A 55,279-nucleotide genomic window follows, 5' to 3' on the forward strand; every position below is an offset into this window, starting at 1 on the left:
ACGGCCAAGGAGCGGATCGAGCACCCCGATCCGGGACGGGTGCCGCTCGGGCGCGAGGCCCGGACGTTCGTCGACGCGGCCCTGGCCCGAGGCGGAGTCACCGGCGTGCGCGCCGCCGACCTGGAGCCCGTGGTCGTGACCTCGTACCGCCGGCGGACGCTGCTGCTTCCCGACGGGAGCCGCGTGACGATCGACCTCGACCTCGGGTGGACCGACGAACGCGCGTATCGCGGGACCGGCCTCCACCGTCCCGGACTGGCGATCGTCGAGACCAAGAGCCGCTCCAGCCCGTCGGCGTTCGACCGGCTGCTCTGGCGCCGCGGGCACCGACCCACCACCCTCTCGAAGTTCGCGGTCGGTCTGGCCGCGCTCGACCCCGACCTGCCGCCCCTGAAGTGGGCGCGAACCCTCAAGGAGATCCGATGACCACCCCGAACTGGAAGCGTCGCGTCGCGGCGTCCACCGCCGCCGCCGGACTGCTGCTGCTCGCTGCCTGCGGAGGTGGTGACGAGGCGTCGCAGGACGTGACGACCGGGGCCGTGACGGCCCAGCAGGCCCTCGCCGACAACGTCGCCCCGCACGCGAACCGCGACGACGCCGAGGACGCCGCGCAGTACGACGCGGCGAGCGCGATCAGCATCACGCTGGCCGACGGCGCGTCCACGACCTCGGACGACGCTGCTGTGGCGATCGACGGCGACACCGTGACGATCGGCGCGGCGGGGACGTACGTCCTCACGGGCTCGCTCGACGACGGCCAGGTCGTGGTCGCCAGTGAGGGCGACGGTGAGGTGAAGCTGGTGCTCGACGGCGTCGGCATCACCTCGGAGGCCGACTCGCCGCTGGTGGTCACGCAGGCGGATGAGACGACCGTCGTCCTCGCCGAGGGGTCGCAGAACACGCTCGCCGACGGCGCGGACTCCGCGGCCGACGACGAGGAGGAGGACGCCGCGAACGCGACGCTGTGGTCGTCGGACGACCTGACGATCGCGGGCGACGGCGCGTTGACCGTGACCTCACAGGCAGCCGACGGGATCACGGTCAAGGACGGCCTCGTCGTGCTGGGTGGCGAGATCAGTGTCGAGGCTGGCGACGACGGCATCCGCGGCAAGGACTACCTGGCACTCGACGGTGGGAGGATCTCGATCACGGCCGGGGGCGACGGGCTGAAGTCCGACGACGACACCGACGCGGGCACGGGGTACGTCCTGCTCGACGGTGCCGCGGTGACCGCGGACGTCGGCGACGACGGGGTCTCGGCTACCACGGACGTGCTGGTGGCATCGGGCTCGCTGGACGTCACCGCGACGGCGCCGTCGACCGAGGAGGACCCCTCGCCGAAGGGCCTCAACGCAGGCGCGGTGGTCGCGATCTCCGGCGGTGACGTCGTCGTCGACGAGTCCGAGGAGGCCGTCCAGGGCACGGTCGTCAGCATCACCGACGGCACGGTGGACCTCACGGCGACCGACGACGGGATCAATGCGTCCAGCGGATCGGGAGAGTCGATGGCGGCCGAGGACGGGGTCGAGCTGGTGATCTCGGGTGGCTCGGTCACGGTCGACGCCGAGGGGGACGGTCTGGACTCCAACGGCACCACCACGATCACCGGCGGAACGGTGGTGGTCGACGGGCCCACCCGTGACGGAAACGGGGCCCTCGATGCCGCCGGAGGCACGACCGTCGACGGTGGCTCCCTGCTCGCGGTCGGCAGCGGTGGGATGGCCGAGGCCCCGACGGAGAGCTCGGAGCAGGGTTGGCTGCAGGCGAGTCTGGGCACTGCAGCGGCCGGCGCGACGGTCACCGTGCTCGACGCGGACGGAAACGAGGTCGCGACGCACACGCTGGCGAAGGCCGCCGCGAACCTCCTGGTCGCCGGCGACGACATCGAGACCGGCGCGTCCTACACGGTGCAGGTCGACGGCGAGGAGGTCGCCTCCGTCACCGCCGGCGAGAGCACCGGGGGCGGGATGCAGGGCGGACGCGGCGGGGGAGGTCCCGAGGGCGGGCCCGGCGGCGACATGGCGCCGCCTGAGCGTCAACGCTGAGTTCACGCGACGTTCAGCCGGGGGCGGCCCGGCGTTGGCGCGAGGCCGACACAGTGACGCCGTGTCACGTTCCCTCGCAGCCCTCGCCGGCGCCGCCGTGCTGGCCACGGCCCTCCCGCTCCTGTCCACCTCGGTCGCCGACGCGGCCCCCGAGAAGTCGTTCCACCGCCTCGCGACCTACCCGGTGTTCCAGAACGTGCCCCCGGGCACGCCGGCCTCGGCCGAGACCGTCGCCGAGATCTCCGCGGTGTCCGACGACGGCAGGACGCTCGTCTACACCGACGCCCTCGGCAAGCGCATCGGCTTCCTCGACATCAGCGACCCCTCGAACCCGCGCGGTGACGGCTCGCTGTCGCTGGAGGAGCTCGGCGACGCCGACGACCAGCCCACCTCGGTGAGCATCGTCGGGAAGTACGTCCTGGTCGTGGTGGACACCTCGGCGTCCTTCACCGAGCCGAGCGGCCGCCTGGACGTCGTGCGGCTGTCCGACGGCGTCCGCGTGCGGAGCATCGACCTGGCCGGCCAGCCCGACTCGATCGCCCTCGACGCCAAGAAGTCCGTCGCGGCCATCGCGATGGAGAACCAGCGCGACGAGGACTTCACCCCCGCCGGCCGTGCGAAGGGCGACCTGCCGCAGGCCCCGGGCGGTTTCGTGCAGCTGCTCGATCTCGAGGGCGGCCCCGCCGACTGGAGCCTGCGCCGCGTCGACCTCGACGCCGACACGCTGGCGGCGGCCGGGATCACCGAGCCGACCGATCCCGAGCCCGAGTACGTCTCGATCAACGGCAAGGGCACCCTCGCGGTGACCCTGCAGGAGAACAACGGCATCGTCCTGATCGACACCGCCACCGGTGAGGTCACGAAGGCCTTCAGCGCGGGCTCGGTCGACCTCACGGGCATCGACGCGAAGAAGGACGGGAAGATCTCGCTGACCGACTCGCTGCCGTCGGTCGTGCGTGAGCCCGACGCGATCGCGTGGGTCGACGACGACCACCTCGCCACCGCGAACGAGGGCGACTGGAAGGGCGGGAGCCGTGGCTGGACCGTGTTCGACACCGACGGCGACGTCGTGTGGGACGCCGGCAACTCCTTCGAGCGCCTCGCCGTGAAGCACGGCCTGTACAACGACGATCGCGCCGCGAAGAAGGGCTCCGAGCCCGAGGGCCTGGCGGTCGCCGAGTTCGACGGCACCAAGTACGCCTTCGTCGGCTCCGAGCGCAGCAACTTCGTCGCCGTCTACGACATGCGCGACCCTGCGAAGCCGGAGTTCGTCCAGGTGATGCCGACGACCAACGGACCCGAGGGCCTGCTGCCGATCCCGTCGCGCGGCCTCTTCGCGGTCTCCAGCGAGACCGATGACGCGAGCGTCTCGGTGCGCGCCACGGTCGGGCTCTACGCCTGGAAGCCCGGGAAGGCGGCCTTCCCGTCGATCGTCTCCGAGGACCAGGGCGGCGACCCGATCGGCTGGCAGGCGCTCGGCGCGCTGACCGCCGATCCCACCGACGCGAGCACGCTGTGGACCGCCGCCGACACGGTGGTCAAGAACGGCACCCTCTACCGGGTCGACGTCTCCGCCTCGCCGGCGCGCATCACCGACACGGTGGCCGTGACCGAGGGCGGCGCACCCGCCCCGCTCGACATCGAGGGCCTGTTCAAGCGTCCGCAGGGCGGCTTCTGGCTGGCCTCGGAGGGCGCCACCGGCCCCGCGAACGTGCTCGTGCGCACCGACGACGCCGGCGCGGTGCAGGAGCGCGTGAGCCTGCCCGCCGACATCACGGCGAAGCTCGGCAAGTGGGGCCTCGAGGGCGTCACCGCCACGACCGACGCGGCCGGCGAGCACGTCTGGTTCGCGCTCCAGCGCCCGCTCACGGGTGAGGACGTCGCACGGATCGGCCGCTACGACGTGGCCGACCAGACCTTCCACTGGTTCGGCTACGAGCTGGAGAACCCGCTGCGCGGCAGTGGCGACTGGGTCGGCCTGTCCGAGATCACGGCGATCGACGCCGACACGTTCGCGGTCATCGAGCGCGACAAGCTGAACGGCCCGGCCGCGCGCAACAAGCGCATCTACACCGTGACGATCCCGAAGGACTCCGGCGAGGAGCTGCCGATCCTGGAGAAGCGCCTCGCGATCGACGTCCTCCCGCACCTGCGGGAGACGCAGGGCTGGACGCAGGAGAAGCTCGAGGGCTTCACGATCGCGGCGGACGGCCAGCTGTACGGCGTCACCGACAACGACGGGCTCAAGGACGCCGCGGGCGAGACCGTGTTCCTGCGGCTCGGGAAGGCGGCCGACGCGTTCAAGCAGGAGGTCGCCACGACGACGGGGCTGCGACTCTCGGCGTCGCGGGCCGAGTACGCGCAGCGGATCACCGCGACGGTCTCGGTCGGGGGAGCGGCTGCGGGTGCGGTCGAGCTGCGCGACGGCGCGAAGGTCGTCGCCCGAGCCAAGGTCGCGGGTGGCAAGGCCACCGTCACGCTGCCGAGGCTCGCGGTCGGGCGCCACAGCCTGACGGCGCGGTTCACCGGGTCTGCACTGGCGGCGGCCTCGACCAGCACGCCGGTGACCGTCACCGTCGTGAAGGCCTCGAGCCGCACCTCCCTCGCGGTCAAGCGAGCGGTGAAGCGCTCGAAGCCCGTCAAGGTGGTCGCGACGGTCCGCGCGGCGGGTCACCAGCCCACCGGCAAGGTGCGCTTCATGGCCGGCTCGAAGGTCCTGAAGACGGTGCGGCTGACGAACGGCAAGGCCGTTGCGACGGTGAAGCTCCGCTCCAGCCAGCGGATCCGCGCGGTCTACCTCGGCTCGGCCCAGACGAAGGGCTCGACTTCGGCACGAACCGCGGTCACCGTCAGGCCATAATGGGCTGGTGCCCAAGATCTCCGCGCCCACGGTCGGCGCGCACCGCGAGGCGCAACGCGCCGCGCTGGTGCGCGCCGCCGAGGACGTCCTGCGGGAGGACGGCATCGCGGGGATCAAGCCGGGCACCGTCACCGAGCGCGCCGGGATGTCGCGGTCGAGCTTCTACGACTACTTCCCGTCGAAGGACGACTTGCTCGTCGCCGTGGCGATCGAGGCGTTCGACCGGTGGAACCGGGGCCTGGACGAGTCGATGGCGCAGGTCGAGCCGGGCCTCCCGCGGCTGCGCGCCCTCGTCGACGCCACGATGCGGATGACCGCGGACGGCCACCATGGCCTCGCCGGTGCGCTTCGCCAGGCCGATCTCTCGCCGACGCGCTTCGACGACCTCATGGTCCTGCACGACGCGCTCATGCGGCCGGTCGCCGAGGTCCTTGCGGAGCTCGGGATCCCGGACCGCTTCGTCCATCTCGTCCAGGGTGCGCTCGAGTCGGGGGTCCAGCTCATCGAGCACGGCGCCGATGCCGGGACGACCGCCGACGACGTGTACGCGATGCTCACGGCGGGACTGCCCCGGGACTGACGCGCTGGGAGCGTCTGACACACTGTCGGTATCTTCCCGACACGGTGTCGGGATGTTCCGACCCCGAGGGATGTGCATGTTCCTAGCGCTGCGCGAGCTGCGGTTCGCCCGTGGCCGATTCGCCCTGATGGGTGCGGTGATCTCGCTGATCTCCGTGCTCGTCGTCCTGCTCTCCGGACTGTCCACCGGACTCGTCAACGACGGCGTCTCCGGGCTGAAGGCCATGCCGGTCACCGCGTTCGCCTTCGACGAGGGGACGATGAAGGACAACGCGTTCAGCCGCTCGATCATCGAGCCCGACCAGCTCGCCCCGTGGCGTGACGCCGACGGCGTCGAGGCCGCCGAGCCCCTGGGCGTGAGCATCGTCAACAGCACGACCGACGCGGGGAAGCAGGTCGACCTCACGCTCTTCGGCGTCGACCCGGACGGCTTCCTGGCCCCGGCCACGTCGAGCGGTGACGGCATCGCCGGCGTGAACGGGATCGTCGTGTCCGAGACGCTCGCCGACGACGGGGTCGAGATCGGCACCGTCGTGACGCTCGACCGGATCGACGTGGAGCTGACCGTCGTCGGCTTCACCGAGGGCCAGGCCACCTTCGGCCACGTCGACGTGGCGTACCTGCCGCTGGAGACCTGGCAGCTCATCGCCTCGAACTCCGTGCAGCCCGGCCCGCCCACGCAGGCCACCACCGCCGCCGCGGACTACCCCCTGTTCAGCGCCATCGCCGTGCAGGCGCAGGACGGCGCGGAGGTCGACCTCGCCGCAGCCGACCGCGCCGCCGGGACGACGAGCATGACGCTCACCGACTCGTTCAACGCCTCGCCGGGCTACGAGGCCGAGACGATGACCCTCAGCATGATCCAGGTCTTCCTCTACGTGATCTGCGCGCTCGTCGTGGGCGCCTTCTTCACCGTCTGGACGATCCAGCGCGCCGGCGACCTCGCCGTGCTGCGGGCGATGGGCGCCTCCAGCCGCTACCTGCTGCGCGACAGCCTCGCCCAGGCGACCGTCGTCCTCCTGGTCTTCACCGGCATCGGAGTCGCGGCCGGAGTCGCGATGGGCGCCGTCATGCCTGACACCATGCCGTTCGAGCTCGAGGCCGGACCGATCGCCGTCGCTTCCGCGCTGACCATCGTGCTGGGTCTGCTCGGCGCCGCCGTCTCCGTCCTGCGCATCACCCGGATCGATCCACTCGCCGCGCTGGGAGGCCGTCGATGAACACCCACACCCCCGCCCTGGAGATCGTCGACGCCACCTTGGAGCTTGGCGACGGCGACTCGCGCGTCCGCGCCCTCGACGCGGTCTCGCTGACCGTGCAGCCCGGTGAGTTCGTCGCGATCGTCGGCCCGTCGGGCTCGGGCAAGTCCTCGCTGCTGGCCGTTGCGGGTGCGCTGTCCCACCCGGACTCGGGCTCGGTCCGCGTCCACGGCACCGATCTGGCCACCCTCTCGAAGGGCGCCGCCGCGCGCTTCCGGCTGGCGCACGTCGGCTTCGTCTTCCAGTCGGGCAACCTGCTGCCCGCGCTCACGGCCGCCGACCAGGTGCGGCTGGCGGGTCGGCTCGCCGGAAGCCGCCGGGTCGACCCGACGGCCGTGCTCGACGCGGTGGGCATGGCCCATCGCGCGAAGCACCGCCCGGGCCACCTGTCCGGCGGCGAGCGCCAGCGCGTGGGCATCGCTCGTGCCCTGGTGAACGATCCGAGCCTCCTGCTGGTCGACGAGCCCACGGCGGCGCTCGACCGGCGCCGCAGTCACGAGGTCGTGCAGCTGCTCGCCGATCGCGCTCGCGACGCGAACGTCGCCGTGGTCATGGTGACCCACGACCACGACGTCCTCGAGCACTGCGACCGAGTGCTGGAGATGGTCGACGGATCTCTGACAGGGTTGGCGCATGCTGCCCGAAGGATGGATCCCGCACCGCCGCGCTGACGGCGAGGTGGTCGGGTGGATCGAGCTCGACGGTGACGACATCGCCGCGTTCGACCTCCTCGGCCGCCGCGCCACGCCCCCGGGCGTCGACTGGCACGAGGCCGAGCAGGCGCTCGACGAGCGGGGCATCGGCTACCTGGCCGACCAGTACACGCTGACGACGCCCGAGGGCGATCACCTGACCGTGCGCATCGGTGAGGCCACGACCGAGCAGGTCACGGTCGTGGAGGACGAGTTCGGCGGCGCTTCAGTGATCGGTGCCGATCCCGCGACCCACGTCCTCCCGTTCCCCGTGCCGGAGGACGTGCTGCGGACTCGCTGATCCCGTCTCAGGACAGGCTGAGCCGCATCAGCACCCGCGGGAACCGGTTGAGCACGGAGTCCGTGTCGGCGGCCTTGGTGAAGCCGGCTCGCTCGAACAACGCGCGCGTGCCGACGTAGGCCATCGTCAGGTCGACCTTGGCCCCGTCGTTGTCGACGGGGTAGGCCTCCACGGCCGGCGCCCCCTGGGAACGGGCATACTCCACGGCGCCCTCGATGAGGTGGTGCGCGATGCCCTGTCCCCGGTGCCCGGGACGCACGCGCATACACCACAGGCTCCAGACGCCGAGGTCGTCGACGTGGGGGATCTTGCGGTTCGTCGCGAACGAGGTGTCCGCACGCGGGTGGATCGCGGCCCAGCCGACCACCTCGTCACCGTCGTACGCCAGGACGCCGGGCGGGCCCTGCTGCATCAGCTCGCGGACGTACTCGCCGCGCGCCTCGCGGTGCAGCTCACGGTTGACCTTCCCCGGGACGCGATAGCTGAGGCACCAGCACGACTCGGCATCGGGCCGCTTGGGCCCCACCATCGTGCGGACGTCGTCGAACTTCGTGGCCGGACGAACCTCGATCGTCATGCGTCGAATGACATCAGATGACGGGGACGTTGGCCAGCGCCGCCTGCAGGTCCGCGTCCGACAGCGGATCGTCCTCGAGGCGACCGTTGAGGTACGAGTCGTAGGCGCCCAGCTCGAGCAGGCCGTGGCCCGACAGGCCCACGACGATGACAGGCTCGGTGCCCTGCTCCGTGGCCTCCAGCGCGCCACGGCGCGCCTGGGCCAGCGCGTGGGACGACTCTGGCGCGGGCACGATGCCCTCGGTGCGCGCGAACTCGACCGCGCTGTCGAAGCACTCGCTCTGGTGCAGCGCCACCGCCTCGACGAGTCCTTCGTGCACGGCATGGGAGACCAGCGGCGCCATCGCGTGATAGCGCAGGCCACCGGCGTGGATCGGCGAGGGCACGAAGTCGTGGCCGAGCGTGTACATCTTCATCAGCGGGGTCATGCCACCCGTGTCGCCGAAGTCGTACCGGTACTCGCCGCGGGTCAGGGTCGGGCACGAGGACGGCTCGACGGCCAGGATCCGCGGGGACTGGTTCCCGGCCAGCTTCTCGCGCAGGAACGGGAAGGTGAGGCCGGCGAAGTTCGAGCCGCCGCCGGCGCAGCCGATCACCAGGTCGGCACCGGACTCGCCGGCCATGGCGAGCTGCTTGAGCGCCTCCTCACCGATGATCGTCTGGTGCAGCAGCACGTGGTTGAGGACCGAGCCCAGCGCGTACTTGATGGTCTCGTCCTGGGCGGCGACCTCGACGGCCTCGCTGATCGCGATGCCGAGCGAGCCGGTGTGGTCCTCGGGCAGGGAGCGCCCGAACTCCGTCAGGCGGCTGGGGGAGCGGTGGACCTTGCCGCCGAAGACCTCGATCAGCGTGCGGCGCTGCGGCTTGGTGTCGAACGAGGCGCCGACCTGCCAGACCTCGCACTCGAGCCCGAACAGCGAGCAGGCATAGGCCAGCGCGGTGCCCCACTGACCGGCTCCGGTCTCGGTGGTCAGTCGCTTGATGCCGTGGATCGCGTTGTAGTAGACCTGCGGCACGGACGTGTTGGTCTTGTGCGAGCCGGCCGGCGAGACGCCCTCGTACTTGTAGTAGATCCGGGCGGACGTGCCGAGGGCCTTCTCCCAGCGACGGGCGCGCACGAGCGGCGACGGCCGGTACTGGCGGTACACGTCGCGGACCGGCTCGGGGATCTCGACGAAGCGCTCGGAGGTGACCTCCTGCGCGATCAGCTCGGGCGGGAACAGCGCGGCGAGGTCGTCGGGGCCGACCGGCTGGTGCGTTCCGGGGTGCAGCGGCGGAGGCGGCGGCGTGGGGAAGTCCGGGACGATGTTGTACCAGTGCGTAGGCATGTCGGACTCGGAGAGCACGAACCTGATCTGATCGGTCACGCGGCGAGCCTAGTGGCGCGATAGACCACGGGAGCACCCCGCAGGTAGGACTCGGCGAACTGCACCGGGGGCCTGAGGTGGCGCCGGTCGAGGTGGTCGTGGGACTTCATGTTGTGGTGCCGGCGGCACAGCGATCTCAGGTTCTCGGCGGAGGTGGTGCCGCCGCGGTCGTACGCCAGCTCGTGGTCGAGGTCGGTTTCCCTGATGTCGGCCTGACATCCGGCGACCCGACAGGTGCCGTCGCGCCAGCGCAGTGCCTCGCGCAGTGAGTCGCTGGGCTGGTAGCCGAGCTTCGTGGTGTCCATGACGTTCCCGAGCGGGTCGAGCACGAGCCGGCGCAGGAGAGTGTGCTCGCTGGTGACGAGCTCGCGCGCCCACTGCGCGGGGACCGGCTCGCGGTCGCCGCGGGTGAATCCGGCGCCGGTGGTGAGGCCGATCAGGTCGGTGGCGTCGATCGTGATGGCGACCTCGGCCCGGATGTCGGTGGAGGTGCCCTCGCTGCACGTGAGCCAGTGGGCGACGAGGTCGGCCTGCTTCTGGTCGCGGGTGCGACGGTCGCGCTCGCCGGTCTCGGGGTCGATCTTGGGTAGCGCCTTGGCCGCGGCACGCAGGCGGTTGCCCACGGCGACGGCGACGCCGGTGGGCAGCAGTGCGCTGAGCCAGGAGGTGCCGTCGTCGTTGTGGGAGATCTCGACCTGGCGCTGCTCGGTGGCGCGAGCCGCCTCGTCCTCGAACTGCTCGGGCTCGAGCCGGGCCCGCAGCCGCTTCAGCCAACTGCGCAGCTCGCCCGGCGTGTGCTCGGCCGCGTATCCGACGGCCGTCTGGTCGAGGGCCTCGATCGCCTCGGGGGAGCGGAGCTTCGCCACGGTGTCGGCGATGAGGCCGACGCGGCGCGCATCGAGCACGCCGTCGCGGAACGCGTCCCAGACGGCGGGAGTGCGGTCGCGTACCTCTTCGCCCTGCACGACGATCCGCCAGACCGAGTTCTCGGTGACGCCCAGGAGCTGAGCGATCTCGAGCGCGATCCCGCGCCGCGCGAGCTCCTTGCCGATCGACACCTCGTCGCCGGCGTCGATCCGGCGGATCTCCCGCTCGCGGTGCGTGAGCACGAGGTTCCACTTGGCGAACTCCGCCCGTGCCCGCGCACGCCGCGCCTGCGCGAAGGCATCGGCAGCGGGCGAGGTCATGTCGACCATCCTAGAACAGGTGTTCGAGGAAAGGGCAGAAAGCGTTGGGCCTTCTCGTCAGGTGAGACTGCGGGCCGGCGGTCGCGAGGCCATCAGGATCGCCGCGACGACCGGCAGCGTCAGCAGGGCCGCCACGCCGCTCAGCGCACCGAAGCTCCACAGCGCCACCACCACGCCGGCCACGAGTCCACCGGCCGCGCCGGCGAGGTTCATCGTCAGGTCGCTGAACCCCTGGACAAGAGGCCTGACCTCGGCGTCGACGCTGCGCGTGAGCAGGGCGGCGCCCGCGATGACCGACATCGACCAGCCGACGCCCAGCAGCACCAGGCCGACCGTGATCTGCACGTTGGACTCCCCGGCCGTGCCGGCGATGCCGCACGCGAGGATCAGTACCGCCTGGCCCATCAGGATCGTGGGCTCGGCGCCCCAGCGGTCGGTCATCCAGCCGAAGAGCGGCGAGAGGGCGAACATGCCCGCGATGTGCAGGCTGATGGTGAAGCCGATGATCGACAGCGAGGCGCCGTGGCCCGACATGTGCACCGGGGTGAGCGCCATGACCGCCACCATGACCGCGTGCGACAGGGCCACCGAGGCGATCGCGACGGCGGTGGTGCCGCGGACGTGGGGGAGTGCGGCGGCGATCCGCGGCGGGGGCGGGGCGGCGGCGTCGCGTCGGTCGAGCGGATCGGGTCGCAGCAGCAGCCACGTCAGCAGCCCGGCGCCCGTGAACGCGATGGCGGAGAACACCTGCGGACCGGCGAGCTCGGGGATGCCGAGGGCGCGGGCCACGGAGGCACCCGGACCCGTGAGGTTCGGGCCGGCCACCGAGCCGATGGTGGTGGCCCACACGACGAGCGAGATTGAGCGGCCCACGGCCGCGGGCTCGGCACGATCGGCGGCGGCGAACCTCGACTGGAGGTTGGCCGCCGTGCTGGAGCCGAACAGCAGGAAGCCGAGCAGCAGCAGCGGCAGCGAGGCCAGCTCGGCACCGATGACGACCGTGACGGCACCCAGGGCACCACCCAGCCAGCCGGCCGTCAGCGCGGGCCGGCGCCCACGGTGCACCGCGAAGTTCGACAGCGGGATGGTGAACCCGGCGGCGCCCAGCGTCATCGCGACGACGGAGAGTCCGGCCCAGCCGGCCGAGCCCGTGACGTCCTCGATCAGCAGGGCGCCGACCGCGAGCCCGGCACCGTTGCCGATGCCGCCGACCACCTGGGCGAGGGCCAGCGTGCCGACGGTGCGGCGCTGCGCGGGCCAGGTCACCTCAGGCCCAGATCGTGACGCGCTCGGCCGGGTCGAGCCACAGGGCGTCGTCCGGCGTCACGTCGAAGGCCTCGTAGAAGGCGTCGATGTTGCTGACGACCTGGTTGCAGCGGAACTCCGGCGGCGAGTGCGGGTCGACCGTGAGGCGACGGATCGTCTCGGCCGGGCGCACCTTGCCCTGCCACGCGCGCGCCCACGCCAGGAAGAAGCGCTGGTCGGGGGTCAGCCCCTCGATGGGCTCCGCGGGCTTGTCCTGCTGCGCCAGCCGGAACGCGAGGTGGGCGATGCCCAGGCCGCCGAGGTCGCCGATGTTCTCGCCGATCGTGAGCGCGCCGTTGACCGTCTGGCCGTCGGCGTTCTCGGGGCTGAGGTCGTCGTACTGCGCGATGATCCGCGCGGCGAGCGCGTCGAAGGCGGCGCGGTCGTCGTCGGTCCACCAGTTGCTCAGCGCGCCGGTGCCGTCGTACTGCGAGCCCTGGTCGTCGAAGCCGTGGCCGATCTCGTGGCCGATGACCGAGCCGATCGCGCCGTAGTTCACCGCATCGTCGGCCTGCGCGTCGAAGAACGGCGGCTGCAGGATGGCGGCGGGGAAGACGATCTCGTTCATCGTCGGGTTGTAGTAGGCGTTGACCGTCTGCGGCGTCATGTACCACTCGTCGCGGTCGATCGGCTGACCGATCTTCGCCAGCTCGCGGTCCATCGCCACCGACTGGGCCCGGCGGGCGTTGCCGACCAGGTCGGTCGGGTCGGTCTCGAGGGCGTCGTAGTCCTTGAAGCTCTCGGGGTGGCCGATCTTCGGGGTGAACGCGTCGAGCTTGGCCAGCGCGTGCTGCTTGGTCTCGTCGCTCATCCAGGGCAGCTCGCGGATGCTGATGCGGTAGGCCTCGAGGAGGTTCGCGATGAGCTCCTCCATGCGCGACTTCGCCTCGGCCGGGTACTCGGTGCGGACGTAGATCTTGCCGACGGCCTCGCCCATCGAGCCCTCAACGAAACCGATGGCGCGCTTCCAGCGCGGGCGCAGCTCGTCGGTGCCCTGGAGGGTCTTGCCGTAGAACGCGAAGTTCTCCTCGACGAAGTCGTCGGACAGGAACGGCGCCGCGCCGTGCACCAGCTGCCAGCGCAGCCAGTCCTGCCACGCCGGCAGGACGTCGTCGGCGAGGAGCGTCTGGAGGCCCTCGAGGTAGGACGGCTGCGAGACGACCGCCTCGGCCAGGACGGCCTGCTCGATGCCGGCCGCCTCGGCCCAGGAGCGCCAGTCAAACGCGGGCGTCAGCGCACCGAGCTCGTCGAGCGTCTTGAGGTTGTAGGTCTTCTGGGCGTCGCGCACGGCGACCCGGTCCCAGTGGTGCGACGCGATGCGGGTCTCGAGGTCGAGCACCAGGTCGGCGCGCTCGCTGGCGTCGGAGAACCCGGCGAGCTCGAGCATCGTGGCGATGTGATCGCGGTAGGCGTCGCGGACGTCGGCGAACTGCTCGTCGCGGTAGTACGACTCGTCGGGCAGCCCGATGCCGGCCTGCACGACGTGCGTGACGTAGCGGTCGGGGTTGCCACGGTCGGGGGCGATGTAGAGGCCGATGATGCTGTTGACGCCCTCGCGCTCCAGCGTGCCCAGGGTGCGGACCAGCGAGGGCACCGAGTCGATCGCGTCGATGCGGGCGAGGTCGTCGGCCAGTGGGGCCGCGCCGAGCTGCTCGATGCGCTCGGTGTCCATGAAGCTGGCGAAGAGGTCGCCGATCTTGCGCTGCTCGTCGTCCTGCGGCTCGGCGGCGGCCTTCTCGACGATCGAGCGGACCAGGATCTCGGCCTCGTCGACCAGATCGACGAACCCTCCCGCGGTGGCCCGGTCGGGCTTGATCGGCGTCTCGCGCAGCCACGGCCCGTTCACGTGTCGGAACAAGTCGTCCTGGGGGCGGATCTGGGAGTCGAAGGTCGATGGATCGAGGCCGTTGGTCACGCGGTTTAGGCTACACAGCGTGGCTCAGAAGACCGAGGTTGAACTGATCGTCCGTCGCACCGAGGACCTGGCGCCGCGACTGCGCCGCGTGGTGCTCGGCGGTCCCGCGTTCGAGGAGTACCTCGCGCACCACCTCGACTCGACCGATACCTACGTCAAGCTCGTCTTCGCCGACGGTGACGACACGGTGCTGCGGACCTACACGGTGCGGTGGGTCGACGCAGCGGCCGGCGAGCTCGCGATCGACTTCGTCACGCACGGCACCGAGGGCCTCGCCGGCCCGTGGGCGCTGCGCGCGAAGCCCGGGGACACGCTGCGGTTCCGCGGCCCCGGTGGTGCCTACCGACCCAGCCCCGACGCCGACCACCACCTCTTCGTGGGCGACGAGGCGGCGCTGCCGGCGATCGCCGCGTCGATCGAGGCGCTCGAGCGCGATGCGGCCGCCACGGCCTTCATCGAGGTCGACGGACCCGGGCACGAGATCGACCTCCCCAGCCTCGCGAGCGTCAACGTGAACTGGCTGTACCGCGACGGCGACGCGCCCGGCTCCACCACGCTGCTCGACCAGGCGGTGCGCGCGTGGGCGTGGCCCGAGGGGCGCGTGCAGGCCTTCGTGCACGGGGAGTCGGCGCTGCTGAAGTCCGTGCGGCCCTACCTGGTGGACGGCCGTGTGGCCCGCCCCGACATCTCCGTCTCGGCCTACTGGCGCTGCGGCGAGACCGAGGAGGGCTTCCGCGCCTGGAAGAAGCAGCAGCAGGACGCGGTCATCCGCCCCGGCGCCTGAGCGTGGTCTCGATACGCCCCTCGCTGCGCTCGTGAGCTACTCGACCACCGGCTCCGTGGCCGTGGTCTCGATACGCCCCTCGACCGCCGGGTGCGTGCCCATGGTCTCGATACGCCCCTCGCTGCGCTCGTGAGCTACTCGACCACCGGCTCCGGCGCCGGTGATCGAGTGCCGGCGAGCGCAGCGAGACGGTGTATCGAGATCCCGTGACGCCTCACCGGTAGCCTCGACGGGTGACCGAATTGCGCAACGTGGCCGTGATCCTCGCCGGTGGCACCGGGACCCGGGTGGGCCTGGCCATCCCGAAGCAGCTCATCAAGATCGCCGGCAAGACGATCCTCGAGCACACGATCTCCGTGTTCCAGGCCGCTGACTCGATCGACGAGATCATCATCCTGATGGCGCAGGGCCACCTCGACCCGGTGCACGCGATCGTCCGCGACGGCGCCTACCCGAAGGTCACGCAGGTCCTCGAGGGCGGCTCGACCCGCAACGAGACCACCAGCCTGGCGCTGAAGGCGCTCGGCGAGGACGAGTGCAACGTCCTCTTCCACGACGCGGTTCGCCCGCTCGTCTCGCAGAAGATCATCACCGACGTCGTCGAGGCGCTCGGCACGTACGAGGCCGTCGACACCGCGATCCCGTCGGCCGACACCGTGGTGCAGGTGCACGACGAGCGCACCGGCGACCTCGACACGATCTCCGACGTGCTGCGCCGCGACCTGCTGCGCCGCGGCCAGACCCCGCAGGCGTTCCGCGCGTCGATCATCCGCGACGCCTACGAGAAGGCCTGGCAGGACCCCGACTTCACCGCCACGGACGACTGCACCGTCGTGCTGCGCTACCGCCCCGACGTGCCGATCGCGGTCGTCCAGGGACACGAGCGGAACATGAAGGTCACCGAGCCGATCGACGTCTACATCGCCGACAAGCTCTTCCAGCTTGCCTCGGCCGAGACGCCGGAGGAGCTCGACGACGAGGGGTACCGGGCCGCGCTCGAGGGCAAGACGATGGTCGTGTTCGGCGGCTCGTACGGGATCGGCGGCGACATCGCTAAGCTGGCCGAGTCCTACGGCGCCCAGGTCTTCGCTTTCTCGCGCTCGTCCACGGGCACGCACGTCGACCGCCGTGAGGACGTCGCCGAGGCCGCTCGTGAGGTCATCGAGAAGGCCGGCCGCGTCGATTACGTCGTGAACACCGCGGGCGTCCTGCCGATCGGCGACCTCGCGGACACGTCTGAGGAGACGATCTGGGCCGCCACCGAGATCAACTACCTCGCGCCGATCTTCATCGCGCAGGAGTTCCGGCCGCTGCTGGCCGAGTCGAACGGCTCGCTGCTGCTCTTCACGTCGTCGTCCTACACGCGCGGCCGCAAGGGCTACTCGCTGTACTCGTCGGCGAAGGCCGCGACGGTGAACCTCACGCAGGCGCTGGCCGACGAGTGGGCCGGCGAGGTGCGCGTGAACTGCGTGAACCCCGAGCGCACCGGCACCCCGATGCGGACGAAGGCGTTCGGCGAGGAGCCCGAGGGCACGCTGCTGTCGTCGGAGGAGGTCGCCCGCCGCTCGCTCGACGTGCTGGTCGCGTCGATGACCGGCCATGTGATCGACATCCGCCGCGAGGCCGGCCCGGCCGCCATCGGCGGGGGTCACTGAGGCTCGATGCCCCAGGTCACGGCGGAGGCGTGGGTCCCGGTCCCGCCCGGCACGGCGTTCGCGGTCTCGCAGACCACGGGCGCCATTCGGATGCGCTGGGACCCGTTCATCCGTGAGCAGCACCTGATCGACGCCCACCGACCTGCCAAGGGCGTGCGCACGCACACGCGCGCCCGGGTCGGGCCGCGGATGGTCTCGGAGTACGTCTCGTACCGGCCACCGACCTCGGTGGGCATGACGATGGTGACCGGCCCCTGGTTCTTCGCGTCGTTCGGCGGCGGCTGGCGGTTCGTGCCCGACGTCCGGGACGGGCGCGACGGCACGCGCGCCGTCTGGAAGTACACCTACTCCGTGCGCCCGTCGTGGCTGCGCTTCGTGGCTGAGCCGATCGGCCAGTGGCTGCTGGGGCGCGAGATCCGCGCGAGGATCGCGGCGTGGGCGCGCGCGTGCGAGGACCCGGCCGTCCTCCACTCCCTCTGATCGCCTCGTGGCCGGTCGCGATACTGGACCGGTGACGGTCACCAGGCAGGACGTGCAGGCAGCAGCGGAGCGCATCGAGGGCCGCGTGCGGCGCACGCCGCTGTGGCGGGCGTCCGCCGACGACTCGCTGTGGCTGAAGTTCGAGCACCTCCAGCACTGCGGTGTGTTCAAGACGCGCGGCGCGTTCAACCGGCAGCTCGCCGGCGTCGAGACCGGTGAGATCACCGACGCCGGCATCGTCGTGGCGTCGGGCGGGAACGCCGGGCTGGCGCAGGCCTTCGCGGCCCGCGAGCTGGGCCTGAAGGCCACGGTCTTCGTGCCCGAGTCGGCGCCCCAGGTGAAGGTCGACCGCATCGCCGCCTACGGCGCCGAGGTCCGGCGGGTCGGCAGCGAGTTCGCCGAGGCGTACCGGGCGTCCGTCGACTTCGCGGAGCAGTCCGGGGCCGTGCTCGCGCACGCCTACGACCAGGTGGAGGTCGCCGCCGGCGCCGGGACGCTGGCCGAGGAGATCCTCGAGGACGAGCCGTCGATCGACACGATCGTCGTCGCGGTCGGGGGCGGCGGGCTGTACGCCGGTGTCGCGGCCTCGGCCCTCGGCCGAGCCCGGGTGGTCGCGGTCGAGCCCGAGCTGTGCCCCACGCTGCATCGCGCGATGGAGGCCGGCGGGCCGGTCGACGTGTCCGTGTCGGGTGTGGCGGCCGACTCCCTCGGTGCGCGCCGGCTCGGCGACCTCGCCTTCGCGGCGGTGGAGGCCGAGCCGCCGGTCCAGGTCATGGTCACCGACGACGAGATCGTCGCGGCGCGAGCTGCGCTGTGGGACGAGTTCCGGGTGCCGTCCGAGCACGGTGCCGCGGCGGCCTACGCTGCGCTGCACTCCGGGCGGTACGTGCCGCAGCCCGGCGAGCGCGTCGCGGTCGTGGTGTGCGGCGCCAACACCGACACGGCCACGCTCACCTCGCGACCCGCGCCCTGACCTCGACCCATCTTCGGTCTGATCCCCGAGCTGTTCGGTCGCACGGTTGCCCCGGCCGCGTCCCGCCGCGAGCATGAGGGATGACCTCGCCGCTGAGCAGGAGGCTGATGGTGGTCCTTCTCGTGACGCTGCTGATCGTCGGGACGGGGGTGCTCGCCGTGTGGTTCCTGCAGCGCCAGCTGATCTACTTCCCGGACTCCGAGCCGGTGCCGTCCGCTGCTGAGGTCGTCGACGGCGCGCGGGACGTCACTCTCCGCACGGAGGATGGGCTCGACCTCGAAGCGTGGTTCGTCCCCGCGGCGGAGGCGACGGACACGGGCCTGGCGGTTCTCGTCGCTCCGGGCAACGGCGGCAACCGGCTCAGCCGGGCCGAGTTCGCGAACGCGCTGAGCCGGCGGGGCCTGGCGGTCCTGCTGATGGACTACCGCGGCTACGGCGGCAACCCCGGGCGGCCCAGTGAGACGGGACTCGCCGCCGACGCGGACGCCGCCGCGACCGCGCTGGAGGAGCTCGGCTACCCGCCCTCGCGGACCATCCACTTCGGCGAGTCGCTCGGCACGGGCGTCGTGGCGGCGCTCCAGGGGAGGACGCCTCCGGCGGGCGTGGTGCTGCGGTCGCCGTTCACCGAGCTCGCCGACGTCGGCGCCCACCATTACCCGTGGCTGCCGGTGCGCCTGCTGCTGCGCGACCGGTTCCCGGTGAGTGAGCACCTCGCGGACAGCGACGTTCCGGTCACGGTGATCTACGGGAACCGCGACTCGATCGTCCCCACGGCGCTCAGCGAGCAGGTCGCGGACGAGGCGCCGGCGCTGTTCGAGCGCGTGGAGCTCACCGCCGACCACAACGACGCCGTCATGTTCGGGGCGCCGGTCGCCGACGCCGTCCTGCGCCTGGCCAACGAGGTCGGGTGACAGCTCCTCAGCGAAGCTCGGCCGCCAGCGGCTCCAGGCCCGGGCCCTCAAGGTCGTCGAACGCGATCGGCCGTCCCGTCAGCACGAGCAGGAGGGAAAGCGCCGGACCACGCACCTCGAGGCCGTCGCCGATCGCGACGTCCGAGTCCGTTGCCGTAAGGCGCGCGTGCGCGAGGAGCTCCTTCCCGCCACCGAACGACCGCGGCGTGCGGGACTGGAGATGGATCGCCCGATCGACGGCCTGCGGCGGGTAGGTGCGGACGATGCCCAGAGGTCGCCGGATGTCCTCGCCGTGGACGATCGCCTCCACGAGCCGGCTGTCCAGCGGTGCGGGCGGCGTGGTCGTGCGCCGCGCGACCGTCCGAAACTCTCGGAGGGTCTCCGCGGGAGTCGCTCCGCGATGGCGACGGACGCCCCGGTCGTTCTGGCGGTCGAAGTCGAACCGTGCGCGCGCGAGTCCCGCGACGAAGCCGACGCGCGTGGTGAGCGCCGTGTCCACGAGGTGCGCGACGACGTCGTGCACCGTCCACGCGGCGCACAGCGACGGGGTGTCCCACGCGGCGGCGGGCAGCTGCTCCAGATCGGCGATCAGCGCATCGCGCTCGGCGTGGACGATCGGCCAGACGTCGGTCATGCGCACTCCCATGGGTCGGAACCGGTTGGCGCTCAGACTACGGACCCGCCGTCCACTACCGTGCCGAGCATGAGAGCCGTCCTGCAGACCCACTACGGGTCCGTCGACGACCTGCAGGTGGGGGAGATCGCTCGCCCGGAGCCCGCTGACGACGAGGTGCTGGTCCGGGTGCGGGCCGCGTCGGTGCACCCGGACGTGTGGCACGTCGTGGCCGGGAAGCCCGCCGTGCTGCGACTCATGGGCTCCGGGGTCCGGCGTCCGCGCCAGCAGGTGCCGGGCACCGACGTCGCGGGCGTGGTCGAGTCCGTGGGACGTGAGGTCACGCGGTTCAAGCCGGGCGACGAGGTGTTCGGCGAGACGATCCGCGGCGTGCAGTGGCGCAACGGCGGCGCCTGGGCCGAGTTCGCGACCGCGCCCGAGGTGGGGCTCGCGCACCAGCCCTCCGGTGTCACGTTCGAGGAGGCCTCCGCGGTGCCGACGGCCGGCCTCATCGCGCTCAACAACCTCCCGCAGCGGTGGGTGCCGGCGGGGTCGCGGGTGCTGGTCAACGGGGCCGGCGGGGGAGTGGGCGCGATCGCGGTGCAGCTCGCCAAGGCCTACGGCGCAGAGGTCACGGCCGTCGAGCACACGAGCAAGCTCGAGTTGGTCCGCTCGCTCGGCGCCGACCGCGTGATCGACTACACCGCCGACGACTTCACCCGCAGCGGCGAGCGCTGGGACATCATCTTCGACGTCCCGGGCAACCACCCGTTCCGCGAGGTGAGGCGCGTGCTAGACCCGCGCGGCCGCTACCTCCTCATCGGTCACGACGCGTTCGGTGCGGGCGGACACCACTGGCTCGGCGGCATCCCGCTGCAGCTCGGGCTCGTGGCGCGTTCCGCGCTCAACCCCCAGCTGCGCGGCCCGTCGTTCGCCTCCCCGGACAAGCGCGAGCTGATGGGCACGCTGACGCAGCTCATGGAGACCGGGCAGCTGCGCGTGGTGGTCGACCGCACGTTCCCGCTCGAGCAGGCGCCCGAGGCGCTGCGCCACCTCATGTCGGGGCGGGCGCTGGGGCGGGTCGTCGTCCGTCCGTGAGCCTGTCGCATCGGCCCCGGCCGGGCGTACGCTCCGAGGATGAGCGCCGATGAGCTGCTTCCACCCCTCCCGTCCGATGCCTTCGAGCGCGTCCTGTGCGTCGTCGCGCACCCCGACGACGTCGAGTACGGCACGTCGTCCGCGGTCGCGCGGTGGACGAGCGAGGGCGTCGACGTCGCCTACCTGCTGCTGACCCGCGGCGAGGCCGGCATGGACGCGCTGTCGCCCAAGGAGACGGCCGAGCTGCGCCAGAAGGAGCAGATCGCCGCCTCGGAGATCGTGGGCGTCTCGGACGTCCAGTTCCTCGACTACCCCGATGGGATCCTCGAGTACTCGCTGGCGATGCGCCGGGACATCTCGAGGGCGATCCGACGCTTCCGGCCCGACGCGGTGCTGGTGGGCTCGTGGGAGGTCGAGTTCGTCGCCGGGCTGAACCAGGCCGACCACCGGGTCGCCGGGCTGGCGGCCCTCGACGCGCTGCGCGACGCCGGCAACCGGTGGGTGTTCCCCGAGCTGCTCTCGGAGGGGCTCGAGCCGTGGTCGCCGCGCTGGCTGCTCGTCTCCGGTGATTCCGCGCCGACCCACGGCGTCGACGTCACGGGGGAGCCCCTCGAGAAGGGGATCGCGTCGCTCGAGGCGCACGGTCAGTACCTCGCGGGCATCGAGGGGCACCCGCCGCCGCGACCCATGATCACGGGCATCACCAAGATGCAGGGACGGCGAGTGGGCGTCGCGCACGCCGTGCTGTTCCGCGCCTTCGACTTCCACGCGCCGCCGCCGATCGCGCGTGAGGCGATGGAGCTGGGTGGAAGGGCTTCATCCGAGGAACCTCCGCTGGGCCTGAGCTGACTGAGACGGGGATGCCCGAAGCGGTCACGCCCAGAGCCGGCCGTCGACGTAGAACGGCGCTCCGGGTGTCGTCGCCGCGGTGATCGCCTCGAGGGCGGCTGCGGCGGCGGCGCGCTGGCGTCCGTCGAAGGCGCCCACGCGGTTGGCGATCGCGAGGTCGAAGGGCGGCTCGTGGGGCTCGAGCGCGAACGCCTCCACGGGTGAGCACCTGACGCCCAGGAGGCCGTCGCGGATCTCGGCGGCGCAGGCTCTTTCGGTGGCCGCGGTGCCGCGTTCGGACCGGTCGACGACGAGGACGAACCCGGTCGGCCCCACGCGCGCGGCGATCGCCCGGGCGAGCGGGCCGGGGGCTCCGCCGATCTCGAGAACGCGCCGCCCGGGCCGCAGCGGCAGCACGTCGAGGATCTCCGCGAGTCGTGACGAGAGCTTCGGGCTCGGGTCCATGCGGCCATCCTCGCAGCCATCGACGTGAGCGGAGACACGCTCCGGAAGTGGAATCCTCGGCTCGGCGTGGCGCGTTAGTTGAAATGTGAACAATTCTCTGCGACTGTCCCCCGAAGCCCAGGACCTGCTGTTCCGTGAGGCCCGCACCGCCAACTCCTTCACCGACGAGCCGGTGACCGACGAGCAGGTCGCGGCCATCCAGGACCTCGTGAAGTTCGGGCCGACCGCGATGAACTGCCAGCCCCTGCGCGTCGTGCTGATCCGCAGCGACGAGGCGCGCTCGCGTCTGCTGAAGCACATGGCGGACGGCAACCGCGACAAGACGGCGACCGCCCCGCTGGTGGCCGTGCTGGCCGCCGACACCAACTTCAACGAGCACCTGCCCACCGTCTTCCCGCACGCGGAGGGCGCCAAGGACTGGTTCCCGGACGCCGACGCCCGTGAGGCCACCGCGCGCTTCAACGCCGCCATCCAGGTGGGCTACTTCGTGATGGGCGTGCGCGCCGCCGGCCTGGCCGCGGGCCCGATGACCGGGTTCGACGCCGCCGGCATCGACGAGGACCTGCTGGCCGGCACCGGCTACAAGTCGATGGTCGTCGTCAACATCGGCCACCCCGGCGAGAACGCCTGGTTCGACCGCCTGCCCCGCCTCGAGCACGAGCAGGTCGTCACCGCGCTCTGAGCCGTCAGGGGAGCGGGCGGGCCGTCGGGGGAGCGTCCTCGGCGTCCGGCCCGTGACCCCGGCGCGTGACCTCGGCGCGCGCCCGGTCGATGCCGCCGTGCTCGAGCGCGGCGAGGTGCGACTCGCCCTCCCACACGACGCTGCCCCGGTGGCGCACCGTGACGCGCATGCGCGCGCCGAGGTGCTCGATCGCGCCGGGCACGTTGCGCCGTTCGAGGGGGAGCGGCACCGGCAGCACGTGGGCACTGGCGAGGCTGCCCGATCCCTCGATGTCGATGCGCCACCGCGCGCTGCGGCCGTGGAGGGACCAGCGCTCGTCGGTGACCTCCGCGTGGACCGGTGAGACGACCGGGTCGCCGAGGCGGATCACCGAGCCGTCGGGCAGCCGCACGACCACGGCCGTGACGGTGGTGCGCAGCGGCCCCGCGGTGACCTCGCCGCCGGCGAACGCGACGCACACCGTCGGGTCGGCGAAACCCTGCGCCTGGCCCCACCACCACGAGTCGGGGAACCCGCCCTTGCCCCAGTTCTTCTCCGCGTAGACCGACCAGCCGTCGAGCTCCCAGGTCTCGTCGCCGACCACGGCCGTGCCGTGCGCGGACCCGCCGAGCAGCCACGGGTGCCAGTACTGGTTGAGCCCGGGGACCGACTGGAAGATGCTCGACCCGCCGAAGCTGCGCCGCGGCCAGGGCACGGGGTTCGTGATCCGGACGTCGAGTCGCGCGTTGGGCGCGAGGTCGACCCGCAGGCTGTCGGTGGTGCCGCGGAACACGTCGCCCGAGGTCACGCCCAGCTCGTGTTCGTCGGCGTGGCCCTCGGGGTGGGTCGTGGTGTGGAGGAAGCCGTTCGGGTGCGCCGCGAGCCCGAGCGTCGACCACGTCCCGTCGGCCGCCCGGTTCACCCCGTTGAGCGCGATCACCACGCGTCCAGATGCGGGATCGGTGAACCGCCAGAAGTAGCCCTCCATCGCAACCCCGTGCGCAGGCAGCGGATCCCCGAACGGCCGGTCCGCCCCGCTGGCCCGGTACGCGTGCTGTATGGATCCGAGGGCACGACGCAGCAGAGTCATGACTGCACTATCGCCGCGGTTGTGGAATGCGACAACTTCCCGCGATGCGCCGGCCGCGCACTGCTGGTGGGACTCGCCCGCCTCTCGCATACGGCCCGTCGAAGTTTCCATTCGGTGGCCCCAAATCTGAGAGAGTTTGTCCCGTGGAGCTTCTCACCGGAATCGGAACCGCAGGATTTCGCAGTTTTTCGCAGGAGGCTCCACAGTTCTTCAGCGGTCTTGGGAGCGTGAACTTCCTGGCCGGGCGCAACAACTCGGGCAAGTCGAACGTGCTTCGGCTACTCCTTCGACTCGCGCCCACTGAGGAACACGCAATCGAAGCAATCGACTACTACGGGGCTGCTGAGGCGCAGCCCATAGCGGTCTTCGTAGAGTGCACTGAGGATCGACTTCAGCAACGACTTAGCGACCGCGGTGTTCCAGATCATCTCTGGCAGGCCTTCGCCAACTCTGCGATGAATCGCTTCGGGGACGGTTCAATCTGGGTCCCATACGAACTTACGTCCCGCGGTCTGGGGCTGCGGGAGTCGCTGTTGGCGGAGGCTCAGAGGGGGATGTCGCGGCAGTCGCTTTCTGAGATTTCGTCAGCGTTGACTCATCAAGGAGGCGGAGGTGAGACCGACGACCTACAGCGAATTGTCAATCACCTGAACTTCGTCGATCTAGTGCCGAAGGTTGCGTTCGTCCCAGCGTCCCGCCAGGTTCGAGAGGGCGCCAGCCTTGGCCCGGATGGGTCTGGGATAGTCCGTGGCCTGCAGAGACTCAAGGATCCAACACTTGAACTTGCGTCAGAACGTCTCGCCTTCGAGGACGTCGAGCGCTTCGTTCGAACTGTGCTTGAGGACGAGCAGGTGGCTATTGAGATCCCACACGACGCTAGTCAGATCCTCATTCGGCAGGGAGGAATGCTGCTCCCGCTCTCGAGCATGGGTTCTGGAGTCGAACAAGTGGTCATTCTTGCGGCGGCCGTGGCACTAATGCCAGAGGCGCTCATTCTGATGGAGGAGCCGGAGGTCTATCTACACCCGCGGCTGCAACGGAAGTTAGTCAGGCATCTTGCTCAGCAACACAACAATCAATTTCTAATCGCTACCCACTCGGCACACATGTTGGATCACGACGATGCATGCATCTTCCACCTCACCAAGGAAGTAGGCCGAACTGAGGTTGCGCTCGCAACGTCGGCGAGCGAACGCTTTGGAATATGTGATGATTTGGGTTATCAAGCTTCGGACCTTCTCCAGTCAAACGCGGTGATCTGGGTCGAAGGACCGTCTGACCGTACGTACATCCGTCACTGGATCTCGATCCTCGCGCCCGAGCTTTCTGAACACGTCGACTACTCAATTATGTTCTTTGGTGGCGCATTGATGAGTCACCTCTCCGGGCTTAATCCCGATCTCTCCGTTCGCGCGGTCGAGCAGTTCATCTCCCTTCGACGCTTAAACCAAAACATGTACCTCGTGCTGGACTCCGACAAGAAAAAGCCGCGTCAACGCGTAAATGTCACCAAGCAACGGCTAATCGCGGAAATGGATGCTGGTGCCGGCATCTGGGTCAGCAAGGGCTACACGATAGAGAACTACGTGCCTCACGAACTTCTTAATGAGAGCTTGCTGAAAGTGCACCCGGCGGCCAAACCCCGGTGGGCGGGGGAGCAATATGAGAATCCCCTCGCAAACGTGGGCATCAAGGCGAGCAAGTCTGCCGTAGCCCGCGAAGTTGTCGCTCGATGGGACGAATTGACGCCCATGAGTGCTGAACTCTCAGCTCAGATCAGGAAAATCGTTGCCTTTATTCGAAGGTCGAACGAATCCTGACGTCGCTCACCTTCCAGGAGGAACGTGCGTGCCTGCAATGATCGGGAGTCGGGGTTACCGTCGGAGCATGTGCCGAAACATCAGGGTGCTCCACAACTTCGAGCCCGCGACGACCGATGACGAGGTGCGCGAGGCCGCGCTGCAGTTCGTGCGGAAGGTCAGCGGGTCGACGCGGCCCTCGCAGGCCAACGCGGAGGCGTTCGAGCGGGCGATCGACGAGATCGCGGAGGCGACGCGGCGGCTGCTCGACGACCTCGTGACGAAGGCGCCGCCGAAGAGTCGCGAGCTCGAGGCGATCAAGGGGCGCGAGCGTCACGAGAAGCGGATGGAGCGCGAGGTCCGGAACCGGACCGCGACCGCCTAGGCCGAACTCGTCGCCGTGTCGTGCACCAGGTGGTGCCACACAAGGGCGTGCCCGAGTGCGACCAGGAGGACGAGCAGGAGCGCCTCGGCCTGGATCGGGCGCAGGCCCACGAGGTCGGCGGCGCCGGGGAAGACACCCATGAGCGCCACCAGCACGTAGACGGCAATGGAGCCGGCCCGGATCGCGGTGAGGGCGGGCTCGTGGTCGGAGGTGAGCAGCCGCACCGTCGCCAGGCAGCCGGCCGCGGCGATGACGATGAAGCTGACCCTCCAGATGGCGGGCTGCTCCACGCCGCCGACCTGCGCGAACAGTCCCATCAGTGCCGGCAGCAGGAACGCGAGGTAGACCCCGCCGATCGCGCGGCGGCGGACCGGGTCGCCCACCCAACTGGTGTCGCGCAGCGTCACGCCCCACCACAGCCCGACCAGCGTGAAGCAGGTGGCGGAGAAGACCGCGTAGAACGTGTTGACATCCATCGTGTCTCCCCCGGAGCGCTCAGCCCCAGTGTGGCGCGACCTCGGCCACTTGGACAGACCCATGCCCTCGGAGAGGTGCAGGTGAGGGCGCTGCCTCCCTGAGTAGCGCCCCCACCGCACCGGTCCTGAAGGACCTCCCACGAAGTACCCCGACAGGACGCGAGTCAACGCGGGAAGCACCATCCAGTTCAGAGCGCCCGGGTTCAGGCCGTCAGCAACCCGACGCCGAGGGTGGCGAGACTGACCGCCAGCAGGAGGCCACCGGCGAAGACGAGAAGGATCAGCCGGTTCGGCTCGGTGCGACCGCGGCCCATCGAGGCGAAGAAGAAGCCGCCCGGCATGAGCAGTGCCGACACCGCGACGCCGGTGCGCGCGAGCCACTCCCAGATGCCGGTGAGCTCGGTGGCGTCGACGAACGGCTGGCAGACCAGCGCGAGCACCAGCAGCACGCCGGCGTGCGCGTGACCGGCGCGGGCGAACTTCTCCTGGAACGGTGTGGCGCGCTCGCGACCCGTGACGATGCGGACCATGTAGAGGCCGCCCGTCTCGACGGTCACGAGCGCGAGGAAGAGGATGCCGGCCAGTTGACGGGAGGCGTCGGAGAGCAGGGGTTCCATGGGGACTCCAATGTTCGGATAGTGGAACTATCCCATTTATTGGAGACCTTGACTATCCCATCTGTCAAGATGTCGTCATGCGCCTCGCCGAACTCTCCGCACGCAGCGGGCTGCCGACCGCGACGATCAAGTACTACCTCCGAGCGGGTCTCGTCCCACCCGGCGCCACGGAGGGCGCCACGTGGGCGCGCTACGACGAGTCGCACCTGCGGCGGTTGCGCCTGGTCCGCGCCCTCACTGATGTGGCCGGGCTGGCGCTCGACGAGGTCCGCGCCGTGGTCGCCGCGCTTGACGCGTCCGGATCGCTGCACGAGGCGCGCGGCGTGACGCAGTGGCACCTGTCGGCGCCCGTGCAGGACGAGCCGTCCGATGAGTCGCGGCGGCAGGTGGATGCCCTGCTCGCCCGGCGCGGCTGGGACCTCGAGCCCGACAGCCCGCACCGCCGAACCCTTGCGGCCGCGCTCGACACCGTCGACGAGCTCGACTTCCCGGCGACCGACGAGGTGCTGGACGCCTACGCCGAGGCCGCCGCGACCGTGGCGGCCGTAGACGTCCCACGGGTCGCCAGCGAGACCGATCCGATCGTCGCCGCGGAGAAGCTCATCGTCGGCACCCTGCTCTACGAGCCCGTGCTGACGACGCTGCGGCGGATGGCGCACGAGGCGGGCTCGGGCCGCGGCTAGGCGAGAGTCGACGGCGACGCCGTGACATGGTGGACGAATGGATGCCGAGTTCCCGGGCCCGTCCCTCCCTGCCGACTCACGAGTGGATGTCCTGATCCGCTACCTCGACTACTTCCGGGACCGTGTGATCGCCAAGACCGAGGGTCTCGACGAGGACGAGCGACGACGCAGCCGTCTGTCGTCCGGGTGGACCCCGATCGAACTCGTCAAACACCTCACGTTCGTGGAGCTGCGCTGGCTGGAATGGTCCTTCGAGGGCCGCGAGGTCGACGCGCCGTGGGGTGACCGACTCCACCACGAGCGGGACCAGCCCTGGCACGTGGCACCGGATGAGGCCACCGAGGACGTCATCGCTGCGCTGGCGACGCAAGGTGCACGCAGCCGAGCCGTGATCGCGGCCCACGACCTGGCCGACGTCGGCCGCCCCGGGCCGCACTGGAGAGGGGAGCCCGCCACGCTCGAACGCGTCCTGCTCCACCTCATCCAGGAGTACGCGCGCCACCTCGGGCACCTCGACATCGTGGCCGAGCTCGCCGGTGAGCCTGTCGGGGAGTAGCCCGGTTCTCGTTGTCGTGTCAGGCCGTCTCGCGGATGCGGTCGACGACGAGCGTGGGCACGTGATCGGGGTCGGCGCCGGGCGCGCGCTCGGGGAAGTCGAAGACCGCGAGGATCACCTGCATCGGGTAGGCCGGCGGGCTTGCACAGGTGCGCAGCGGCTCGCCGTCGACCGAGAAGCGGACCTCGTCGGTGGTCCAGTCGAAGGCGTACGTGTGGAACTCGGCGACGTCGATCGGCAGCCGCGTCGTCGCGAAGTCCTCGGGAACGTCAGGGTCGCGGAAGGCGTGCAGACCGGCGCCCACCTCCGCGGAGCCCGCCTGGAGCGTGTCGCCGAAGACCTCGAACAGGCAGATCTCGGACGACTCGCGGGGGTCGAGCTCGCGGCCCACGAGCCAGCACGAGGCCATCGAGCGCGGCGACAGGTCCATCCGCGCCACCACCTCGAGCGACGCGAGCCTCGGGGTCCAGCCCCAGAACGTCTCCTGCTCCTCCCGCACCGTCAGGCCCTCGCGGAACGGCTGCTGGCCGATCGTGCTGCCGACGGGCCCCGAGTGGTTACCGGTCTGCACGCCCGAGACGCGCAGCGCCGGCCGGTGGTCGTCGGCGCACCACAGACCCTGGTCAGGCCCGATGCGCAGGGTCAGGCAGGAGTCAGCGACCTCGAAGTCCGCCGCGGTGGTCGCGAGCGAGCTCCACGCCGGGAGGTAGTGGGGGAGCCAGACCGACCGATCGAGGCCCGGCCCGTCGAAGTCGTCGTCGAAGGCACGCGGCATGCCTCATGGTGCCCGCGCCGGGTGCCAGAGTGGAAGCCATGACGGACGGCGACCCATCGCCCATCGACCTGGCGTACCCCTTCACCGGCCGGTGGCTGGCCCGGAACAGCCCGGCGCGGCGCGTGCCGAGCCACGGCACCCATCTGATGGGGACGACCTACGCGATCGACTTCATCGCGGTGGACGAGCGGGGCAGGTCGGCGCCGTGGAGCTGGCGCGCGATGGTGGCGACCGAGCCGCCCGAGGGCTTCGTCGGGTTCGGTCTCCCGATCCTGGCGCCGTGCTCGGGTCGTGTGCTGATCGCCCACGACGGTGAGCCCGCCATGTGGCGCGACGGTCCGCGCCGACGCTGCTGGGGTACGCGTTCACGCAGGCGCAGCGCGTGCGGGGCGGTGCCGCCGCGATCGCCGGCAACCACGTGGTGATCGCGATGGGGGACGGTGGCCCGTTCGTCCTGCTCGCGCACCTGCGCCAGGGGTCGGTGCGGGTCGCGGTCGGTGACGAGGTCGTCGAGGGCCGCGCGGTGGGCGCCTGCGGGAACTCGGGCAACAGCACCCAGCCGCACGTGCACCTTCAGGTGACCGACAGCATCGAGTGGAACGTGGCCAGGGGACTGCCGCTGGCGTTCCGAGGGCCGGACGGCCCCACCCTCCCGGACGAGTCCGAGATCGTGAGCGCGTGACGCACCAGACGTTCGTCGCCCACCTCGTGCCCCGGTCGAGCGGGAGCATGGGAGTGCGGGGGATCGAGTGGCAGGAGAACGTCATGAACGAGCTGGTGATCTACGAGTCGATGTGGGGCAACACTCGCGCCGTCGCCGAGGCGGTGGCCCGGGGCCTCGGTCCCGACGTGACGGTGGCGGACGTCGGCCGGGCCCCGGCGACCCTCCCCGCGGACGTGGACCTCCTGGTGATCGGAGGACCCACCCACGCGTTCTCGATGAGCCGGGAGGCCACGCGCGAGGACGCAGCGACGAAGGGGGCGGAGCCGGGCCACGAGAGCATCGGCATCCGCGAGTGGCTGGAGGGCCAGGCGCCGTCCGACCACGTCGAGGTCGCCACCTTCGACACCCGCGTGGCGAAGGTGCGGAAGCTGCCCGGGTCGGCCGCGAAGGCCGCAGGCAAGTCGGTGAGGAAGCATCACCTCGGTCACCTCGTCGCCACCGAGAGCTTCTACGTGGACGACATGGAGGGTCCGCTGCTCGACCACGAACTCGAGCGCGCCGAGGCGTGGGGCGCAGAGCTGGGCGCCCGTCGCGGCATGTGACGGGCGCCGCCCGGGTCAGTCCTCGGGCAGCTCGGCGAACTTCTTCTTCATGTCGTTGTACCAACCGAGCGACTTCTTCGGGTGGCGCCAGCGACCCTTCATGGCGTCGCGCGCCTCCTGGTGGGTGGCGTCGCCGGCCTTCTCGGCGGCCTTCAGGTGCTTGTCCTGGGCGTTGATCACGGCGTCGGCGTCCTCGCCACGGTGGGCGTGGTCGCAGGGTCCGCCGAGGTCGCGGCAGGTCATGGTCTTCATGGTGTTCTCCTTCGTTGGGCCTTCATCTGTCTGACGAGTGGGAGGGCGTCGGTGTGACCGATCAGCCCCGGGGATCTGCGCCGTCGCGGCGCTGCACCGTCTCCAGCACCTCGGGGGCGGCGCGGAACGTGATGGCCTGCACGAGGCCGTCGCGGACGGTGAAGTCGAAGACGACCTGCGCGGCTCCCTTGAGGAACCACGCGGTGCCGGGCCGGTCCTCGACGAAGACGGGCAGGGCCGCGTGGGCGCTGCCGTTGAAGAACGCGGCCACCTCGCCGCGTCCCTCGATGCGCTCGGGCGTGCCGACCAGGATCGCCGCGTCGTCCGCCGAGACGAGCGCGTCGGGCGCCAGCAGCTGCAGCAGGCGGTCGAACTCGCCGTTCCTCGCCGCGGCCATGAACGCGTCCACGACCTCCCAGTCGGTGAGGCTGTCCTCGGGCCGCGGCTGGGTCACCTTGGCGCGGGCGCGCGAGGCGAGCTTGCGCGCCGCCGCCGGCGTGGTGTCCAGGACCGCGGCGATCGTGCCGAACTCGAAGCCGAAGCTGTCGTGCAGGACGAAGGCGACCCGCTCGCGCGGGGCCAGTCGCTCCAGCACGACGCTGAGCGCGATCCCGACGGTGTCGGCCAGAGCGACGTCGTCGGCCGGGTCGCCTTCGGTCTCCCCGGGGTCGACGTCCTCGTACGGCACCGGAGTGCGCGACTTCAGCCGGTCGAGGCACAACCGCGTGGTGACGGTGGTCAGCCAGGCGGGCAGGTCGTCGATCGGGGTCTCGTTGCGGTCCAAGCGCAGCCACGCCTGCTGGACGATGTCCTGGGCCTCTGCCGCGTCGCCGAGCACGCGCCCGGCGATCGCGACGAGGCGTGGTCGCTCGGCCTCGAACTGTTCGGTCTGATCCACGGCGTCCACCCTTCCATCTCGTTCGTTCATCCGGTTGACGATCGGGACGTGCCGGATGTGACCGGTCAGAGTGGAGTCGTCGTGAACTCGAGGAAGTCGTGCACGTCCATGGCGCGCAGGATCGCGGCGATCGGAGCGGGCACGTCCGCGTGGGCGTCGGTCCGGCGGCGCGGGTCGGAGATGGCGTACCTGCGGCCGGCGCGCACCATCTCGCCCTGCCCCGCCGCGAGCAGGTTGAGCGCCCAGTTCGGGTCGTGGCCGTAGGTGAGCGCCACGATGTAGCCGCGACCCGTGGCGAAGGCCATCACCGGCGCCTCGAACGTGCGGCCGGTGCGCCGGCCGAAGTGCCGCAGCACCACCAGCGGCGGCACCTTCCTCGCGAGCGGCAGCATGTACGGGTTGAGGACCCGGGGAAGGGCGGGGAAGCGGCCGAGGAAGGGCATGGACTCTCCTGTCAGGTGCGGGCGATGTCGCGCCGGCGGAAGCCGCCGAAGCCGATGGTGGTGAGCACGACGATGAAGCCGGCGAGCCAGGCCAGGCCGCTCCACTCCGGCGACGCGGACGTGACGTCGGGGACGTGGCGCAGCGGGCTGATGTCGAGCACCCAGTCCCACAGGTTGAAGGTCGGGCCGAGGATCGTCAGGCCGAACGTGGCGACCACGCCGAGCCAGCCGACGAGGCGCTTCGACGGCGCCGCGCCCACCACCGCGAGCGCGAGCGCGACCAGCACCCACACGCCCGGGATCGTCGCGGCGGCCTGCGCCACCACGTCGACGAGCTCCACGGTCTCGTCCTCGGCCGAGGCGACGAGGCCGAGCGTGGTGCCCGCGACCAGCATCGCCACGGCCGTGGAGCCGAACGCCACGAGCGCGTTGCTGGCCAGGTAGGTGGGCCGCCGCAGCGGCGTTGCCAGCAGCGGGTCGACCCGGACGTCCGTCTCCTCGGCATGGATCCGGAGCACGATCTGCACGCCCATGGCGGCGGCGATGATCGCGATGATCTGCAGGATCGTCATGAGGAACGCGAAGGTCAGGCTGCCCACGCCGCTCGCGGCAAGCACGACGCCGACGGCCGGGTTCTCGGCGATGAGGTCGCCGATCGAGGTGGCGATGGTGCCGAAGAGCAGGCCCAGCCCGGCGAAGCCGATCAACCACGCGGCGAGCAGGCCACGGTGCAGCCTGAACGCCAGTCCCCACGCACTGCCGGCGAGCCCGGCGCGTGCCGGGCCGGGTCGGGTGGCGACCATGCCCTGGCCGAAGTCCCGGTGGCCCTGCAGGACGAAGGCCGCGAGGACGAGCAGCACCGCGAAGGCCATTGCCAGCAGCAGTGGCCACGGGTCGTTCTCCGTGGCGGGCCGGGTCTCCTCGAGCCAGCCGAGCGGCGTCAGCCACGTGACCCAGTCCGGGAAGTCGCTCGAGTCGATGTAGCCGCGCAGGACGTAGAAGACGCCGAGCGTGCCCACCGCCATGCTGCTCGCCGTCCGCGCCTCGGAGGCGAGCTGCGAGGTCACCGCCGCGACGCCCGCGAACATCAGCGCTGATGCGGTGAAGCTGGCCGAAAGGATCAGTGTCGGCACCACGCCACCGCCGCAGAGCAGCGTGACGACGAAGCAGAACACGCCCAGCGCGATGGCGGCGACGGCGGCCATGAGCACGGCGACGGCGAGTCGCGAGTGGCGCGCGATCACCCCGGAGGCGATGAGCTCGGCCTGCCCCGAGTCCTCGTTGGCGCGGCTGTTGCGCACCACGATGAGGATCGCCATCAGCCCGGCGAAGAACGCGCCCAGCTGGCCGGCACGCCAGGCGTTGAACCCGTCGGCCGTCATCAGGTCGCGCGCCGGGCCGAAGACGAGCGACAGGGCGGGGTTCGACCCGAGTGTGGCCGCCAGCGCGCGGCGGTCGTCGGCGTCGGGGAACACCCACGCGTAGGCCAGGATCGACGAGGCCGACAGCACCGAGATCAGCACGACCCACGGCGCGATGAGGCGCGCGTCCTGGTGCAGCGAGACCTTGAGCAGCGGGCCGGTCCCGGTCAGCGGCGAGGTCCTGACGGCGGTCGTCATCGGGTGTTCTCGCCGGTGTCGCCGTACTGCCGCAGGAACAGGTCCTCGAGCGACGCGGGCGACACCGTGAGTGCCGTCATCCCGAGCTCGGTCAGTGCGGCCATCGCCTCGTTGATGCGGGCGGGCTCGACCGTGGCGGTCAGCCGCTGGTGCTCGTCGAGGTGCACGTCGTGGAGGACGCCGAGGCGCTCGTGCGGCACGCTCGACAGCGTGGCGCTGATCGTGAGGCGCGTCTGCCCGCGGAGGTCGTCGAGCGTCCCGGTCTGGACCACCCGCCCGGCACGGATGATGCTCACGCGGTCGGCGAGCGCCTCGACCTCGCTCATGATGTGGCTCGACAGCAGGATCGTGCGGCCGCGCGCCTTCTCCTGCGCGATCTCGTCCTGGAACACCGCCTCCATGAGCGGGTCGAGGCCGGAGGTGGGCTCGTCGAGGATCAGCAGCTCGACGTCGGCCGCCAGCGCCGCCACGATCGCCACCTTCTGCCGGTTGCCCTTGGAATACTGACGCCCCTTCTTCGTGGGGTCCAGCTCGAAGCGCTCGAGCAGATGAGCGCGTCGTCGCTCGTCCAGGCCACCGCGCAGGTTGCCGAGCAGGTCGATCGCCTCGCCGCCCGACAACCCCGGCCACAGCACGACGTCACCGGGCACGTACGCGAGCCGGCGGTGCAGGGTGACCACGTCGCGCCACGGGTCGCCGCCGAGCAGGCGCACGGAGCCCGAGCTCGCGCGCAGCAGGCCGAGCAGGACGCGGATCGTGGTGGACTTGCCGGCTCCGTTCGGGCCGAGGAAGCCGTGGACCTCGCCGGTGGCGACGCTCAGGTCGAGTCCGTCGAGTGCCGGGAACGAGCCGAAGCGCTTGACGAGTCCGTCGACGACGATCGCCGGCTCTCCGGACGTGGGGGAGTGGGGCATCGGTCCTCCTCTCGTCCTCCCGTCGATCGTCGTGGACGGGAGCCCGGCTGTACAGGGTGCGCGATCGGTGGCGGGTGACCCGCTGCGGGAGGACAGTGGAGGAAGGGAGTGATCTCGATGACGAATCTCCTTCGGTGGACCGTCGTGGCACTGGTGACCGTCCACGGCCTGATTCACCTCCTGGGGGCCGCCGAGAGATTCGGGTGGGCCGACGATCCCACTCTCGAGAAGTCCACCGGACTGGGGCTGCTGTGGCTCGTCGCCGCGGTGCTGCTGCTGGTCACGGCCCTCTTCGCTGCGCTCGGACGCGTGGTGGGCTGGTGGCTGCTGGCGGTGGTGGCGGCGGTGGTCTCGCAGGTCGCGATCATGACCTCGTGGGACGTCTCGGGCTCCGGCACCGTGGTCAATGTCTTCCTGCTGGTGGTGGCCGCGTACTCGTTCCTGCTGCGTGGCCCGTTCAGCTTCCACGCGCAGTGGCACCACCAGGTGGAGGAGGCGCTCGCCCAGGCGGACGCCCTCGCTCCGGTGATCACGGAGGAGGACCTCGACGCGCTGCCCGTGCCCGTGGCGGCCTACGTCCGCAGCGCGGGTGCCGTCGGCCGGCCGCGCCCCACGAGCGTGCGGGCCGACTTCACCGGTCGCATCCGCACCGGCCCGGACGCGCCGTGGATGGACTTCCAGGGCAAGCAGGTCAACACGTTCGGGGCCGATCCCCGCCGCATCTTCCTCATGGAGGCCAGCCGGTACACGCTGCCGGTGCTCGTGCTGCACAGCTACGCCGGGGCGCGGGCGTCAATGCGGGCCAAGGTGCTCTCGGTGGCCACGGTGCTCGACGCCTCAGGTCCCGAGCTCGACCAAGGGGAGACGGTCACGGTCTTCAACGACCTCGTGGTGCTGGCGCCGGGCGCGATCGTCGGGGCGCCGATCCGGTGGACCCAGGTCGACGACCGTCAGGTGCGCGGCGTCTTCACGAACGGGCGGCACACGGTGACGGCGGTGCTCACGTTCGACGGGGACCGGCTCGTCAACTTCGTGTCCGAGGATCGCATCCGGGCTTCGGACGACGGGACGGCGTTCGTCCCCCAGACCTGGTCGACCCCGCTCGCCGGCCACACCGACGACGAGGGCCACCACGTGGTCTCCTCGGGAGTGGGTCGGTGGCGCGACCCGCGGGGCTGGTTCACGTACGTGGAGATGGAGTTCGAGGACGTCGACCTCGACCCGGTCAGGTCCGGGCGCTCGGCAGGAGCTCGCGCACCTCTTGGTCGCACCTGCAGGCCGCCGCGATCTCGGCGGCCCACTCCAGGGCCTCCTCGTACGTCCGCACCTCGATGAGCGCGAAACCGGCGATGGCGCCGTTCGCGGAGGGCTCGGGACCGTCCACGAGGGTGCGCTCGGGCGTGACGACGGTGGCCTCGGAGTGGTTCTTCAGGCCGCCGCCGAGGATCCAGACGCCGGCGTCCTTGGCCTCGTCCACCACGGCGTGAGCGGCCTTCACCACGTCGGGCAGCTCGGCCTCGGGAACCCGCATCGCACCCTCGACGAACGAGATCAGAAATTTCGCCATCTCACGGTTCCTTCCGGGAGCCACGACCCGTCGGGCTGACAGGCACCTACTGGCTATTGTGGACCCGGAGGGACTCAGCGGCGTTGAACAGCGTTTACGCTCGCCCCATGACGGACCCGGAGGATGCGCGCTGGCTGAGCATGACGATCGATCTCGCCGTCGAGAACGTCGAGGCCGGAGGCGGTCCGTTCGCAGCCCTCCTGGTGCGTGACGGAGAGGTCGTCGCCACGGGCCAGAACCGGGTCACGCGCGACTTCGACCCGACCGCGCACGCCGAGGTCGTCGCCATCCGTGAGGCGGGCCGGGCGCTCGGCGACTTCTCCCTAGCCGGGCTCACGCTGTACGCGTCGTGCGAGCCGTGCCCGATGTGCCTCGCGGCGTCGCTGTGGGCACGCGTCGACCGGGTCGTGTACGCCGCCGATCGGGACGACGCCGCCGACGGCGGGTTCGACGACCGGGAGTTCTACGAGCTGTTCGCCCGGGACCGGGCCACGTGGGGCATCCCGGTGGTCAGCGCACGCACGGAGGCCGCGTCGCGTCCGTTCGCGGCGTGGCTCGAGCGCGTCGATCGCGTGCGCTACTGAGCCGTCGGGCGTCGTCACACCAGTTGGGCGAGGCGCTGCATCCCCGGGACACCGTGTGCCGCGAGGCGCTCGCGCGCGTCGTCCAGGGCTGCTGACGAATACCCCTCGGGGATGCGCGCGGGGTTGAGGGCGACCCCGTTCGACCACGTCTTCACGTCGGCCTCCGAGGTCGCCGCGGCGGCGGAGCGACCGCCCAGGACCGTCATCGCGATCCACTGCCGCATCGAGTCGCCGTAGGGCGTCGGGGCGCACAGGCGGTTCTTCGTCGCGTCGTCGTCGCGGGTCGCCTCGACGTAGCCGGCGAGCGCCGCGCCGAAGCACGGGAAGCCGGCGCGGATGGGCTGCAGCGTGATCGCGTCCGGGCCCCAGATCGGCACGAGCGGCGGGTACTTCAGGCCGTCCGCGGCGCAGTGGACGACCACGGCGTCGGGCGCCACCTGCACGGAGGCATCGGCGAAGTCGAGGCGCCCGCGGCCGACCGATCTGAGGTGGCCGTGGCGGACGACGTGCTCGAGCGTGCGCAGCTCCTCCAGCTCCCACCGGCCCAGGGTGGGGCACTTCGCCATCGTGGGCGCCACGTCGCGGTCGATCCGCAGCATGATCCCGGCGTCCTCCAGGCGCAGGAAGAGGTCCTCTGGCGAGGCCGCCTCGCGTGCGGTCTCCATGAGGTCGGCGACCATGCCCAGGAAGATCGCCGGCTCGGGCTGGATCACGGCACGGTCGAACAGCCAGGGATCGCGCGGACGCACCCACGTGATCCGATCGGGGTCCACGCCGTGGGCCAGCAGCCAGATGCAGGCGTCCGTCGCGGTCTTGCCCGCGCCGGCGATGACGTACTCGCTCGGCGCCTCCTCCAGGCGGGCGAGGTCGTTGACCGCGATCACATGCGCTCCGTCCTCGACGGCGAAGGGTGGCGGCTGCTCCGCCGGGATGCTCGGGGCCAGGTAGTGGGCGTCGACGATCCGGCAGTTCTCGGGCACGCTGAACCGCTCACCGGAGACCAGCGACACCACCGTGCGGTCGCCGGCGTACTCGCAGCCGGAGAGGAACTCCACCCGACCCGACTCCGTGAGCGCCTCGAGGACGGACTCGAAGTAGCCGCAGATCTCGTTCCGGGTGGCGCGCTCCTGCAGGCCCCGCTCGGGTCCGCTCTCCTGGAGCCGCCCGCCGCCGAGCAGGGTGGACGCGACGCCGTAGAACGCGGAGGCCTGGTGCAGCCGGACGAACGGGTACGCCTCGAGCCACTGACCGCCGGCGGCGTGCCGCCGGTCGACGAGGGCGACGCGGGCGTCGGCGTGGTCGACCAGGGCGTCGGTGAACGCCATCCCCATGGCGCCGGCGCCCACCACGAGGTAGTCCACGTCGAGCTGGGTGCTCATACGTTCACCGTGCGCCCGCGCGAGCACGGCGTCAACGGCCCATCAGGACCTCCGGGTGATCCGGTAATCCAGGACGAGGAAGCCGAACCCGAAGAGCCGGAACGCGTGCTCGGCGCGCAGGGCGCCGTCGCGGACGAAGACGTCGAGCTCCTCCTCGAAGCCGGGCACCGACAGGGTGGTCAGCTCGTCGGCGGCGGTGTCGACGTAGGACAGGTAGTGCCCGGCCTGGCCGTCGTCGACGCGGCTGGTGAGGGCGAGGCCACCGTCGGGTCGTGAGCGGGGACGCAGGGTGGCGGTGAAGCTGCCCTCGGGCAGGGGGAAGCCGACGCTCACGTAGCCCGCTCCCTCGTGCGCGTAGGTCGTGTAGATGCCGAGCATGATCGGCTCGTCGTCATCGGCGAACGACCGGATCCAGCCGCGGACGGACACGGTGCCGTCCACGCCCGAGATCGTGTCGATGCGGCTGCGGATGCCGCGCTGGGCCTCGCGCTGGTTCATCGGCATGCTGGCCTGGCCCAGCGGCCGCGCGACCAGGCGGCGGTAGAGCAGGTAGCCGGGCCGGACCCAGGCACGCCATCGCGGGACGATGTCGAGCGCGAACCGGGTGGTGTGCTCGTAGAACTCCCGCACGAGCGGATCGACGTGCTGCGGGTCGAAGTCGGGGCCGGCCAGGGCATCGAGCGACGCGACGATGCCGGTGTCGGGGTGGTCCGCCGTGTAGGTCCCGCCGAGCTCCTCGGCGAGGGCCCGGACGTAGTCGGTGCCGACGAACCTCGACCGGGCAGGACGCGGGACCACGAACGGCAGGTCGGCGGCGCGGGCGCGCTCGGCCAGCAGACTCATCTGTGGGTCGCGGAAGATCAGTGCCGAGAGGCTGCGCTGGGCCACGACCGTCACGGCGGCCGCCAGCCCCCCGGAGGCCCCTCCGCGGTGCAGGGCCTGGCCCATTGCCGCGCCGACGACGGGGCCCATCACCACCTTCTGCGGTCGCAGGCCGAGTGCGCCGATCGCGGCACCGGTGACCGTGCCGATCGTCCTCGGTCCGGCTCCCGCGCGCTCCGCGGCCCAGCCGAGCGGGGCGGCGAGCGCCGCGCTCACGGCGATCCGCTGCCACAGCGCCGGGATCTCGTCCTTGCCCTGGCGGGCGCGGGCGACGGCCTCGGACGCCGCGAGTGCGGCTCCTCCGGCCATCGAGGAGGCCACGACCGCACGGGTGCCGCGCCGGGAGGCGAGGGCCGCGCCGGCGAGACTTCCGACGATCGCGGCGAAGCCGACCGAGTCACGCGTGCTCACGCCCGCGAGCCTAGTGCGCGGCGGACCCGCTAGCGGAGGGTTCGCAGCTGCGACGAGGTCGCCAGCGGCACGCCGTCGGGGGTCCAGATGCGGATGTCCTCGGTGAGCCAGCCGTCGCCGCTCGCGTCGACCGTGGTGGAGTCGACGAGCACCCAGTCGACCTCCTCGGTGGCCACCTCGGGCGTGAACCGGACGGTGGTGCGCACGGTGGGGATCCGGCGCATCTCGCTGAGGACCGCCGCGAACGACGGGGCCAGGGCGTCGGAGAGGATGAGCAGCCGCTCCCACGGGTCCTCGACCCGCTCGTTGATGCGGATCCACGCGCTCAGGTTGGGCTCCGAGGAGCCGGAGAACGGCAGGGGAGCAGTGGCGGGCCGGATCTCGATCCGGGTGCTGATCGGCACGAACTCGGGCGGCACCACGAAGCGTCGCGCCTCCTCGAGCGGGAAGTCCACGACGGGTGGGCGCCCCGGATCCGTCGGCACGTCCGGACGGCGCGGAGCCGCGAGCACCGCGGTGGCCACCGCTGCGGTCTTGCCGCCTGACGTGGCCGTCGCGCTGGTGAGCTTCGTGGAGCGCCCGTCGTGCGTCAGCTCGGGCCGCACCCGAAGGCGCTCGGTGACGGGTCGCACGACGTGCGCCGTCAGCTCGATGGGGACGAGGTCGGGCGAGGCCACGGCGCGCATCTCGCGCAGCATGATCGCTGCGACGACCCCGCCCTGCAGGCCGCCGAACCCGTTGAACGGCTGGAGGTCGATGTCGTGCGCGCCGTCGAGGACGTCGGCGATCACGGCGGTCATCGCGTGGACCGACCGATCGCGGTGAGGCTCGCCGCGAGGGCGAAGCCGGCGGTCATCCACCAGGCGACCGCGAAGGCGTCGGGACCCGCCGGTTGCGCCGTGAGGACGGCGACGAGGGCGGCGACGCCCACCGCGATGCCGACCTGGCGCGCGGTCTGCAGGACGGCCGAGCCGGTGCTGCTCTGCTCCGGTGGCAGCGCGCTGCAGCCCAGCACCATGGACGACGGAACGACCAGTCCGACGCCGACGCCGGTGAGCAGCATGCCGGGAAGGATCGTCGCGGCGTACGTGGTGGAGGGGCCGGCGAGCACCGCCCACGACGCCACGCCCGCGGCGAACACGACGGTGCCGAGCGCGATCGCCGCCCTCGGGCCGATCGTCGACACGAACCGAGCGCCGTACACCGCCACGAAGGGCACCAGGAGGGGGCCGGGCGCGATGCCCAGACCGGTCTGGAGCGCGGAGAGGCCCCACACGTCCTGCAGCCACAGCACGACGGACAGCAGCATGGCGCCGAACGCCACGTGAAACGCCAGGAGGGTGAGGCTCATCGAGGCGAAGTGAGGTGCCCGGAGCAGTGTGAGGCTCACGATCGGGTCTGCGGACCGCGCCACGGCCCACGCGTTGAGCGCGATCCCGAGCACCACGATCGCGGCGACCGTCAGGGTCCGCGTGGAGGTCCAGCCCCACTCGGAGCCGTCGACCAGGAGGAGGACGAGAGTGGCGACGGTGGCCACCAGCAGCAGCGCTCCGATGAGGCCGGGGCGCCGCCCGGGATGCCCGGTGGTGGCGGGCAGCAGGCGCCAGCCCACGACCGCAGCGGTGATGCCCAGCGGGACGTTGACCAGGAAGATCCACCGCCAGTCGACCTGCACGAGGACGCCACCGACCACGGGACCGAGCGCGGCGCCGACGCCGCCGAGACCGGCCCACAGCCGCACCGCGCCCGCGCGGCTCTCGGCCGGGAAGGAGGTCAGCACCAGGCCCAGCGATGAGGGAATCATCAGGGCCGCGCCCGCGGCCTGCACGATCCGGAACGCCACGAGCGTGCCGAGGTCGGGGCTGAACGCGCACGCGGCGGACGCGAGCGTGAACACCAGGAGGCCGGCCAGGAACCCGTTCTTGCTGCCGATGACGTCGCTGATCCGCCCGGCCGGCACGAGCAACGCGGCGAAGGTGATCGCGTAGGCGTTCAGGATCCACGACAGGTTCGCGAGGTCGCTCTCGCCGATCGAGGCGGCGATGTCGCTCAGCGCGACGTTGACGATGAAGAGGTCGAATCCGGACAGCAGCACGCCGACGGCGACGACCGCCATCACGGCGCGGGGTGAGGCGGTCCGCGTGGTCAGTTGTGTCACGAAACGGACTGTAGACCTAGTGCGTTGCATGACGCAACCGACTAGTCTGGGGTCATGCGCCGCAGCAGCTTCTCTGAGATGAACTGTTCGATCGCCCAGAGCCTCGAGGTGATCGGCGAGTGGTGGACCCCGCTCATCCTGCGTGATGCCCTCATGGGGGTGACCCGGTTCGAGCAGTTCCAGTCGCGCCTGGGCATCGCTCGCAACGTCCTGTCCGCACGGCTCCAGACGCTCGTGGAGCACGGGATCCTCGAGGAGGTCCAGTACTCGGAGCGGCCGCCGCGGTTCGAGTACGTGCTCACCCAGAAGGGCCGCGACCTGTGGCCCGTCCTCACGATGCTGCGCCAGTGGGGCGACCGCTGGCTCGCTCCCGAGGGCGCTCCGGTGGAGATCGTCCACGCCACCTGCGGCCACGTCGCCCACGCCGAGCTCACGTGCTCGGACTGTGGTGAGCGTCTACGAGGGCGCGACCTCGAGCTGCGCCACGGGCCCGGCGCCCCCGACGGCGGCATCGTTCCCGAGCACGTCGACAGCGGCCGCGCGAAGGTCTAGTCCAGCGCCGCCCTCGCCACTTTTGGAACGGAATCAACCTCGCGGGGCGCTCCGCACGTCGATCCCGTTCCAAAAGTGGCAGGTGGCGGGTGACAGGGTGGAGCCATGCGACTCCTGCTGCTGCGCCATGGCCAGACGCCGTCCAACGTGCGCGGGCTGCTCGACACCGCGGCGCCGGGTGCCGAGCTGACCCCGTTGGGAATCCGTCAGGCCGAGGCCGTCCCGGATGCCCTCGGTGAGCGAGCGATCGACGCCGTTTTCGTCTCGAACCTGCGGCGCACGACCCTGACGGCCACGCCGCTGGCGGCGGCCAGCTCGCTCGAGCCGACCTCGCTGGAGGGCCTGCGTGAGATCGGCGCGGGCGACCTCGAGATGGCCGGTCACCACGACGCCCACCTGACCTACCTCCACACGGCCTTCGCCTGGGCGCGGGGACGGCTGGCGGCGCGGATGCCCGGCGGCGAGGACGGGCACGAGTTCCTCGACCGCTACGACGCCGCGATCGCCGACATCGCGCGATCGGGCGCCGAGACGGTGCTGGCCGTGTCGCACGGTGCCGCCATCCGCGCGTGGACCAGCGCGAGGGTGGGAGGCATCGACGTCGACTTCGTCGAGCGGTCGCCGCTGCCGAACACGGGCCTGGTCGAGGTCCAGGGCGATCCGCGGAACGGATGGACCCTCGTGGGCTGGCCCGAGGGTCCCGTGGGCGGCGCCCACCTCGACGTCCGGCAGGACGACCCGACCGGCGAGCCCGTCGACGAGGACTGACGCCGCTTCCCGGTCGAGTCGACAGCGGGCACGCGGGGGGTTAGACCTGAGGGATGGAACCAGTCACACGGGCGGGTGCGGGTCTCGCGGGGCTGGCGGCCGCCGCGCTCGGCGGCGTGGTCGCCTACGACCTCACGCAGAAGAAGCACGCGATCCTGCGCAACTTCCCCGTCCTCGGACACTTCCGCTACTGGGTCGAGACGGTCGGTCCCGAGCTGCGCCAGTACATCGTCACGAGCAACGACGAGGAGCGCCCGTTCTCGCGTGACCAGCGGCGCTGGGTCTACGCCAGCGCCAAGGGCGAGAACAGCTACTTCGGGTTCGGCACCGACAACGACATCGAGCGCGTCGTCGGCTACCCGATCATCAAGCACCGCACGTTCTCCGGCCCCGGCGCCACCACCGCGCCGCACGGCAGCGAGGGGATGCCGCTGCCCTCCGCGAAGGTGCTCGGTGGGCCACGCGGCCGGCGGCACGCCTTCCGTCCCGCCTCGGTGGTCAACATCTCGGGGATGAGCTTCGGCGCCCTCTCCGCACCCGCCATCCAGGCGCTCAACGCGGGCGCGGCCATCGCCGGGTGCATGCAGAACACGGGGGAGGGGTCGATCGCGCCGGCGCACCGCCACGGCGGCGACCTCGTCTTCCAGATCGGCACCGCCTACTTCGGCTGCCGCGACGAGCACGGGCGGTTCGACCTCGGCCGGCTCGTCGACCTCGTGCAGTCGGCCCCGGTGCGCGCCATCGAGATCAAGCTCTCGCAGGGGGCCAAGCCCGGCCTCGGCGGCATGCTGCCGGGCGCGAAGGTCGACCGGACGATCGCCGAGATCCGCGGCATCCCCGAGGGGGTGGACTGCGCCTCGCCGAGCCGCCACACCGCCTTCGACGACGTGGACTCGATGCTCGACTTCGTCGAGCTCGTCGCCGAGGCCACGGGACTCCCCGTGGGCATCAAGTCGGCGGTCGGGAACATGGAGTTCTGGGACGAGCTGATCGAGCTCATGGGACCCCGCGACCGCGGGGTCGACTTCGTCAACGTCGACGGCGGCGAGGGCGGCACGGGCGCGGCGCCGATGATCTTCGCCGACTCGGTCGCCTACCCGTTCCGGATCGCGTTCACCGAGGTCTACAAGCGCTTCGCGGTGGCGGGGCTGACCGACGACCTCACGTTCATCGGTGCGGGCAAGCTCGGCCTCACCGAGAACGCGCTGGTGGCCTTCGCGCTGGGCGCCGACATGGTCAACGTCGGGCGCGAGGCGATGCTGTCGATCGGCTGCATCCAGGCCCAGAAGTGCCACACCGACCACTGCCCGGTCGGCGTCGCGACGCAGAACCCGCGCTACACCCGCGGGCTGGACCCGACGTCGAAGAAGGACCGGCTCGCCAGCTACGTCCTGGCCCTGCGCCGCGATCTGCTCAAGGTCTCCGAGGCCGTCGGCGTGGTGCACCCGGGGATGATGACCGCCGACGACATCGACATCCTCGACGGCCAGCGCTCGTCGGAGTCCCTGCGCGACCTCTACGGCTACGAGAAGGGGTGGGGCGAGCTCGGCCCGAAGCTGCAGGAGGAGTTGATCGGCGTCATGGCCGCCCTGGGTGAGGACCAGCGGGAGGCGGGTCAGCCCCTCCGCTGACCCGGCCGACTCGGCGCGCTCACCCCCGACCCAACTTTTGTGACGCGATTCGCTCTGTGTGAGCTCTGACGGCCGAGCAGCGTCACAAAAGTGGGCGTGGGGCTTGGGGGCGACGCCGGGCTGACGCCGCCGGTCAGAACTGGCGCGAGTCCGACGAGGCGTCGGGGTCGGCGTTGCCGGCGCCGCGGACGGTGGCGGTTCCCGAGGGCTCGACGGCCATGAGCACGAGCTGCAGCGGCGTCACGGCCTGACCCGGCTGGTACGTGTAGTCGCACGTCACGGTGTCGAAGAAGTACGGGTCGCCGTTCGAGCCGCCCTCCTCGATGGGGCCGCAGCTCCACCCGGCCGAGCGCCGCTCCACGAATCCGGTGACGTCGTTCATGGTCAGGTCGACGCTCAGCGTGAACGACTCGGCGGCGGCGCCCTCCTGCGCGGAGATCGGAACGGTCAGCTCCCAGTGGGAGTCCTCGCCCGTCGCCACCACGGTGGGCTCGCCGACACCGAGGTCGACCGGCTCGACCGGGGGCTCCTCCGTGGGCTCCGGCTCCGTGGGCTGGGGCTCCGTGGGCTCGGGCTCCGTCGGCTGGGGCGTGGGCTCGGGCGTGGTCTCCGGCGCCGGCTCGTCCGACGGAGGCGGATCGGTGGGCGCGGACGTCGTCGGGTCGTCGCCGGACGGCAGCGGGGTCATGCCGAGCGGCGTCGCGAGAAGTCCCAGGGGGCCGGCCGAGGGGGGTGCCGCTGTCTTCGCCTCCGTGGGTCTCTCCTCGACGACCGATTCCAGGACCGGGGTAACGACCCGGGCCGCGGACGGCTCGGCCGAGCTGCTGGTCAGCCAGAGAGCACCGGCCGCCACGACGGCGACGAGGCCCACGATCCCCGCGGCGACCGCGGCCACGGGTGCACCCGCGACGACTCCGCCGACGCTCGTGCCGATGCTCGCCCCCGCACCGCCACCCACACCGGACGACTGGCCCGAGGGCGTGGGCGAAGCGGCGGCGCCGACCGACCACGGGAACCCACCCGCGGACACGCCACCCGCGAGCACGAGGGGCCAGACGAACGCGCCCAGCTTCGTGTTGAGCCGGTGGAGGTCGTCGTAGAGCGCGGCGCACTCGGCGCACTGGTTGAGGTGGAGGTGGACCTTCGCGGTCGCCCGCGAGGTCAGGCTGCCCCGGGCGAGGCGGCTGAGGCGTGCGCGCGTCCACGCGCAGTCGCCGTCGTCCGCGCGCGGAACGTGCTGGTCGAGGTACGCCACGCGCAGGCCCTCACGCGCGCGGTAGACGGTGCTCGAGACCGAGGCGACGGGGATCTCCAGCTCACGGGCGACCTCGGCCGGCTTGCTGCCCTGGACGTCGAGCTTCCACAGCAGCTGCTGCCAGTTGTCCGGCAGCGAGCGCAGGGCGCGCGCCGCGCGGTCGGCGTCGACCTCGTCGAAGACCTCGGGCTCGACCTCGTCGGTCGAGTCGAGCAGCCACGGCTTGTCCGACGCCGCCTGCTCGCGGCCCGCCTGCCGACGGCGCTCGATGTTGAGGTTGCGGATGACCGTGTGGAGGTAGGGCCGGAAACCCGACGTGGGGCCGCCGCCCTCGGCGATCTTGGTGATCACGCGCGCGAACGCCTCGGCGGCGAGGTCGTCGGCGTCGGTGTCCTGGCTGACGATCCTGGCCACGCGCAGCGCGTCCGCGCGGTGGCGCTCGTACAGCTGCGCCATCGCGTGCTCGTCCCCGGACCGCACTCCTTCCACCAGCTCGGTGTCAGGTGGCGCGGCGAGCGTTTCCTGATCCGTCATCGCCTCGTGGAGCGGTCCGTGTCCCGGCCCTGCTCCGCCTCCCCTTCGGCCGCCACGTTACGACACCACCCGGAACAAATGTCTCGTTTCGTCCCAATGTGAACAGGGACACGTTGCGTGCTTTTTGGCGCGAGATTTTCGCTCCCGTCACTCCAGTAGACGTTCAGACGTTCGCGTTCTCGGGGACGAAAAGCTCCACCACGAAGGAAACACATCGATGAGACGAACACTGTCGGCCGCTCGGGTCGCGCTCGTGGCGGCACTGGCGCTGCTGCTGACCGTGCTGGCACTTCCCGCGGTCGCCGCGACCTCGGGGATCACGTCGAACCTGTTGCTCAACGGCGCCACGTACCACGGCGCCGAGGTCGTCGACGAGGGTGACGAGCTGACCCTGCGAGTGCAGTACGACACCCAGGTCCAGCCCGGCGCGACGGTGGACTTCGAGCTCGGTCCGAACGTGAAGGTCACCGGCGTCCCGGCCGCCAACACGGCGATCGAGTCGGTCCGCCAGGACGGCAACAAGGTCGCCATCACCTTCAAGGATCCGTGGCCGAGCGGCGTGAACCAGGGCGTCTTCGACCTGAAGTTCACCGTGAACCAGGTCGACGGCAGCACCGAGGACACCATCGTCTGGAAGGTGGACGGCCAGGAGAGCTCGATCGAGGTCATCATCCGCGACCAGGGCGATGAGTTCGCGAACGTCTCCGAGGGCTTCTCGAAGGGTGTGGCCCCGGGCAACCTCGACAGCTTCGTGACGGTGGTCGACGGCCGGGTGAAGCTCAAGCCCGAGATCGTGGACCAGGACCTCACCTACACGCTGCGGGTCAACTCGCCCGAGGCGCGCGACGGCTTCGAGATCGCCGACCGGCTGCCCGCGGGCCTGGGCTACGTGGCCGGCTCCTTCAGCGGTCAGCTGACCAGCTGGGACGCCGCCGGACTGAACCGAAAGACCGCACCGTTCACCTTCGCCCCGACCGTCACCGGTCAGCAGTTCAGCGGAGCGGTCGACCTGCCCGGCCCGTCGATCCTCGCGATCACCTACCGGGCCCGGGTCACCGACGTGGCGGCCATCGAGGCTCTCCTGCAGGCGCAGTACGACCGGCTCTCCGGCGGTCACGGCCAGTTCGAGACGGTCCTGACGAACACGGCGAGCTTCGGCTCGGCCTCCGTGGTGCGCGAGGCGGGCGTCCGCCTGCGGCACTCCGTGGCGAACCCGAACCCCGGACCCAACGTGGGAGCGCTCTTCGGCAAGACGGCCGCCTGGAGCACGAAGAACATCGTCACGGACGAAGCGGGCCTCCTGACGCCTCCGGCCGACCTCACCTACACGCTCAAGGCCGACCTGCGCGGCTGGGACGGCAGCAACCCGAACAAGGTCCTGGGCCGCAACGTGGTCATCAGCGACACGCTGCCCACCCAGGCGTCGTGGCGCACCGACGCGGCCGACTTCCTCACGTCCACCGGCATCACGCTGACGATGGCCGGGACCTGCCCGACGAGCGCGGCCGCCTTTGCCGATGACGCGTTCGTCGGCCAGTACTGCGTGGACGGACAGCGGCTGCTCGTCAACGTGGGCAAGGACGCGACCACCAACGCCTCGATCGCGGTGAAGGCGCAGCTCACCACCGTCGACGGCCTCGCCGTCGCCGGCAGCACCACGATCAAGGACGCGACGCCGTACCGCTGGCGCAACGTGGCCGACTTCCACTATCGCGACGGCAACCCGCACTCCGTGACGCGCGACGTCACGGTGGTCGCCCTGCCCGACACGACGGGCGGGGTCAACGACCCGAGCGTGTTCACCAAGACCGGCGCCGCGCGTCAGCAGTCGGTCGAGCCGGGCGAGTCCGTCACGGTCGACTACACGTTCACGGTCGCCGCAGGCAAGGGCATCGACGTCCGCCACAGCCGCATCGTGGACCACGTGGACACCGACGTGTACGACCTGGGCGACCTCTCCGGCGTGACGGTCAAGGGCACGTACGACGGCGTCGCGCTCGACGCCTCGCACTTCGAGCTCCGCACGAACGCCGACGACGACCTCGTCATCGAGCTGAGCAGTGCCGGCGACGCCGTCGTCGACGCACGCGGCGCCGACAAGCGCTTCCAGGCCACGATCGCGCTGACCACGAAGGAGTTCGTCGGCAAGGAGACGAAGACGATCCGCAACAAGGCCACGCTGTTCGGCCTGGACGGCGTCCCGCTGCACTGGTCCGACACCGTCAGCGAGGCCACGTCCTACGGCGACGAGGCCGAGGTCCGCAAGCGGATCTGGGACAACGTGGCGCAGGAGTGGACCGAGTCGATCTCGGCCCAGATGGACGGATCGGGCTCGCTGGTCCAGGACCGCTACGTCTACCGGATCGAGTTCATCCCTCACGGCAGCTACGACCAGGTCGCCATCCTGCCCGTCGTGGACGAGCTGCCCGGCGCGGTCGACTTCCTCGGGTTCGTCGACGAGGCCGACCGGGCCACCGGCGCCGATCCCAGCACCGGACCGGTCGACATCGGCGGCAACCTCGTCGCGTCGTACGACGCCGGCAGCGAGTCCGTCACGATCAGGCAGAAGGACGGCACCCGCCTGCAGGCCGGTGGCTCGCTCGCGGCCTACGTGGCCGTGAAGGTCAACGACGCCTCCGCCCCGATCGTCAACCGGATCGGCGACACGTTCGCCGAGATCGTGCCCCTGCGCTCGGTCTCCGTCGGCGACTTCGTGTGGGTGGACTCCGACCGCGACGGTCGCCAGGACGACGGCGAGCCGGGCATCGAGGGCGTCGTCCTCGAGGTGGTCGGACCCGACGGCAAGCCCGTCGTGGACGTGTTCGGCCAGCCGGTCGGCCCCGTCACGACGGGTGCGGACGGCGCGTACACCTTCGACCGCCTGCCCGCGCTGACCGGCGACGGGACGTACACCGTGCGGATCGACCGCGACGCGTCGGCGGAGGCGTTGAAGCCCTACGTGCCGACCAAGGCCGGCGCGGGCGACCGCGTGCTCGACTCGTCCACGTGGGAGGCCGCCACGGTCCCCGGCGAGCTGCACCAGGACGGCGACCGTGACCCGACGCTCGACTTCGGGTTCGTGACGAAGTCGTACGCGATCGGCGACCGCGTCTGGATCGACACGGACAAGGACGGCATCCAGGGTTCCGGCGAGAAGTCGCTGCCCGGTGTCACCGTCGAGCTGCTCGACGAGGACGGTGCCGTCCTGGCGACCACCACGACGGACCGCGACGGCCGGTACGCGTTCGACGAGCTCGCGGCGGGCACCTACCGGGTGCGCTTCACGCTCACGCCCGAGCAGCAGCGGACGTACGAGTTCACGCAGCGGGACGCCGGGGGCGACGACGCCCTCGACTCCGATGCGGACCCGGCGAACGGCCTCACGGTCGTGATCGTCCTCGGCGACTCGAACACCGCCCTGCAGGGCGACTACGAGCACCGTGAGATCACCGCGACGCAGGGCATCGACCCCACGTGGGACGCCGGCGTCGTCGTGAAGACCCCGCCGACGGACATCGGCACGGGGGAGGAGACGGGGGACCCGGAGGGTGACGACCCTGCGGTGTCCGACGGGTCGGGTTCTGGGGGATCCGACCCGAGCGAGCCCGCCGAGGCGTCGGCCGGACAGCTGTCCAGGACCGGCACCAGCATCGGCCTCGGGCTCGTGGCGCTGATGCTCGCCCTCTTCGGGGCGGGTGGAGCGATCCTGTGGAGCGGACGGCGCCGCACGCTGTGACGAGCGAGTGACGCGACCGCCCCACAGCATGGGGAGGTGACGGTGCCCCGGTCGGAAGACCGGGGCACCGTTGCGTCCGGAGGCGGCTCAGTCGCCGGGCTCGACGACGTCGACCAGGGTGAACCGGATGCACACGATCGGGGTGTCGTCCTCGACCGGTGATCCGGCGGTCGCCCAGAAGCCGCGGTGGCCGGCTCGCCACTCGTCGAGGTCGGCGTCGCCCTCGCCCTCGGCGGCGGCGAACTCCCACGGCACCTCGATGAAGGGGTGGATCGAGAGGCCGGTGACCTCGACGGTCCCGATGCGGTTTTCGTCGTCGTCCAGCAGGGCGAGGCGCTCGCCGATGTGCTCGAGCTCCTCCTGCTCCACCTCGTACTCGGTCAGGATGCCCGCGGTCGCGCGCTTCTGCCCGGCCAGGACGAGCCCGTTCAGGCGGGCGCGCAGCTCACCGGGCGAGCCCAGCTCGAGGCCCCGCATCCCGTCGATCCGCGGCCACGTCATCGCTGACCCTCCTTCGCCGAGGCGCAGTCGATGCAGAGCCGGGCGACCGGGCGGGCCTCCAGCCGCGCCGCGGCGATCTGCCGGCCGCACGACTCGCAGGTGCCGTAGGTGCCGGCGGCGACCCGCTCCATGGCGGCGTCGATCTCGACCAGGTGCTGGCGGGTCTGCTGCAGCATCGAGTCGACCTGCGAGCGCTCGAACGCGACGGTGGAGCCGTCGGGATCGTGCTCGTCGTCGGCGTTGGAGTCCAGGGAGGCCTCCACGACCTGGTCGAAGTCCCGCATCAGGCCGTGCAGCTGACCCCGGGTCCGCTCGCGTTCGGCCTCGAGTCGCTCGAGGGTCTCGTTCGTCATGGGGGACCTCCGTTCCGCGCCGCGCACGCGCCGCCCATCCATGATGCCGCGTCTGTCCACCGTGAGGGGGTTCCGCGACGAGCGAGCCGCGACGACACTCGGGTGATGAGCACCGTCGACCTGCAACCCGCGGCCCAGGCCCTCCTCGCGACCGTCCGGGGCATCAAGGACGAGCACCTCGACCACGAAACCCCGTGCGAGGGCGTGTCCGTGGGGCAGATGCTCCACCACGTCGGCGGACTGTCGCAGGCGTTCCGCGCGGCCGCCGCCAAGGAGCTCGGGCCGCTGACCGACACCGCGCCGGATCCCGGGGCCGCTCCCACCGTGGAGGACGGCTGGCGCTCGGAGCTGGAGGATCACCTGGAGCGGCTGCTGGTGGCCTGGCGCGACCCCGCGGCGTGGGAGGGCATGACGCGGGCCGGTGGTGTCGACCTCCCGGGCGACGTCGCCGGGAGGGTCGCGCTCGACGAGGTGGTGCTGCACGGCTGGGACCTCGCCCGCGCCACCGGTCAGGAGTACGTCCTCGACGACGCGACGGCGGCCGCGTGCCTGGAGTTCGTGCAGCAGTTCGACCCGGCGGGAACGCCGGGGTTGTTCGGTCCGGCCGTCACCGTGCCGGACGACGCCCCGGTCCTCGATCGCCTGGTGGCGCGGGCCGGCCGCGACCCGCGCTGGACGCCCAGCTGACCGTTCAACCGCGCAGGACCTTCTCCATCGCCTTGCCCTTGGCGAGCTCGTCGACCAGCTTGTCGAGATAGCGGATCTTCTGCATCAGCGGGTCCTCGACCTCCTCGACGCGCACGTGGCACACGACACCCGTGATGAGGGAGGCGTTGGGGTTGAGGTCGGCCTGCGCGAAGAAGTCCTCGAACGTCGTCCCGGCGTCGAGGTGCTTCTGCAGGGTGCTCTCGTCGAAGCCGGTCAGCCACTCGATGACCTGGTCGAGCTCGGCCTTCGTGCGCCCCTTCTTCTCGACCTTCGTGACGTAGTGCGGGTAGACCGAGGCGACGCTCGTCGTGAAGATCCGGTGCATGCGCCGATCCTAGGCCTCGATCAGGCCTCAGCGGCAGCCTCGACGAACGCGTCGGCGAACGTGCCGAACTGCTCGAGGAACCGGACGCGGTCGGCGCGGGGGAGGGCGTCCAAGGCGCGGTCCAGCAGACCGAGGTGGCGGTCGAGATCGCGGGCGAACTCCGCGAGGGCGCTCTCGTTGGCCACGAAGTGCCACGCGCTCTGGCCCGGCTCCCGCGACCGCTGCAGCAGCCCGGCTTTGAGGGCGGCGTTCGCCTGCCGGTTCACGGTGGACTGCTCGAGCCCGAGCTCGTCCGCGATCTCCCGCAGGGTCCGCGGCCGGCCGTCGGAGAACATCCACAGCAGCCGCTGGTCGGCGTGCCCTCGTGGTCCGACGACCGCGCGCTGGCCCCGCTCGAGTCGCGAGATCGCGGTGAGCGCGGACCAGGCCGGGTTGGCTCGGGCGGCCTCGGTGATGGAGGTCATGCTGGCTCCGGTGGTCAGGGAACGGATGTCATGTGTAGTCTACACAAGTCGAATGTGTAGATTACACATCGCTGCTTCCGACAGGACCCGCCCGATGCCCTCTCCCTCCGTCGTCGACGAGCGTGTCGAGACCCGCTTCTCGCCGATCGCCGTCATCCTCGTGCTGTGCTTCGGCAGCCTCGCCGGCGCGCTCATGCAGTCGCTGGTCATCCCGATCCAGAGCGAGCTCCCGCGACTGCTCGGCACGGAGCCCGGCAACGCGTCCTGGGCCGTCACCGCCACCCTGCTCGCAGCCGCGGTGACGATGCCCGTCACCGGGCGCCTCGCCGACATGTACGGCAAGAAGAAGGTCATGGTCGTCTCGGCGGGGATCCTCGTGGCCGGCTCCGTGGTCGCCGCGATGTCGAGCTCGCTCGCGCCGTTCCTCGTCGGTCGCGCCCTGCAGGGCATGGCCATGGGCTACATCCCCGTCGCGATCAGCATGGTGCGCGAGGTCGCCCCGCCCGAGAAGCGCGCGACGGCCGTCGCCGCGGTCAGCGCCACGCTCGGCGTCGGTGGTGCCCTCGGCCTGCCGCTGGCCGCGTGGATCGCCCAGGACTACTCGTGGCACGCGCTGTTCTGGTTCTCGTCCGTGCTCGCCGCGGTCATCCTCGTCGCGACCCTGGTCGTCGTCCCGAGCGTCCACGACGCGCACCCGGCCCGCATCGACGTCGTGGGAGTCGCCGGCCTGGCCGTCGGCCTGGTCTCGGCGCTGGTCGGCGTCAGCAAGGGCAGCGAGTGGGGCTGGTCGGACGGTCGCACGATCGGCGCGATCGTGGGCGGCGTCGTCGTGCTGCTGCTCTGGGGCTGGTTCGAGCTGCGCCACCACGACCCGCTCGTGGACCTGCGCACCAGCGCCCATCCGCCCGTGCTGTTCACGAACCTCGCGGCCGTCCTGATCGGCTTCGGCATGATGGCGCAGTCCATCGTGCTGCCGCAGTTGCTGCAGCTGCCCGAGGAGACCGGCTTCGGCCTGGGCCAGACGATCCTCCAGGCGGGTCTGTGGATGGCGCCCGGTGGCCTGATGATGATGTTCTTCGCGCCCGTCTCGAGCCGCCTGATCACCTCGATCGGCGCCCGCCTCACGCTGTCGATCGGCGCCACGGTCCTGGCGGTCGGCTACCTCGTGACGCTGTTCCTGATGAACGCGCCGTGGGAGCTCATGCTCGGCTCGCTGGTCGCCTGCGCCGGTGTCGGCATCGGCTACGCGGCCATGCCGACCCTGATCCTGGACAACGTGCCGGAGTCCGAGTCGGGCTCCGGCGTCGGCCTCAACGCCCTGATGCGCTCGGTCGGCACCACGATCGCCGGCGCCGTCATGGCGGCCGTCCTGACGAGCCGGACGGTGGACTTCGGGGGCTACGCGATCCCCGACAAGGGCGCCTTCCAGCTGTGCTTCGTCATCGGCGCGGGTGCGGCGTTCGCGGGTGCTCTCGTCGCGTTGCTGGTGCCGCGTCAGGGCCTCAGTCGTCGATGACGACCTCGCCCCGCTCCTTCATGGCGGCGAGGCTGTCGAGCATGTGCTGGAGGACCTCCGGCGGATGGGGCTCCCACCCGACGACCTCCTCGACCACGCGGATCGGCTCCTTGCTGCGGTAGGAGCGGGTGGGGTTCCCCGGGAACTTCTTGTCCGTCAGGTTCGGGTCGTCCTCGAAGGGCCCGGTCGGCTCGACCCGGTAGATGTGGCCGCGGCCCTCGCCCACCGAGAGCTCGGCGCCCCACGTCGCGGCGTCCAGGGTGCCGGTGAAGTAGATGTGGCCGGCGGTGCGATTCTCACCGAAGTTCGCCCGGCGACCCGGCTCGAGAAGGTCGCCGGGGGAGAGGACCGCCTTCGTGCCGTGGAAGAAGGGCCCGTCGTCGGGGCCCAGTCGGTCGTCGCTCATACGGTCAGGATCGCCCACGGTGACGCATCTGGGTACCCAGATGTCCCGAAGGACGAAGCGCGCGTCCCTTCAGGGGCCGGTCGCGCCCAGCCGGCGGTGCTCGGCCCAGGCGCGGTCGCGCAGGTCCATCGCGTCGGAGCAGGCCTGCAGGAACCGCTCGGTGGCGGCGCTGGGCGATGTGTCGCCGAGGTAGTACTCGATGAGGTCGCGGCGGGCCGCCGCGCTCGGGTCGGTCGAGAGGTGCTGCGCCACGAGCGCGGCCACGTCGGCGTCCTCGTCCAGCAGCGGCAGGGTGTCCATGAGGCGCGACGGCGGCACGGGCACACGGGGGCGGCACACGAGCACCGGCTTGCCGGTCGGCAGCCAGTTCAGGGTCACCGCCGAGACGTCGGTGATCAGCAGGTCGGCGTCCGCGAACGACTGCTCGAGCGGCACGTCGGTGTCCACGCGGTCGGCGCGGGCGCGGATCGCGGCGTCGGCCTCGCCGTAGGCCGGGTCGATGACGCCGTTCAGCGGGTGCGGGCGGTAGATCACCCGGTGGGTGCCCGCAAGGGCGTCGACCACGGCAGAGCCGTGGGTCAGCAGCGAGCCGTACGAGACCGACGGCTGCGACGCCTCCCAGGTGGGCGCGTAGAGGACCGTCGACCGCGACGGGTCGGGCTGCGGCACCGGCGCGGGAGCGTCGAGCTGCGGCTGGCCGATCAGCACCGAGCGGGCCGACGCGTCGTAGAGCATCACGCCGGCGCTCGTGCGGTCGAGCGCCGCCTGACCGGCCAGGAAGCAGAAGTCGTACGCCTTCACCTGGTTCGACACCGAGACGCCCTTGTCGCTGTCGCCGTGGCCCAGGTACACGTGCACGAGCGACGTGAAGCGCAGGCACTCGAAGTTGATCGGGTCGTGATTCACGTACAGCGCGAGCTTCACGTCGCTGAGGGCCAGGATCTCGTCCAGCTGGCCGTAGCGGGCCAGGGTCACGCAGTCGAGGCCCGACTCGGCCCGCACGAGCGCGGCGGTGCGGGAGTCCTTGAACACGGCCACCACACCGTGCGCGGCGTCGAGCGCCTTCAGCGCCCCGAACCACGGACGCAGCTGGTAGAGCGCGTCGGCGCCGTTGGGGAAGTAGACCAGGACCGACTGCGTGAACGCGCGACCCAGGCGGTCCTCGTCGGTGCGCTTGTCGGGCATGCCGACGGGCAGGAAGCGCGAGCGGCGCAGCCGCCCG

The 55,279-nt window shown here is 71.2% G+C and carries 58 protein-coding genes (2 of these 58 running past the window's edge); 29 read left to right on the forward strand and 29 right to left on the reverse strand.

Translation table 11 applies throughout. The features are described from left to right. The 7 genes from B2363_RS08100 to B2363_RS08130 all read left to right on the forward strand — a co-directional run. On the forward strand, window positions 1-426 hold the 3' portion of the coding sequence (locus tag B2363_RS08100) for a polyphosphate polymerase domain-containing protein (protein ID WP_286929552.1). The gene continues 330 nt to the left of window position 1, outside the view; only the last 426 of its 756 coding nucleotides appear in the window; its start codon lies off the left edge, out of view; its stop codon occupies window positions 424-426. Next, entirely contained in the window at window positions 423-2,045 is a 1,623-nt protein-coding gene (locus B2363_RS08105; protein WP_286929553.1) for a carbohydrate-binding domain-containing protein, read from the forward strand. The genes B2363_RS08100 and B2363_RS08105 overlap by 4 nt, the downstream gene beginning before the upstream one ends. A gap of 61 nt (window positions 2,046-2,106) precedes the next feature. Continuing rightward, window positions 2,107-4,905: an esterase-like activity of phytase family protein gene (locus tag B2363_RS08110; RefSeq protein ID WP_286929554.1), complete on the forward strand. Its 2,799-nt coding sequence runs from the start codon at window positions 2,107-2,109 to the stop codon at window positions 4,903-4,905. Between the two features lie 7 nt (window positions 4,906-4,912). Continuing rightward, the gene (locus B2363_RS08115) at window positions 4,913-5,485 is read left to right on the forward strand and encodes a TetR/AcrR family transcriptional regulator (RefSeq protein WP_286929555.1); all 573 of its coding nucleotides are present in this window, start codon (window positions 4,913-4,915) and stop codon (window positions 5,483-5,485) included. Window positions 5,486-5,561: 76 nt separating this feature from the next. Further along, entirely contained in the window at window positions 5,562-6,704 is a 1,143-nt protein-coding gene (locus B2363_RS08120) for an ABC transporter permease (protein WP_286929556.1), read from the forward strand. Next, window positions 6,701-7,414, forward strand: a complete 714-nt coding sequence (locus tag B2363_RS08125; protein ID WP_286929557.1) for an ABC transporter ATP-binding protein — start codon at window positions 6,701-6,703, stop codon at window positions 7,412-7,414. Before B2363_RS08120 ends, B2363_RS08125 begins: the two co-directional genes overlap by 4 nt. Next, the gene (locus tag B2363_RS08130; RefSeq protein ID WP_286929558.1) at window positions 7,377-7,736 is read left to right on the forward strand and encodes a hypothetical protein; all 360 of its coding nucleotides are present in this window, start codon (window positions 7,377-7,379) and stop codon (window positions 7,734-7,736) included. The genes B2363_RS08125 and B2363_RS08130 overlap by 38 nt, the downstream gene beginning before the upstream one ends. Window positions 7,737-7,743: 7 nt before the next feature. On the opposite strand, the gene B2363_RS08135 is transcribed toward B2363_RS08130, so the two are convergent. From B2363_RS08135 to B2363_RS08155, 5 genes are read right to left on the reverse strand one after another with little or no spacing between them, the layout of a single operon-like run. Next, complete coding sequence (locus B2363_RS08135) at window positions 7,744-8,313, reverse strand: GNAT family N-acetyltransferase (RefSeq protein ID WP_286929559.1); 570 nt, start codon at window positions 8,311-8,313, stop codon at window positions 7,744-7,746. A 13-nt stretch (window positions 8,314-8,326) separates the two neighbouring features. Further along, on the reverse strand, window positions 8,327-9,679 hold the full coding sequence (locus tag B2363_RS08140) for a TrpB-like pyridoxal phosphate-dependent enzyme (RefSeq protein WP_286929560.1): 1,353 nt from the start codon (window positions 9,677-9,679) through the stop codon (window positions 8,327-8,329). Continuing rightward, a complete protein-coding gene (locus B2363_RS08145; RefSeq protein WP_286929561.1) occupies window positions 9,676-10,866 on the reverse strand; it encodes an HNH endonuclease in 1,191 nt (396 codons plus the stop codon). The genes B2363_RS08140 and B2363_RS08145 overlap by 4 nt, the downstream gene beginning before the upstream one ends. A gap of 57 nt (window positions 10,867-10,923) precedes the next feature. Next, entirely contained in the window at window positions 10,924-12,132 is a 1,209-nt protein-coding gene (locus B2363_RS08150; protein WP_286929562.1) for an MFS transporter, read from the reverse strand. Between the two features lies 1 nt (window position 12,133). Then, window positions 12,134-14,086 (reverse strand): M13 family metallopeptidase, encoded by a 1,953-nt coding sequence (locus tag B2363_RS08155; protein WP_286929563.1) that lies wholly within the window; start codon window positions 14,084-14,086, stop codon window positions 12,134-12,136. A 19-nt stretch (window positions 14,087-14,105) separates the two neighbouring features. Here B2363_RS08155 and B2363_RS08160 point away from each other — a divergent pair, with 19 nt between their 5' ends. The 5 genes from B2363_RS08160 to B2363_RS08180 all read left to right on the forward strand — a co-directional run bounded on the left by B2363_RS08160 (window position 14,106) and on the right by B2363_RS08180 (window position 18,889). Then, window positions 14,106-14,870, forward strand: coding sequence for a siderophore-interacting protein (locus B2363_RS08160; RefSeq protein ID WP_286929564.1), 765 nt, complete (start codon window positions 14,106-14,108; stop codon window positions 14,868-14,870). Between the two features lie 233 nt (window positions 14,871-15,103). Next, a complete protein-coding gene (locus tag B2363_RS08165) occupies window positions 15,104-16,525 on the forward strand; it encodes a bifunctional cytidylyltransferase/SDR family oxidoreductase (RefSeq protein ID WP_286929565.1) in 1,422 nt (473 codons plus the stop codon). Between the two features lie 6 nt (window positions 16,526-16,531). Then, window positions 16,532-17,005: an SRPBCC family protein gene (locus B2363_RS08170; protein WP_286929566.1), complete on the forward strand. Its 474-nt coding sequence runs from the start codon at window positions 16,532-16,534 to the stop codon at window positions 17,003-17,005. Between the two features lie 31 nt (window positions 17,006-17,036). After that, window positions 17,037-17,978: a threonine/serine dehydratase gene (locus tag B2363_RS08175; RefSeq protein ID WP_286929567.1), complete on the forward strand. Its 942-nt coding sequence runs from the start codon at window positions 17,037-17,039 to the stop codon at window positions 17,976-17,978. A gap of 107 nt (window positions 17,979-18,085) precedes the next feature. Then, window positions 18,086-18,889, forward strand: coding sequence for an alpha/beta hydrolase (locus B2363_RS08180; RefSeq protein ID WP_286929568.1), 804 nt, complete (start codon window positions 18,086-18,088; stop codon window positions 18,887-18,889). Between the two features lie 7 nt (window positions 18,890-18,896). Here B2363_RS08180 and B2363_RS08185 read toward each other — a convergent pair whose 3' ends face one another. After that, a complete protein-coding gene (locus B2363_RS08185) occupies window positions 18,897-19,523 on the reverse strand; it encodes a maleylpyruvate isomerase family mycothiol-dependent enzyme (RefSeq protein ID WP_286929569.1) in 627 nt (208 codons plus the stop codon). A 69-nt stretch (window positions 19,524-19,592) separates the two neighbouring features. Here B2363_RS08185 and B2363_RS08190 point away from each other — a divergent pair, with 69 nt between their 5' ends. After that, entirely contained in the window at window positions 19,593-20,600 is a 1,008-nt protein-coding gene (locus B2363_RS08190; RefSeq protein WP_286929570.1) for an NAD(P)-dependent alcohol dehydrogenase, read from the forward strand. A gap of 39 nt (window positions 20,601-20,639) precedes the next feature. Then, window positions 20,640-21,449: a PIG-L deacetylase family protein gene (locus B2363_RS08195; protein WP_286929571.1), complete on the forward strand. Its 810-nt coding sequence runs from the start codon at window positions 20,640-20,642 to the stop codon at window positions 21,447-21,449. Window positions 21,450-21,473: 24 nt separating this feature from the next. Here the strand turns inward: B2363_RS08195 and B2363_RS08200 are convergent, their stop codons facing one another. After that, on the reverse strand, window positions 21,474-21,893 hold the full coding sequence (locus B2363_RS08200; protein ID WP_286929572.1) for an SAM-dependent methyltransferase: 420 nt from the start codon (window positions 21,891-21,893) through the stop codon (window positions 21,474-21,476). Between the two features lie 85 nt (window positions 21,894-21,978). Here B2363_RS08200 and B2363_RS08205 point away from each other — a divergent pair, with 85 nt between their 5' ends. Next, the gene (locus B2363_RS08205) at window positions 21,979-22,575 is read left to right on the forward strand and encodes a malonic semialdehyde reductase (RefSeq protein ID WP_286929573.1); all 597 of its coding nucleotides are present in this window, start codon (window positions 21,979-21,981) and stop codon (window positions 22,573-22,575) included. A 4-nt stretch (window positions 22,576-22,579) separates the two neighbouring features. On the opposite strand, the gene B2363_RS08210 is transcribed toward B2363_RS08205, so the two are convergent. Further along, entirely contained in the window at window positions 22,580-23,644 is a 1,065-nt protein-coding gene (locus tag B2363_RS08210) for a tocopherol cyclase family protein (protein WP_286929574.1), read from the reverse strand. A gap of 143 nt (window positions 23,645-23,787) precedes the next feature. Between B2363_RS08210 and B2363_RS08215 the strand changes: the two genes are divergently transcribed. After that, window positions 23,788-25,464, forward strand: coding sequence for an ATP-dependent nuclease (locus tag B2363_RS08215; RefSeq protein ID WP_286929575.1), 1,677 nt, complete (start codon window positions 23,788-23,790; stop codon window positions 25,462-25,464). A 67-nt stretch (window positions 25,465-25,531) separates the two neighbouring features. Further along, the gene (locus B2363_RS08220; protein WP_181755227.1) at window positions 25,532-25,828 is read left to right on the forward strand and encodes a DUF2277 domain-containing protein; all 297 of its coding nucleotides are present in this window, start codon (window positions 25,532-25,534) and stop codon (window positions 25,826-25,828) included. Here the strand turns inward: B2363_RS08220 and B2363_RS08225 are convergent. Beyond that, window positions 25,825-26,304 carry a hypothetical protein gene (locus tag B2363_RS08225; RefSeq protein WP_286929576.1) on the reverse strand — a complete coding sequence of 160 codons (480 nt, stop codon included), beginning with the start codon at window positions 26,302-26,304 and terminating at the stop codon, window positions 25,825-25,827. The two genes, B2363_RS08220 and B2363_RS08225, sit on opposite strands and share 4 nt — an antisense overlap. Window positions 26,305-26,507: 203 nt before the next feature. Further along, window positions 26,508-26,921, reverse strand: coding sequence for a hypothetical protein (locus B2363_RS08230; RefSeq protein WP_286929577.1), 414 nt, complete (start codon window positions 26,919-26,921; stop codon window positions 26,508-26,510). 77 nt (window positions 26,922-26,998) lie between these two features. On the opposite strand from B2363_RS08230, the gene B2363_RS08235 reads away from it, so the two are divergent. Both B2363_RS08235 and B2363_RS08240 read left to right on the forward strand, forming a co-directional pair. Further along, window positions 26,999-27,604, forward strand: coding sequence for a MerR family transcriptional regulator (locus tag B2363_RS08235; RefSeq protein WP_286929578.1), 606 nt, complete (start codon window positions 26,999-27,001; stop codon window positions 27,602-27,604). Window positions 27,605-27,641: 37 nt separating this feature from the next. Further along, complete coding sequence (locus B2363_RS08240) at window positions 27,642-28,160, forward strand: DinB family protein (RefSeq protein ID WP_286929579.1); 519 nt, start codon at window positions 27,642-27,644, stop codon at window positions 28,158-28,160. 19 nt (window positions 28,161-28,179) lie between these two features. Here the strand turns inward: B2363_RS08240 and B2363_RS08245 are convergent, their stop codons facing one another. After that, window positions 28,180-28,935: a glycoside hydrolase family 16 protein gene (locus B2363_RS08245; protein ID WP_286929580.1), complete on the reverse strand. Its 756-nt coding sequence runs from the start codon at window positions 28,933-28,935 to the stop codon at window positions 28,180-28,182. Between the two features lie 157 nt (window positions 28,936-29,092). Beyond that, on the reverse strand, window positions 29,093-29,260 hold the full coding sequence (locus B2363_RS08250) for a hypothetical protein (protein WP_286929581.1): 168 nt from the start codon (window positions 29,258-29,260) through the stop codon (window positions 29,093-29,095). Here B2363_RS08250 and B2363_RS08255 point away from each other — a divergent pair, their 5' ends adjacent. Continuing rightward, on the forward strand, window positions 29,261-29,617 hold the full coding sequence (locus tag B2363_RS08255; RefSeq protein ID WP_286929582.1) for a M23 family metallopeptidase: 357 nt from the start codon (window positions 29,261-29,263) through the stop codon (window positions 29,615-29,617). Next, entirely contained in the window at window positions 29,614-30,201 is a 588-nt protein-coding gene (locus B2363_RS08260) for a flavodoxin family protein (protein WP_286929583.1), read from the forward strand. The genes B2363_RS08255 and B2363_RS08260 overlap by 4 nt, the downstream gene beginning before the upstream one ends. 15 nt (window positions 30,202-30,216) lie before the next feature. Here B2363_RS08260 and B2363_RS08265 read toward each other — a convergent pair whose 3' ends face one another. The 5 genes from B2363_RS08265 to B2363_RS08285 form a co-directional block, all read right to left on the reverse strand. Further along, window positions 30,217-30,453: a hypothetical protein gene (locus B2363_RS08265; protein ID WP_181755238.1), complete on the reverse strand. Its 237-nt coding sequence runs from the start codon at window positions 30,451-30,453 to the stop codon at window positions 30,217-30,219. 61 nt (window positions 30,454-30,514) lie between these two features. Continuing rightward, the gene (locus B2363_RS08270; protein ID WP_286929584.1) at window positions 30,515-31,351 is read right to left on the reverse strand and encodes a sigma-70 family RNA polymerase sigma factor; all 837 of its coding nucleotides are present in this window, start codon (window positions 31,349-31,351) and stop codon (window positions 30,515-30,517) included. 65 nt (window positions 31,352-31,416) lie between these two features. Next, window positions 31,417-31,794: a nitroreductase family deazaflavin-dependent oxidoreductase gene (locus B2363_RS08275; protein ID WP_286929585.1), complete on the reverse strand. Its 378-nt coding sequence runs from the start codon at window positions 31,792-31,794 to the stop codon at window positions 31,417-31,419. Window positions 31,795-31,805: 11 nt separating this feature from the next. After that, entirely contained in the window at window positions 31,806-33,413 is a 1,608-nt protein-coding gene (locus B2363_RS08280) for an ABC transporter permease (RefSeq protein ID WP_286929586.1), read from the reverse strand. Next, window positions 33,410-34,327, reverse strand: a complete 918-nt coding sequence (locus B2363_RS08285) for an ABC transporter ATP-binding protein (protein WP_286929587.1) — start codon at window positions 34,325-34,327, stop codon at window positions 33,410-33,412. Before B2363_RS08285 ends, B2363_RS08280 begins: the two co-directional genes overlap by 4 nt. Before the next feature lie 117 nt (window positions 34,328-34,444). On the opposite strand from B2363_RS08285, the gene B2363_RS08290 reads away from it, so the two are divergent. Continuing rightward, entirely contained in the window at window positions 34,445-35,662 is a 1,218-nt protein-coding gene (locus B2363_RS08290) for a DUF6544 family protein (RefSeq protein WP_286929588.1), read from the forward strand. Here the strand turns inward: B2363_RS08290 and B2363_RS08295 are convergent. Beyond that, entirely contained in the window at window positions 35,553-35,894 is a 342-nt protein-coding gene (locus B2363_RS08295) for a YciI family protein (protein ID WP_181755244.1), read from the reverse strand. The genes B2363_RS08290 and B2363_RS08295 overlap by 110 nt on opposite strands. Before the next feature lie 107 nt (window positions 35,895-36,001). On the opposite strand from B2363_RS08295, the gene B2363_RS08300 reads away from it, so the two are divergent. Next, window positions 36,002-36,478: a nucleoside deaminase gene (locus B2363_RS08300; RefSeq protein ID WP_286929589.1), complete on the forward strand. Its 477-nt coding sequence runs from the start codon at window positions 36,002-36,004 to the stop codon at window positions 36,476-36,478. A 14-nt stretch (window positions 36,479-36,492) separates the two neighbouring features. Here the strand turns inward: B2363_RS08300 and B2363_RS08305 are convergent, their stop codons facing one another. From B2363_RS08305 to B2363_RS08320, 4 genes are read right to left on the reverse strand one after another with little or no spacing between them, the layout of a single operon-like run. Further along, a complete protein-coding gene (locus B2363_RS08305) occupies window positions 36,493-37,857 on the reverse strand; it encodes an NAD(P)-binding protein (RefSeq protein ID WP_286929590.1) in 1,365 nt (454 codons plus the stop codon). A 42-nt stretch (window positions 37,858-37,899) separates the two neighbouring features. Next, on the reverse strand, window positions 37,900-39,150 hold the full coding sequence (locus B2363_RS08310; RefSeq protein ID WP_286929591.1) for a hypothetical protein: 1,251 nt from the start codon (window positions 39,148-39,150) through the stop codon (window positions 37,900-37,902). Window positions 39,151-39,179: 29 nt separating this feature from the next. Then, on the reverse strand, window positions 39,180-39,950 hold the full coding sequence (locus B2363_RS08315) for an acyl-CoA thioesterase (protein WP_286929592.1): 771 nt from the start codon (window positions 39,948-39,950) through the stop codon (window positions 39,180-39,182). Then, window positions 39,947-41,308, reverse strand: coding sequence for an MFS transporter (locus B2363_RS08320; RefSeq protein WP_286929593.1), 1,362 nt, complete (start codon window positions 41,306-41,308; stop codon window positions 39,947-39,949). The genes B2363_RS08315 and B2363_RS08320 overlap by 4 nt, the downstream gene beginning before the upstream one ends. A gap of 78 nt (window positions 41,309-41,386) precedes the next feature. Here B2363_RS08320 and B2363_RS08325 point away from each other — a divergent pair, with 78 nt between their 5' ends. The 3 genes from B2363_RS08325 to B2363_RS08335 all read left to right on the forward strand — a co-directional run bounded on the left by B2363_RS08325 (window position 41,387) and on the right by B2363_RS08335 (window position 44,259). Beyond that, entirely contained in the window at window positions 41,387-41,860 is a 474-nt protein-coding gene (locus B2363_RS08325; RefSeq protein ID WP_286929594.1) for a winged helix-turn-helix transcriptional regulator, read from the forward strand. Between the two features lie 105 nt (window positions 41,861-41,965). Beyond that, on the forward strand, window positions 41,966-42,628 hold the full coding sequence (locus B2363_RS08330; RefSeq protein WP_286929595.1) for a histidine phosphatase family protein: 663 nt from the start codon (window positions 41,966-41,968) through the stop codon (window positions 42,626-42,628). 53 nt (window positions 42,629-42,681) lie between these two features. After that, entirely contained in the window at window positions 42,682-44,259 is a 1,578-nt protein-coding gene (locus B2363_RS08335) for an FMN-binding glutamate synthase family protein (protein ID WP_286929596.1), read from the forward strand. A 133-nt stretch (window positions 44,260-44,392) separates the two neighbouring features. Here the strand turns inward: B2363_RS08335 and B2363_RS08340 are convergent, their stop codons facing one another. After that, the gene (locus tag B2363_RS08340) at window positions 44,393-45,970 is read right to left on the reverse strand and encodes a sigma-70 family RNA polymerase sigma factor (RefSeq protein WP_286929597.1); all 1,578 of its coding nucleotides are present in this window, start codon (window positions 45,968-45,970) and stop codon (window positions 44,393-44,395) included. A gap of 295 nt (window positions 45,971-46,265) precedes the next feature. Between B2363_RS08340 and B2363_RS08345 the strand changes: the two genes are divergently transcribed. After that, entirely contained in the window at window positions 46,266-49,784 is a 3,519-nt protein-coding gene (locus B2363_RS08345; RefSeq protein ID WP_286929598.1) for an SdrD B-like domain-containing protein, read from the forward strand. Between the two features lie 87 nt (window positions 49,785-49,871). Here B2363_RS08345 and B2363_RS08350 read toward each other — a convergent pair whose 3' ends face one another. Continuing rightward, entirely contained in the window at window positions 49,872-50,285 is a 414-nt protein-coding gene (locus B2363_RS08350) for an ASCH domain-containing protein (protein WP_286929599.1), read from the reverse strand. Then, complete coding sequence (locus tag B2363_RS08355; RefSeq protein WP_286929600.1) at window positions 50,282-50,638, reverse strand: TraR/DksA family transcriptional regulator; 357 nt, start codon at window positions 50,636-50,638, stop codon at window positions 50,282-50,284. The genes B2363_RS08350 and B2363_RS08355 overlap by 4 nt, the downstream gene beginning before the upstream one ends. Before the next feature lie 105 nt (window positions 50,639-50,743). Between B2363_RS08355 and B2363_RS08360 the strand changes: the two genes are divergently transcribed. After that, on the forward strand, window positions 50,744-51,325 hold the full coding sequence (locus B2363_RS08360; protein ID WP_286929601.1) for a TIGR03086 family metal-binding protein: 582 nt from the start codon (window positions 50,744-50,746) through the stop codon (window positions 51,323-51,325). Window positions 51,326-51,329: 4 nt separating this feature from the next. Here B2363_RS08360 and B2363_RS08365 read toward each other — a convergent pair whose 3' ends face one another. Together B2363_RS08365 and B2363_RS08370 are read right to left on the reverse strand one after the other, a co-directional pair. Next, complete coding sequence (locus B2363_RS08365; RefSeq protein ID WP_286929602.1) at window positions 51,330-51,671, reverse strand: DUF2200 domain-containing protein; 342 nt, start codon at window positions 51,669-51,671, stop codon at window positions 51,330-51,332. 20 nt (window positions 51,672-51,691) lie between these two features. Then, on the reverse strand, window positions 51,692-52,135 hold the full coding sequence (locus B2363_RS08370; RefSeq protein ID WP_286929603.1) for a MarR family winged helix-turn-helix transcriptional regulator: 444 nt from the start codon (window positions 52,133-52,135) through the stop codon (window positions 51,692-51,694). Window positions 52,136-52,229: 94 nt separating this feature from the next. On the opposite strand from B2363_RS08370, the gene B2363_RS08375 reads away from it, so the two are divergent. Then, complete coding sequence (locus tag B2363_RS08375) at window positions 52,230-53,651, forward strand: MFS transporter (RefSeq protein WP_286929604.1); 1,422 nt, start codon at window positions 52,230-52,232, stop codon at window positions 53,649-53,651. Here B2363_RS08375 and arr read toward each other — a convergent pair. Together arr and B2363_RS08385 are read right to left on the reverse strand one after the other, a co-directional pair. Then, window positions 53,638-54,057, reverse strand: coding sequence for an NAD(+)--rifampin ADP-ribosyltransferase (gene arr / locus B2363_RS08380; protein WP_286929605.1), 420 nt, complete (start codon window positions 54,055-54,057; stop codon window positions 53,638-53,640). The genes B2363_RS08375 and arr overlap by 14 nt on opposite strands. Before the next feature lie 69 nt (window positions 54,058-54,126). After that, window positions 54,127-55,279, reverse strand: partial view of a CDP-glycerol glycerophosphotransferase family protein gene (locus tag B2363_RS08385; protein WP_286929606.1) — the 3' portion only. The gene runs 50 nt beyond the window's last position; only the last 1,153 of its 1,203 coding nucleotides appear in the window; its start codon lies off the right edge, out of view; it ends in the stop codon at window positions 54,127-54,129.

Origin of the sequence: Aeromicrobium sp. UBA7512 (assembly GCF_002476985.1) — a bacterium.
Lineage (GTDB): Bacteria > Actinomycetota > Actinomycetes > Propionibacteriales > Nocardioidaceae > Aeromicrobium > Aeromicrobium phoceense.

Coding starts and splice junctions, on each gene's coding strand:
- B2363_RS08185 (WP_286929569.1), bottom strand. CDS start 19,523: ATGACCGACGTCTGGCCGATCGTCCACGCCGAGCGCGATGCGCTGATC.
- B2363_RS08245 (WP_286929580.1), bottom strand. CDS start 28,935: ATGCCGCGTGCCTTCGACGACGACTTCGACGGGCCGGGCCTCGATCGG.
- B2363_RS08315 (WP_286929592.1), bottom strand. CDS start 39,950: ATGACCGCCGTGATCGCCGACGTCCTCGACGGCGCGCACGACATCGAC.
- B2363_RS08295 (WP_181755244.1), bottom strand. CDS start 35,894: ATGGCGAAATTTCTGATCTCGTTCGTCGAGGGTGCGATGCGGGTTCCC.
- B2363_RS08325 (WP_286929594.1), top strand. CDS start 41,387: ATGAACTGTTCGATCGCCCAGAGCCTCGAGGTGATCGGCGAGTGGTGG.
- B2363_RS08105 (WP_286929553.1), top strand. CDS start 423: ATGACCACCCCGAACTGGAAGCGTCGCGTCGCGGCGTCCACCGCCGCC.
- B2363_RS08275 (WP_286929585.1), bottom strand. CDS start 31,794: ATGCCCTTCCTCGGCCGCTTCCCCGCCCTTCCCCGGGTCCTCAACCCG.
- B2363_RS08220 (WP_181755227.1), top strand. CDS start 25,532: ATGTGCCGAAACATCAGGGTGCTCCACAACTTCGAGCCCGCGACGACC.
- B2363_RS08305 (WP_286929590.1), bottom strand. CDS start 37,857: ATGAGCACCCAGCTCGACGTGGACTACCTCGTGGTGGGCGCCGGCGCC.
- B2363_RS08200 (WP_286929572.1), bottom strand. CDS start 21,893: ATGGACCCGAGCCCGAAGCTCTCGTCACGACTCGCGGAGATCCTCGAC.
- B2363_RS08340 (WP_286929597.1), bottom strand. CDS start 45,970: ATGGCGCAGCTGTACGAGCGCCACCGCGCGGACGCGCTGCGCGTGGCC.
- B2363_RS08375 (WP_286929604.1), top strand. CDS start 52,230: ATGCCCTCTCCCTCCGTCGTCGACGAGCGTGTCGAGACCCGCTTCTCG.
- B2363_RS08130 (WP_286929558.1), top strand. CDS start 7,377: ATGCTGCCCGAAGGATGGATCCCGCACCGCCGCGCTGACGGCGAGGTG.
- B2363_RS08355 (WP_286929600.1), bottom strand. CDS start 50,638: ATGACGAACGAGACCCTCGAGCGACTCGAGGCCGAACGCGAGCGGACC.
- arr (WP_286929605.1), bottom strand. CDS start 54,057: ATGAGCGACGACCGACTGGGCCCCGACGACGGGCCCTTCTTCCACGGC.
- B2363_RS08265 (WP_181755238.1), bottom strand. CDS start 30,453: ATGAAGACCATGACCTGCCGCGACCTCGGCGGACCCTGCGACCACGCC.
- B2363_RS08120 (WP_286929556.1), top strand. CDS start 5,562: ATGTTCCTAGCGCTGCGCGAGCTGCGGTTCGCCCGTGGCCGATTCGCC.
- B2363_RS08145 (WP_286929561.1), bottom strand. CDS start 10,866: ATGACCTCGCCCGCTGCCGATGCCTTCGCGCAGGCGCGGCGTGCGCGG.
- B2363_RS08360 (WP_286929601.1), top strand. CDS start 50,744: ATGAGCACCGTCGACCTGCAACCCGCGGCCCAGGCCCTCCTCGCGACC.
- B2363_RS08330 (WP_286929595.1), top strand. CDS start 41,966: ATGCGACTCCTGCTGCTGCGCCATGGCCAGACGCCGTCCAACGTGCGC.
- B2363_RS08180 (WP_286929568.1), top strand. CDS start 18,086: ATGGTGGTCCTTCTCGTGACGCTGCTGATCGTCGGGACGGGGGTGCTC.
- B2363_RS08195 (WP_286929571.1), top strand. CDS start 20,640: ATGAGCGCCGATGAGCTGCTTCCACCCCTCCCGTCCGATGCCTTCGAG.
- B2363_RS08230 (WP_286929577.1), bottom strand. CDS start 26,921: ATGGAACCCCTGCTCTCCGACGCCTCCCGTCAACTGGCCGGCATCCTC.
- B2363_RS08285 (WP_286929587.1), bottom strand. CDS start 34,327: ATGCCCCACTCCCCCACGTCCGGAGAGCCGGCGATCGTCGTCGACGGA.
- B2363_RS08225 (WP_286929576.1), bottom strand. CDS start 26,304: ATGGATGTCAACACGTTCTACGCGGTCTTCTCCGCCACCTGCTTCACG.
- B2363_RS08170 (WP_286929566.1), top strand. CDS start 16,532: ATGCCCCAGGTCACGGCGGAGGCGTGGGTCCCGGTCCCGCCCGGCACG.
- B2363_RS08290 (WP_286929588.1), top strand. CDS start 34,445: ATGACGAATCTCCTTCGGTGGACCGTCGTGGCACTGGTGACCGTCCAC.
- B2363_RS08250 (WP_286929581.1), bottom strand. CDS start 29,260: ATGGCGGGCTCACCGTCGTGGGCGATCAGCACACGACCCGAGCACGGC.
- B2363_RS08190 (WP_286929570.1), top strand. CDS start 19,593: ATGAGAGCCGTCCTGCAGACCCACTACGGGTCCGTCGACGACCTGCAG.
- B2363_RS08210 (WP_286929574.1), bottom strand. CDS start 23,644: ATGACTCTGCTGCGTCGTGCCCTCGGATCCATACAGCACGCGTACCGG.
- B2363_RS08370 (WP_286929603.1), bottom strand. CDS start 52,135: ATGACCTCCATCACCGAGGCCGCCCGAGCCAACCCGGCCTGGTCCGCG.
- B2363_RS08365 (WP_286929602.1), bottom strand. CDS start 51,671: ATGCACCGGATCTTCACGACGAGCGTCGCCTCGGTCTACCCGCACTAC.
- B2363_RS08235 (WP_286929578.1), top strand. CDS start 26,999: ATGCGCCTCGCCGAACTCTCCGCACGCAGCGGGCTGCCGACCGCGACG.
- B2363_RS08335 (WP_286929596.1), top strand. CDS start 42,682: ATGGAACCAGTCACACGGGCGGGTGCGGGTCTCGCGGGGCTGGCGGCC.
- B2363_RS08125 (WP_286929557.1), top strand. CDS start 6,701: ATGAACACCCACACCCCCGCCCTGGAGATCGTCGACGCCACCTTGGAG.
- B2363_RS08300 (WP_286929589.1), top strand. CDS start 36,002: ATGACGGACCCGGAGGATGCGCGCTGGCTGAGCATGACGATCGATCTC.
- B2363_RS08345 (WP_286929598.1), top strand. CDS start 46,266: ATGAGACGAACACTGTCGGCCGCTCGGGTCGCGCTCGTGGCGGCACTG.
- B2363_RS08135 (WP_286929559.1), bottom strand. CDS start 8,313: ATGACGATCGAGGTTCGTCCGGCCACGAAGTTCGACGACGTCCGCACG.
- B2363_RS08350 (WP_286929599.1), bottom strand. CDS start 50,285: ATGACGTGGCCGCGGATCGACGGGATGCGGGGCCTCGAGCTGGGCTCG.
- B2363_RS08280 (WP_286929586.1), bottom strand. CDS start 33,413: ATGACGACCGCCGTCAGGACCTCGCCGCTGACCGGGACCGGCCCGCTG.
- B2363_RS08240 (WP_286929579.1), top strand. CDS start 27,642: ATGGATGCCGAGTTCCCGGGCCCGTCCCTCCCTGCCGACTCACGAGTG.